Source organism: Photorhabdus sp. HUG-39 (assembly GCF_963878365.1).
In the GTDB taxonomy this organism is placed as follows: Bacteria; Pseudomonadota; Gammaproteobacteria; order Enterobacterales; family Enterobacteriaceae; genus Photorhabdus; species Photorhabdus kayaii.
On the sequence record NZ_CAWNWY010000003.1, the window covers coordinates 1 to 57,671 of the forward strand.

The following is a 57,671-nucleotide window of genomic DNA, read 5'->3' on the forward strand; positions in this document are numbered from 1 at the left end:
CCTGAAAAGTCCGGAATTCCTGACGTCTGCCATTTTCCTGAAAAAACCGGAGCGGATAGAAGCGCTGTTAATGGTGATGACATGTTGTCTCATGGTTTATGCGGCGCTGGAGCATAAAATTCGCCACAAATTGAAACAAAATGTGCCGTTTTTCCCCGATATGAAGAACAAACCGACACAATCACCCACCGCGCGTTGGGTATTTCTGGCCTTTGAAGGGATCAACACCTTTGAATTTCAAGAACATAAAATGGTGACAGGAATGCAATCTTACCACCATGAGCTTTTGAGTTTATTAGGCGCACAATATAAAGCGGTTTATTCCTGAATTAGGTGCGGAATGAAGGGTTAATGTCACCACTAAGATTCAAAGGGTCCGGCGATAAGTACTGGCCGTATCATTATCGTAATCTGTCATTCCGCAGCTATATCTGTAATATACTGATTTAAAATCGTTTGTATAAAATTTATGCATTTGTTAATTCTTAATTAAAACAACAAATTATGAATGCGGTGCGGAATGTCGGATACACCCAATGGATTTCAAGATGCATCGCGACGGCAAGGGAGCGAATCCCCGGGAGCATAGATAACTATGTGACTGGGGTGAGTGAGTGCAGCCAACAAAGAGGCAACTTGAAAGATGACGGGTATAATCATTTTTCGATTCATTTCACAGAAATAAGTCTCTATAATACGGCGCAATTTAGAGTTGAATGGTTTCAGCTTATTGATTTGCCGAACACGGAAAAGTTACAGATTATCGTATGTATACCCTATGGATTTCAAGATGCATCGCGACGGCAAGGGAGTGAATCCCCGGGAGCATAGGTAACTATGTGACCGGGGTGAACGAGTGCAGCCAACAAAGAGGCAACTTGAAAGATAACGGGTATATAAGCTCGCATGATTACATGTGCCTAACCTCACACGAAAAACACCGCATGTCTTCCCCGCCACTTGTCCTTAATGATGTTGCGCAACGTTCAACACCACATGGTATCTGCGCAAACCATAAAGTTGGCGATTCACTATTTTATCCAATTAAAACCTGTAGATAGATTGTCATGAAAAAAACTAAAATTGTTTGTACTATCGGACCAAAAACAGAATCCGAAGAAAAACTAGCCGAACTGTTGAATGCCGGCATGAATGTTATGCGCCTCAACTTTTCACACGGAGACTATGAAGAGCACGGCCAGCGTATTCAAAATATCCGTTCAGTGATGACTAAGATAGGTAAACAAGCCGCTATTTTGCTGGATACTAAAGGCCCTGAAATCCGAACTATGAAACTGGAAGGCGGTAACGATGTCTCTCTAACCGCAGGTCAGACCTTCACTTTTACTACTGACACTTCGGTTATCGGTAATAAAGACCGTGTTGCTGTCACTTACAGTGGTTTCCCCACGGATCTGGCTCCCGGTAATACCGTGCTAGTTGATGACGGCTTGATCGGCATGACAGTTAAAGAGGTCACTAAGTCAGAGGTCATTTGCCAAGTTTTGAATAACGGTGACTTGGGAGAAAATAAAGGTGTTAATCTGCCAGGTATTTCCATCAGCCTGCCTGCCCTGGCTGAAAAAGATAAGCAAGATTTGATCTTTGGTTGCCAACAAGGTGTTGATTTCGTCGCCGCTTCTTTTATCCGCAAACGCTCCGATGTTCTGCAAATCCGTGAACATCTGAAAGCGCACGGCGGTGAAAATATTCAAATCATCTCTAAGATTGAAAATCAGGAAGGTCTAAACAATTTTGATGAAATTCTGGAAGTTTCTGACGGGATCATGGTTGCTCGTGGTGATCTGGGTGTTGAAATTCCAGTTGAAGAAGTGATCTTCGCCCAGAAGAAGATGATTCAAAAATGTAATATCGCTCGCAAAGTTGTTATCACTGCAACTCAAATGCTCGATTCCATGATTAAAAACCCGCGCCCTACCCGTGCGGAAGCTGGTGACGTCGCTAACGCGATTTTGGACGGTACTGATGCGGTCATGCTTTCTGGTGAAAGTGCAAAAGGCAAATATCCAATAGAAGCAGTGACTATCATGGCAACGATTTGTGAACGTACAGACCGCGTTATGCCAAGCCGTATCGAAGCCGTCCATTGCCGTAACCTGCGCGTAACCGAAGCGGTGTGTCGTGGCGCTGTTGAAACAGCAGAAAAACTGGAAGCCCCTCTGATTGTGGTCGCAACCTATGGCGGTAAGTCTGCCAAATCCATTCGTAAGTACTTCCCTGGAGCCCCTATTTTGGCATTAACCACTAATGAAGTGACTGCCCGCCAATTACTACTTGTTAAGGGTGTTTTTACCCAAATTGTTAAAGAAATCGCCTCTACCGATGATTTCTACCGCATTGGTAAAGAAGCGGCGTTAGCAAGTGGCCTGGCGAAAAAAGGTGAAATCGTGGTTATGGTATCTGGCGCCCTAGTTCCAAGCGGCACAACCAATACATCGTCTGTTCACGTACTTTAATTTAATAGGTCGCTTTATTTCTGAAACACCGTAAATATAGCGGTGTTTCAGGATATTGAATATCTGGTTTTCTCCGCCAATATGCTGGAATACCCAATGACTTTCCCAATCATCATACTCACAGATTTATTTTCATTTTATGCTAGTTAATATTAATAATAATGCCATTCTCTGTTTTCTCGTGGTCAGAAAATGGCTTAACTCTCAACAATGATGATATTTTCCAGCACTATACCCTATGGATTTCAAGATGCATCGCGACGGCAAGGGAGTGAATCCCCGGGAGCATAGGTAACTATGTGACCGGGGTGAGCGAGTGCAGCCAACAAAGAGGCAACTTGAAAGATGACAGGTATACATCATTTGTGGAGAACTCTCTTTGCATATCATCAACATCTTTGCCTTGATCATGGCTCATCGAAAGCTTTACCGACTTCGCTTAAGTTCTGGAACTCACCTTTTGTTCCAGTCGTTTTCGCTTGAATCGAGCACAGGATATCTTGGCGACTAAAAATCGAAGCTTGCAAAAGTGCTGTTTGTTGCAACGATTCATAGACACCATGATCACGGCTATAAAGCATGGCCCGTTTAACCCCGTTAATAGCGGCTGGAGGCCGATCAGCAATACGCCGGGCAGTCGCGAGAGCGCCTTCGATGAGTGTTTCCGTAGAAGGGAACACCTTTACCACCAGCCCCAAATCATGAGCCTGAACCGCACTCAACGTATCCCCAGTCAGAGCAAGATAGCGAGCCACACCACCAGGGATCAAATGTTGCAAACGTTGAAGAATACCTAAGTCAGCCATCATACCAATATTGGTTTCTTCTATACGAAACTTCGCATTTTCAGCAGCAAAACAAAAATCGCACGCAGCAATTAAATCAAAACCTGCACCAAGGCAAGCGCCTTGTACTGCGGCAATAATGGGGAATCGGGCATGTTCCAATACGCTTATCGCCTCTTGCATTTGCAATAAGCTGAACTGCATCGATTCCCGCTCATTAGGATTAGTCGTATTAGCCTCTTTGCTAGAGGCAAAGATTTGCAAGTCAAGCCCACCACAAAATGTGTTTCCCTGTGCAGAAATCACCATTGCCCGCACTTTACCTGAACGACTGAGTTGCTCTATTGTTTCAGGAAATCGTTTCCAAAACCCAAGCGCCAAACTATTTGCCTTTTCAGGACGACTGAGTTGTAAATGGGCGACTCCGTTGTCAATGCTGATGTTAAAATATTCGTTAGATTGATCAGTTAACATAACAAACTCCTCTTACCAGTTTGAATTTGAGCCTAGGATTCAACCTGAACATTGTCAAGTTGTTCATCTACAATAAGATTCAGTTAACAAATTTGTTTTAGGAGAATCCCTAAATTATGTATAAAAAATGGCTGTATTAAAGAGATGTCCCGATGGTTCAATAGATGCAAGATGACCTGGATGTTGTATTTTTTATTTATAAGAATTTTTAACTAAAATTATTTCGAAGAATATCATTCCCTCACGGAATAGGCTTTTTTTGATTAAAATGTTACTCAACGGTTTTGTTTTTTTACATTCAGATGAAAATTATCCACTTGTTAAAGAGAAAAATTGAAATAATTGGTTTTCATGATAAAAATTTATTCTCTTTCTAAAAAACTTTGTGTAATACTTACATGGCTACTTGGAGATTAACTTAAATCTAGAGGGTATTATAATGAATCGTACTAAAATTGTACTGGGTGCAGTAGTTCTGGCTTCTACTCTGTTGGCTGGTTGTTCAAGCACTGCTAAAGTTGACCAACTGACTTCTGATATTCAGACTCTGAATGCAAAAGTTGATCAACTGAGCAATGACGTGAACGCAGTACGTACTGACATTCAAGCCGCTAAAGACGATGCAGCTCGTGCGAATCAGCGTCTGGATAATCAAGTTCGTTCCTACAAAAAATAATTTTTTGTAATTATGTACAAAAATGGCGCACAGTCCATCTGTGCGCCGTTTTTTATCATCGGATTCTGTTAGATAAATATTTGCAGGCTTCTTTGTCCGCAATGAAATATTAATTTTCCCGATAGATTGGCCCAGGTTGATATAACGGTGGTAATTTAAACGGTTCAGAGACATCTTTATTCACCGCTTGTTCTACACCTTTAACATCATCATCTTCCACCTGTACGATATTCTCTTCTCGCAACTCCTGTTGTGTTTCAGACTCTATGCCTTTACTTACCAGCACCGGCATACCAGAACGGCGTACCATCGCTTGTTCAACAATATTCTTATCTGTCTTGCTATTATCAATGAACTTGTTCAAATCAGCTGAGCGGACAATAGGTAATGTCTGTGGATCATCATCCTCTTTTTTAGACAATGGCTGATGTACTTCAATATAACGCTGACCATTTGGTTCTACAGAATACTTAACCGCTTCATTGATAATCTGTACTCGCGTTCCACGGGGCACTGTGTTGAACAACGTTTCAATATCATCAGGACGTAAACGGATACAACCGGAACTCACCCGCATACCGATACCAAAATCAGCATTCGTGCCGTGGATCAAGTATTCTCCTCGCCCGGCAGCTAAGCGCAACGCAAATGCGCCCATTGGGTTTTCCGGACCAGCAGGAACAACCGCAGGTAAGATAACCCCCTGTTCAGCATAATGTTTACGGATATTCTTAGTCGGCGTCCAAGTTGGATCTTTAATTAGCTGACTAACAGATGTTGTCATCACTGGCGTATTACGACCGAGTTGCCCAATACCAATGGGATAAACGATGACTTTGTTTTTTCCTTTAGGAAAATAGTAGAGTCTGAGCTCTGCAAGGTTAATCACCATCCCCTGCCTCGGTGTATCAGGCAACAACATTTGTGATGGAATAATCAGTTCAGACCCCTGAGCCGGCAAATAAGGGTCGGTACCTGGATTAGCTTCCAGCATTGCCAGTAAACCAATTTCATATTCGGCAGCAATGGCCTCTAAAGAACGTCCATCATCGGGTACAACCAATGTCGTATTTTCGCCAATTAAACGACTATTGGCCGCTGGCAAAGTATATTCTGTGGCACTGACTGTGTTAGTTAGCCCACTGAACAATAACACGCCAATAAACGTTAAAACTCGTTTCATGCTTGCTTCCTGGAATGACTTCTGAATGTTATCGAATAAATTTATACCCGTTATCTTTCAAATTGCCTCTTTGTTGGCTGCACTCGCTCACCCCGGTCACATAGTTACCTATGCTCCCGGGGATTTGCTCCCTTGCCGTCGCGATGCATCTTGAAATCCATAGGGTATAGGTGTAAAAGGTTGAAGCCTTATTGGCCGTACATATTATCAGTAGCGGAAGAAACGCGTAAGACTAGCATTTAAACCATTTTACTTGCCCTATTTCGGATGGCACGTATCATCGCATGCAGCCCCTGCGTGCGTGAAGGTGTCAAATGTTGCTCCAAAGACAATTTCCCAAAATATTCAGTCACATCCAAATCCAGAATCTCCTGGGTTGTTTTACCTTGAAACAGGATAAAGACAATCGCAACCAATCCTTTAACAATAGCGGCATCACTGTCACCAATAAATTCCACTTTGTTTTGGTGATTCATTCTCAACAGTATCCACACCTGGCTCTGGCAACCTGCAATTAAGTTCTCAGGTTGGCGTTGTTCGTCAGTAAGAGGAGGCAACTTCGCCCCCAGTTCAATCATATAGAGATATCTTTCTTCCCAATTCTGGCAACGGGAAAAATTACGTAACAACTTATTTGTGTCGGGCAAACTTGCCATGACTTTTTCCTTATCACTCTTTTGATCTATAACTAGCTCAACCCAATAACTGTTCTATTCTCTGCAATGCAACAACAAGTGCATCAATATCTTCTTGCGTAGTATAAATCGCCAATGAGGCTCTACACATGCTGGAAACGTGATAATGTTCCATCAAAGGAAGGGCACAATGATGCCCGGTACGGATCGCTATTCCATATTGATCAAGGAAACTTCCCACATCATAAGCATGATGTCGGCCAAGGTTGAAAGCAATAACCCCCTGACGTTGCTCAGGACCATACAATTTCAGGGTTCTGACCTCTTTCAGCCGTGCCATTGCATAATCCATCAATACCTGTTCATGCCGCTGAATTTCATCCAGCCCAAGTGAAGTGACATAATCGACAGCAGCACCAAGCCCAATAATTCCCGCAATATTTGGGGTTCCCGCCTCAAATCGCCACGGTGGTTCCGCATAGGTTATCCCCTTTTGCAGGCTGACCTGTTTTATCATTGCGCCCCCCCCTTCCCAAGGTGGCATAGCATCTAGCAGGGATTTACGCCCATAAAGCACACCAATGCCTGTTGGGCCATATAATTTGTGACTAGAAAAAACATAGAAATCGCAGTCCAGATCCTGCACATCAACTTGCTTATGCATAATGGCCTGAGCACCATCGACTAGAATATGTAACCAACTCCCCTGCTCATTAGCTAGTTTTCTTGCCTGTTTTATGATTTGACGTACAGGATTCACTGTACCAAGCACATTAGAGAGGTGAGTAAAAGAGAGTAATTTAGTCCGTGAATCAATCAAAGAAGCTAAGACGACTTGATCCAACTCGCCATTCTCATTCAGTGGCCATACTCTAATTTCAAACCCAATCTGTTCTGCCAGCATATACCACGGAACAATATTGGCGTGATGTTCCATTTCAGTAATAACAATATTATCGCCATTATTGATAAACTTGCGACCATAACTGTTAGCAATCAGGTTAATTCCTTCTGTCGTACCTTTAACGAAGACAATCTCTTCATTACTTTGAGCATGAATAAATTGCGCCATCTGGTCGCGCACATTTTCAACCATCCGAGTAGCCGCAGAGCTCAGGGTATGAATTCCCCGGTGAACTGCCGCATACTGGTGCAAACAAAATTCACTTTCTCGTTCAATAACCGAAACCGGCTTCTGAGTGCTGGCAGCACTATCAAGATAAACCAATGGATGCCCATTAACCTGTTGAGTTAACACCGGGAAATCTTGCCGCACCTTTTTTACAGAAAAAGTCATCTTTCCACTCTCGCTAAACGGTGCTTAATGTGTTTCATAACAACGGCCTTCAGGGATTCATCTTCAATAGATTCAGTTAGCTCAGCAGCAAAAGCAAATACCATCATATGCTCTGCATCACGTCGTTCGATGCCGCGTGATTGCAGATAAAACAGTTGTTCTTCATCTATCCGGCCAACGGTCGCACCATGACTGCATTTCACATCATCAGCGTAAATTTCCAGTTGAGGTTTGGTATCTACTTCGGCCTGTTTACCTAACAACAAATTGTTATTGGCCATTTTTCCATCAGTTTTCAATGCGTAAGGCGCCACTTTAATCATGCCGTTAAATACCGCTTTGCTCTGATCCATCACAATGGTTTTATGCAACTGACGGCTTTCACAATGCCCCTTATTATGTTCCAAATAAGTACGAGTATCGGCGACCTCTTTTCCCTGCGGCAACATTAAGCTGTTCAACGACAGATTGGCCCCTTCGCCATTCAACTTAACACTGGTATTGTGTCGGCCAAGCCCAGAACCTAATAAAAAGCTGGTGCTTTTTACTTGAGCATCACGACCAATCACAATATCGTTATGGGCAAAGTGATAACTTGCACTGTTCTCAACCCCCAGTTTTATATGGGCGAAATGGGCATTATCCCCCACTTCCGCAGTTAATCGGCTTCCTGTCATATGAGGTTGCTGTTCATCAATACTGACGAAGTGTTCAATCACGCTGGCACTCGCATTCGTGCCTACGGCAATGTGGTAGCGGTAATGACTACTATTCAATGCCTCACTACAGTGACCACTGGTGATATTCAGCAGGTACAGCGGCTTTTCTGCCACTTGCCCTGCCTTTAACGTAATAACCAAAGGTTGTTGAGCCAAACTCTCTGTCAAATGCAGAAAAATCTCACCCTGTATCGGCGCCAGAAGTCCACTTTTGTTGTCCAGTAAATTTAGTTGATATGGACCAAAATCGTAGGAACTCAGTAAAGGTGAAAAACAACCATCCACCATAACGACACGCCAACAATCCATTGGAATCGCCAGTTGTTCGCATTGTGCTACTGTCAATTCCCAAGTTTTGCTGCTGTATTGCTGATTTAACAATTTATCCAACGGCGTATAACGCCAATCTTCATGTCTGAATTGGGGAAAACCGGTTTTAATGGCTTTCTGCCAATGCAAACTGGCATGAGATGAATCCTCACCATGACGGTTGTGGTACAAATCAGCAAAACGTGCTAATGCTTGCTGGTTACGTTCTGCAACCTGCCGCACCTTTTCAGCTTTTTCACTGTTGGTCAATAAGCCAGCCATAACCTTGCTCCTCCAACTTTTTCGCCAGACTGAAATCACCGGATTCAATAATTCGTCCCTGATAAAGCACATGCACAAAATCAGGTTTCACATAATCCAAAATACGTTGGTAATGGGTCACAATAATGAATGAGCGGTTTGGATCACGTAACGAGTTCACGCCATTAGCCACAATTTTCAATGCATCAATATCCAGCCCTGAATCTGTCTCATCCAAAATACAAAGTGTCGGCTCCAGCGCGGCCATTTGCAGAATATCGTTACGTTTTTTCTCACCACCGGAAAAGCCGACATTGACTGAACGTGTCAGCAAATCCGGCGGCATATCCAACAATTCAATTTTTTCTTCGATAAAATCGGCAAAATCAAAGCGATCCAGCGGCTCCTGATAGCGATATTGGCGAACAGCGTTCACTGCGGTTTGCAGGAAAAATTGATTACTGACACCCGGAATTTCTATCGGATATTGAAACGCCAGGAAAATCCCCTCGCCAGCTCGCTCTTCTGGCTCAAATCCAAGTAAGTCTTTGCCTTTAAAGGTGATTTCACCATCATCGATTTCATACTCTTCACGGCCAGCTAACGTTGCTGATAATGTACTTTTACCGGAACCATTCGGCCCCATGATGGCATGAATTTCACCCGGTTTAACTTCAAGATTTAATCCTTTTAAGATTTCATTACCTTCAACACTGACTCGTAAGTTTTTAATACTTAACATATTACATGCCTTCGAACGACTTAACGTTCTGTCATAAAAAAGGGAAACCGAGAAAATTCATCCGACGCTGTGTTCAAGGCTGATCGCCAGCAATTTTTGTGCTTCAACAGCAAATTCCAGGGGAAGTTCAGAGAACACATCCTTACAGAATCCATTAACAATCATGGAAATCGCATCATCTTCACTGATGCCACGTTGCAAGCAATAGAACAATTGATCTTCACCAATGCGGGAGGTTGTCGCTTCATGCTCCAGTTGCGCCGTATTGTTCTGTACTTCTACATAAGGGAATGTATGTGCGCCACATTCAGTACCAATCAACATGGAGTCACATTGGGTATAGTTACGAGCGTTTTCTGCTCCCGGTAATATTTTAACCAGCCCACGATAACTGTTCTGACTACGACCGGCAGAAATGCCCTTTGAAATGATTGTCGATTTAGTGTTACGGCCGATGTGGATCATCTTGGTGCCGGTATCGGCCTGTTGAGTGCCGTTAGTCAGCGCAACGGAGAAAAACTCGCCAATCGAATTATCCCCTTTCAAGATCACGCTGGGATATTTCCAAGTAATTGCGGAACCTGTTTCCGATTGAGTCCAAGACATTTTGGCATTTTCGCCTTCACATAATGCTCTTTTAGTGACAAAGTTGAGAATTCCCCCAGCACTGTCACCACCTGAGAACCAGTTTTGTACCGTGGAATATTTCACTTCGGCATCTTTATGGATAATCACTTCGACAACAGCAGCATGAAGTTGATAACTATCACGCACCGGTGCAGAGCATCCTTCTATATAGCTGACATAACTGCCTTCATCAGCAATCAGGATAGTGCGCTCAAATTGGCCCGTTTTCGCAGCGTTGATACGGAAATAGGTGGACAGTTCCATTGGGCATCGAACGCCTTTTGGCACATAAACAAAAGTACCATCAGAAGCCACTGCGGCATTCAGCGCGGCAAAAAAGTTATCGTGGCTTGCAACTACACTGCCGAGGTATTTACGGACCAATCCGGGATATTCCTGTATCGCTTCACTAAATGAGCAGAAAATAATCCCTTCTTTCGCTAACTTATCCCGATAAGTCGTTGAAACAGAAACGGAGTCAAAAATAGCATCTACCGCAACAGCTTCACCTTCCCGTACAGGAACACCCAACTTATCAAATGCTTCTTCAATTTCCGCGGTTAAATAGCTATTAGTTTGCTCCGCCCCTGTTCCTTGAACAGCACCAGATTGTGAATTGCAACTATCACCACAAGCACCGCATGAAGGTGCTGAATAGTAACTGTAGTCCTGGTAATCAAGATTAGGATAATTGGCTTTCAACCAATGAGGCTCTTCCATTCCTAGCCAATGGCGATAAGCCTCCAGCCGAAATTCAAGCATCCATTCGGGCTCATTGCGTTTTGCGGAAATGGCCCGCACAACATCTTCACTCAAACCTTTAGCTAACTCATCCGTCGTTACCTGAGTAAAGAAGCCTTCTTTATAACGATGATCGCTGAGCCAAGTCTGCACATCATCACTGATTTCTACATTGCTCTGAGACATATATTGGTACACTTATATACCAAAGCTTTCACCACACCCACAGGCATGTTGTGCTTTTGGATTATTGAATTTAAATATCTGATTTAAACCTTCACGAACAAAATCCACTTCAGTACCATCAATAAATGGCATTGCTTTCAGAGGAACATATAGACATGCACCTTCATTTTCATACCTTAGATCATCAGGTGCCGGATCGTTAACCATCTCAAACACATAGCCAAAGCCGGCACATCCTGACTGCTTAACCCCCAGATATAATCCCTTACTTTGTGGGTTTTGCTGCATCAATTTTAAGATCTGCGCTGCGGCTCTCGCGGTAATGGTGATTCCCTGCCATGCGGTTTCATTCAGAGAAAAGGTTTCAACACTGTTTGTCATAGTTGACCTCATATTTGTTCTATAGCCATTTTTGCCGCCGTTATCGGAGAGTTCTCCTCCCGTATAATGGTAATGATAACCTTTATCACTTCAACCATTTGTTTTAAGAGGATATACCTTAATCAGCCCAAACTTTATACAAATACGATGATTTATGTTCATTCCACATGAAGGTATATCTTTAATTTGCTGTTTTATCTATAAATTATTAGTTTGATCAATTGTGCTATTTTTTACTTATTGGCGTAAGACAAAAGCACACAAAGTTCATCAAAAATACCATTTGATGTGAACTTTCAGATATACGGGAGAGTAGTTCCTTTCCTAGTATGAAAATAGCAGCCAACCAGATAAAATTGACATAGTTAGCCGAAGATGCAAAATAGAGATTGTCATTATGATCATAATATATAGAAATAGCATTTCTATTTAATCGAGACAATTAATTAAACGCATTAAGAAACAATTTTATCTATATATTCCATCATCAATATTCCTTTCTTTTTTATTAATAGATTTACTAGCTGGCTAATTTAATTCGAAGGTATTACGTGACCATAATAAATATTTTCAATATCTTGCATCTTAGATGAATAAAAGTATACTGCCTCCGGGTGCTTGAGACTTTCTGTCTTGAGCATTATGTTCCAGGCAGAAAGAGAAAAGCCCCATCCGACTATAAATCGAAATGAGGCTACTCCTATGTCCAACAACATAAGGCTAGCCTCTTACCTGACAAAAAGCAAGGAGAGAAGGCTATGAAGCCGCAAAAAATCGCAATATTGAGTTTGATCATTATTTGTGTGACGTTACTCATATTCACGTGGATAACAAGGGGTTCAATCTGTAAACTCCATATCAAACGAGGTAATACAGAGGTTGCGGCAAGCATGGCTTACGAATCCAGCAGCAGGTAAGGCAACCTTAGGCGGGAGGTTTTTACTCCCGCCCTTTTAGATATTGTTATGACTTGGTTCTCAGGCACCCTTTATATTTAAATGGAATTTAACGCAAATTAAAACTGCTGAAACTTTAGCATTAATTAATATATCAGCATTTATAGATTTGAATAAGAATTTTCAATTAGATCTTTCCCTATTAGAGTATTAATTCTTTTAAGATAATTCACCATCCCTATTCATCAGACATATACAATCAAACAACCCATAATATTATAAAAACATCGATAAGTTACATAAATATATATACTTCTTAAAGGTTATCACAACTAAATCCAATTACTGTAAAAAATAACTCTTTCACTTAAATAGTAGGTTATTTATCCATACAATAACCTACTTTCACTTTTATTTTATATTTTATCCAGGCAAAACTGATGTGGTTAACCGAGAGGTACAGCACAAATGTTGCCGCTCATCAAAAATATCAATTCGCCACACCTGGTGATTGCGGCCAATATGAATAGGTTTACATACGCCTTTCACTTCACCACTACGAACCGAGCGAATATGATTAGCATTGATTTCCAGCCCAACAACTTTTTTCTCACCTTCGGAACAGAGATACCCAGCTAAAGAACCGAGTGATTCTGCCAGCACAACAGATGCCCCGCCATGCAATAAACCAAATGGCTGACGCGTGCGATAATCAACCGGCATTGTGCCTTCAATATAGTCATCACCGATATGCGTGATTTTTATGCCCAGATGGCCCATCATACATTGGCTATTTACTTGATTCAGGCTATCCAGTCCAATATCACGTTTCCAAATCATGGGATTATCTCCAATAAAGCTTGCAACGGATGCTTAAGTACTTGCCCTTCTATCCGCTTAACCTGACTGCGGCAGGAATAACCAGAGCTTAGACAACGCTCCAATGGTAATTTCTGCAAGACAGGTTGCCAGGATAACTTATAGATACCAATAGAGTGTTCTATGTTTTTGTTTTCATGACCATAGGTTCCGGCCATGCCACAGCAGCCTACACTGATATTATTCAGCTTGCTACCCAACCGATGGAAAATTTTTTCCCACTGTTGACTACTGCCCGGTAGCATAGTCACTTCGGTACAATGTCCAAATAGATACCATTTATCACCAGATCTTTCTTCATGGTCACTTTTCTCTGGTAAAGTATTAATCAACCATTCATGAACAAGCTGAACCTCAAACTTCCCTCGCTGTTCTCCCAGAATTTCTTTATATTCATCCCGGTAGCACAGTACCAGCGCTGGATCGACACCGACCATAGGAATACCCAACTCAGCAACCCGGTTCAGAAAATCTGACGTCTTTTTGGCCGTTTTAGCAAAACGAGATAAGAAGCCTTTGATATGTTGTGCTTTGCCGTTTGGAGAAAATGGCAGCAATACGGGTTTATATCCCAATTTTTCTACCAAATAGGCAAAATCAGCCACAACTTTTGCATCGTAATAACTCGTGAACGGGTCCTGAACGATCAACACGTGTTCGTCACGATGAGCCTGTTCCATTTTTTCAAGCTGTTCCAGTGTGGTCGAAAGTGCATAATGACCCGCCAGTTGTTGGTACAGCGTCGGGCTGGATAACAAGGGTAAATCCACCATGCCGATAGTCCGGCGGCTCAATTCTTGTATCCACGGTTGTTTCAGGAAGAAATTAAAGACCCGAGGGACCTTAGCCATTAATGGCGTACTGCTTTCCGCACTCGCCACGATATGATCACATAAAGGGCGAAAATAGCGGCCGTGATATAACTCAAGAAAACGTGCACGAAATGACGGAACATCAATTTTAATCGGGCACTGTGTTGAGCAAGCTTTGCATGCCAGACAACCAGACATTGCCTCTTTCACTTCGTGAGAAAAGTCATACTCCCCGCGCCATGCCTGCCAACTATTGTGGGTCTTCTCAATCAACCCACGCAAACTTGGTCGTTTTTGTTCTAATCCCTGTTTCAGTAACGTCGGATCCACACCCTGTTCAGCCAAAAGGCGCAGCCATTCACGCACCAGTGTTGCGCGTCCTTTCGGTGAATGAATACGTTGCTGACTCACTTTCATTGATGGACACATCGGGCTTTTTACATCGAAATTAAAACAGAGCCCATTCCCATTACACTCCATAGCACCGCGGAATGTATTCCTGACATTTACCGGAATTGTCCGGTCATACGTTCCTCGCTTAACAGCATCGACTTTCATCATCGGGGCATCAACCCCCATCGGCGGACAAATTTTACCCGGATTCAAGCGATTATCCGGGTCAAAGGCAGCCTTAACCCGGCGTAATTCTTCATACAAGATGCTACCGAAAAATGCCGGGCTGTACTCAGCACGAAATCCTTTACCATGCTCTCCCCACAGCAAACCACCATAACGTGTGGTGAGACTGACAATTTCATCAGAAATCTGTTTCATCAGTATCTCTTGCTGAGGATCGCACATATCCAGCGCCGGCCGAACATGCAGCACCCCCGCATCCACATGACCAAACATACCGTAATTAAGATGATGACTATCCAATAGCTGCCGGAATTCCACAATATAATCAGCGAGATACTGTGGCGGCACACACGTATCTTCTACAAAAGGAATAGGTTTCGCCGCACCTTTACTGTTACCCAACAAACCAACTGCTTTCTTGCGCATTGCATAAATACGCTCAATATCAGCTAACTCTCGGCAAATTTGATAACCAATAATCCCAGCTTGATTGCCATCCATCAGTTCATCAAGGCGCTGACAAAGTGTTTCTACTTGCCGATCTATCAAAGGTTGATCATCTCCACTGAATTCAACAATATTCAACCCTTGCATATCTTTGTTAGGAATATCCGTTATTAATTCCTTAACTGAGTGCCAGACGATGTCCTCACGCGCCAAATTCAGCACCTTGGAATCCACGGTCTCAACCGATAACGCCTTTGCCTCCACCATAAAAGGAGCATTACGCAGTGCAGAATCAAATGAATCATATTTCACGTTCACCAATCGCCTAACTTTTGGCAGCGGAGTCATATCCAAAACCGCTTCGGTAATAAAAGCTAGCGTTCCTTCTGAACCAGTTAAGATACGACCTAAGTCAAATTTCCGCATATCGTCACTGAAAACATGGCGCAAATCATAACCGGTCAGAAAGCGATTAAGTTTGGGGAATTTTTCAACGATAAGTTCACGTTGTTCACGGCAACGATTAAGCACCGTATTATAAATGCGACCGGTAACAGAATCCTCTTGCGCAATCGATTCCGCCTGGACTATATCCATAGCGCGGGTGTCAAGTAATTCCCCCCCTAATAGCACTGCCCGTAGACTAAGAACATGATCAGAAGTTTTACCATAGACTAATGAACCCTGACCGGATGCATCAGTATTAATCATACCGCCCAATGTTGCACGGTTACTGGTTGAAAGCTCCGGTGAAAAGAAATAACCATATGGACGCAAATATTGATTCAATTGGTCTTTAATCACCCCCGCTTCAACTCTGACCCAACCTTGCTCCGGGTTAATCTCAAGAATGCGATTCATATAGCGGGACATATCCACCACAATGCCGTCATTAAGCGCCTGACCGTTTGTGCCTGTACCGCCACCGCGTGGAGTAAATGTCAAATTCTGATATTCTTTTTCACCTGCGACATGAGCCAGTAAAACCACATCGGCACTAGATCGAGGGAAAACGACAGCCTGTGGTAAGAGTTGATAGATACTGTTATCTGTCGCCATTGTCAGACGATCGGCATAACTACTGGCAACATCTCCGGTAAATCCTTGTTCCTTTAATGTATCCAAGAACTTCTGTGCGACCTCACTGACGTGCGGTGCTTGTGATATGCGTGGGATCATTATCGTTTTGACCCTTTTAGAATGAGTGTCCACATTGCTTCATTTATACTATCTTTGAATCAATGCCTTAATCAGCCGTAACCATTTACCACCGTTAACTGATTTGTCTGAGAAGGCAAGCGTTTACCTTATCATAATATTCACCTATTTTGAGTAACCTGTAGATAACATCCTATTTATACCCGTCATCTTTCAAGTTGCCTCTTTGTTGGCTGCACTCGCTCACCCCGGTCACATCGTTATCTATGCTCCCGGGGATTCGCTCCCTTGCCGCCGCGATGCATCTTGAAATCCATAGGGTATATTCATTATCTTTAGCACCTTAGCGCCACTAACTCCCTGAGAGAAATTAACTTATGGACAAATCTCAACCGCATTATGATTTACCAAAACTATTATTTACTTTAATTTTCCTGTCACTGTTAATTGTTACCAGCTTTTGGGTGATAAAGCCCTTTATCTTCGGTTTTGTCTGGGCCGGCATGGTTGTTATCGCCACCTGGCCATTATTAGAAAAACTACAGAGCAGTTTATGGGGTAAACGCTGGATTGCAGTCTCCATCATGACGCTACTGCTAATTCTATTATTTGTGATCCCTATCGCATTACTGGTCAGTAGTTTATTGGAAAACAGTGCGCCACTAATCCAGTGGGCTAAATCCCCCGCTCATTTTCAGATACCGACAATGACCTGGCTGAATAATATTCCTCTGGTTGGAGATAAACTATACAGCGGTTGGAACTCACTCATTACTGATGGTGGAAATGTTCTGATAGCTAAAGTCCAGCCTTATGTTGGAGAAGCCGCAACCTGGTTCTTTACTCAAGCAGCAAATGCCGGGCGTTTCGTATTCCATCTCGGTTTGATGGTGCTATTCAGCGTGCTCTTATATCTAAAAGGCGAGCAGGTGACGATGAGCATTCGCCATTTTGCCATTCGCCTGGCAAATAAACGCGGAGATGCCGCCATCCTGTTGGCAGCACAATCCATCCGTGCCGTAGCGCTTGGAGTGGTGGTTACCGCATTGGTTCAAGCCATTATCGGTGGTCTTGGCTTGGCTGTTTCAGGCATTCCTTATGCTACGTTGCTGACAGTACTCATGTTTGTCTGTTGTGTCGCTCAACTCGGTCCATTACTGATTTTAGTTCCCGCTGTTGCCTGGCTTTATTGGACAGGTGATACAACCTGGGGAACCGTGCTACTGGTCTGGAGCGGTATCGTAACGACAATGGATGGGTTTCTTCGCCCATTTTTAATCCGTCTGGGCGCAGATTTACCTATGGCGCTGATATTAATAGGCGTTATTGGTGGAATACTCTCATTTGGCATGATTGGCTTATTTATCGGCCCCGTTGTATTAGCAGTTGCTTATCGTTTATTAATCGCATGGATGAATGAAGTCCCAGAACCTAAAAATGATTTAGCCGAAACTGAAAAATATCTGGAACAGAAATTTTCAGAATAAATTTGTATGATAATTAATTCTGACTTATATAGCGAAAGAGAGTTAGCTCTTTCGCTAAAGCATAATTTTAATAAAACTTATCACTTTTCTGAGGTGCTGATTTATTAAATATCATTATTGTAAATAAATTGTTAAAAAATAGTTAAATCTGGCTCATTATAGCCGTAAATAATACGTAAATTAGGACAATTCTTAATGAATAAACGATTTAACTAAATTAATATAAGTGGGCTATGAACGAGACGTTTATTTCTCCTTTTGATGGTTCTACTTGTTAGAAACACCTAATATTGCTGTGTGTAGTCCTTGCCTATCACGCCCATGATAGGCTTTTTTTTTCACTATTTTTATACTTTCCCATAGAACGATAATTAACGACTCTAGTTGTTAAAAAGCCCGCCATTATTTTGACGGACCTTAATTTCAATTGAGTATTATTCTCAATTAATTCACTTTCGCTAATCCTAACCAAGTTTTTACAACGGTATCTGGATTTAATGACAGGCTATCAATCCCTTCTTCCATCAGCCAATGAGCAAAATCCTGATGGTCTGAAGGCCCCTGACCACAAATTCCCACATACTTGTTTTGACGCTTAGCCGCTTGAATAGCCAATGAGAGCAGAGCCTTGACCGCATCATTACGTTCATCAAATAGTTCAGATACCACCCCAGAATCCCGATCCAAACCAAGAGTCAGTTGAGTCATATCATTAGAACCAATAGAGAAGCCATCAAAATGTTCAAGGAACTGTTCTGCCAGAATTGCGTTGGACGGAATCTCGCACATCATAATGACTTTCAATCCGTTTTCACCGCGCTTCAACCCTTGGGATGCCAGTTCAGCAATCACTGCTTCAGCCTGCGCTACCGTACGAACGAACGGGATCATAATTTCAACGTTGGTCAACTCCATATCATTACGTACACGTTTAACGGCTTCGCACTCCAATGCAAAACAGCGACGGAAACTGTCAGAAACATAACGCCCTGCACCACGGAAACCTAGCATAGGGTTCTCTTCATCAGGTTCATAAATGTCACCACCAACCAGATTAGCATATTCATTGGATTTAAAATCAGACAAACGGACAATAACCCGTTTCGGCCAGAATGCAGCCGCTAGAGTGGCAATCCCCTCCGTCAAGCGCCCAACATAGAACTCAACCGGGTTGTCATAACCTACCATCAGCGATTTTATCTCTTGCTGCAACTCAGGAGTTTGCTGATCAAACTCCAGTAATGCACGGGGATGTACACCAATCATCCGATTAATAATAAACTCCAAACGAGCAAGACCTACGCCATCATTCGGCAAACGGGCAAAATCAAATGCACGATCTGGATTGCCGACGTTTAGCATAATTTTTACATCAAGCTCCGGTAACTGATCGACTTGAGAACTTTGTACAGTAAAATTCAGTTGATTCTGATAAACAAAACCCGTATCACCTTCCGCACAGGAAACTGTCACCGACTGATTCTCTTTCAAACGTTCCGTTGCATCACCGCATCCAACAACCGCGGGAATGCCCAATTCACGGGCAATAATCGCTGCATGACAGGTCCGGCCACCGCGGTTAGTCACAATCGCAGCAGCTTTTTTCATAATAGGTTCCCAATCCGGATCGGTCATATCAGTAACCAGAACATCACCCGGTTGGATGCGATCCATTTCATTCAAGTTGTGAATGACTTTTACTCGACCTGCACCAATACGATGGCCTATGGCACGTCCTTCCACCAATACCTGACCTGGTTCATTCAGTTGGTAACGCTCCATAACCTGCTGGTTTGAGCGGACAGTCTCAGGACGCGCCTGAACAATGTATAACTTGCCGTTATGACCATCTTTAGCCCATTCAATATCCATGGGTCGGCCATAATGTTTTTCAATTAGTAACGCCTGACGCGCCAATGCCTCAACTTCTTCATCAGCTAAAGAGAAACGATTGCGTTGTGATGCGGGTACATCTTCGATGCGTACCTGCTTGCCATGTTCTTTATTGTCAGCATAGATCATATGCAGTTTTTTAGAACCCAGATTGCGGCGCACAATCGCTGGTTTACCCTTATTCAGGGTTGATTTATGAACATAGAACTCATCCGGATTCACAGCGCCCTGAACAACCATCTCACCCAATCCGTAAGCAGAGGTAATAAAAACAACCTGATCAAACCCTGATTCAGTATCAATAGTGAACATCACACCGGAAGAGGCGAGATCAGAACGCACCATACGTTGTACACCCGCTGATAATGCAACCCCCCGATGGTCATATCCCTGATGGACACGATAGGAAATAGCGCGATCATTAAATAATGAAGCAAACACATGTTTGATGGCAACCATCACAGCATCAATGCCTTGCACGTTTAGAAAGGTTTCCTGCTGCCCGGCAAAAGAGGCATCAGGCATATCTTCAGCCGTTGCCGAAGAACGTACAGCAAAAGAGGCTTCAGGCTCTCCTTCAGACAACTGTTGATAAGCATCCTGAATATCTTTTTCTAGTTGTGGCGTAAATGGTGTATCAATCACCCATTGGCGAATTTGTGCACCTGCTTTAGCCAGTTGATTGACATCATCAACATCCGTTTCATCCAGCAAGTCATAAATACGCTGATTGACACCACTTTGTTCCAAGAAATCATTAAATGCCTGTGCTGTCGTGGCGAAACCATTCGGGACAGAAACCCCCAACTCTGACAGGTGAGTGATCATTTCTCCCAGGGAGGCGTTTTTACCACCAACCCGGTCAATATCATGCATACCTAATTGGTTATACCAAAGCACATTACGCAGGGTGAGGTCATTATTGGGCATTAAAACAATCCTTTTAGCATTTGGGTACAAATCGGAAAAATTGGCACTGCATAGCGCAGTCATAAATAGACTAACACAATGTTTTCGCACACATAGAAAGGTGAATCGATCAACCCAACACATTATTTTTTTCTTAGGTATACTTTGCAGAAAATCGATACTCGGTTTCATTTAACTAAACGATTGGAAAGATAAAAGGTCACTATAAATATCATGGCAAAACTCAGATTAGAAACATCAGCGAAACGTAATGGTCGTAATAGTGTTGAAGGTGTTGAACGCACTGTCTTTTTTATTTCAGATGGCACAGCAATTACCGCAGAAGTATTAGGCCATGCTGTCTTATCACAATTCCCCATCAAAATAACTTCTTATACTCTTCCTTTTGTTGCCAGTGAAACCCGCGCAGAAGAAATAAAGCAACAAATAAATCAGATATATCAAGATACGCGTATAAGACCTTTAGTTTTCTATTCCATTATCTCTTCTGGAGTGAAAAATATTATTACCAGCAGCGAAGGATTTTGTCAGGACATTGTACAAACACTGGTCGCCCCATTACAGCAAGAAACCGGGTTGGAACCCAAACCCGAACTTAATCGCACTCACGGTCTGACTGAGAAAAATCTCAGCCAGTACGATGCGCGTATCGCTGCTATTGATTATGCCCTGGCACATGATGATGGTATCTCTTTACGTAATCTTGACCAGGCACAGGTTATCCTGTTGGGCGTATCCCGCTGTGGGAAAACACCCACTAGCCTCTATTTAGCCATGCAATTTGGTATTCAGGCTGCAAATTATCCTTTTACTGCGGATGATATGGACAATTTACAATTACCTGCGACATTAAAACAATTTCAACATAAGTTATTCGGGTTAACTATAAGCCCTGAACGGCTGGCCGCTATTAGAGAAGAACGTCGAGAAAATAGCCGTTATGCATCATTGAGGCAATGTAGAATAGAAATTTCCGAAGTTGAAGCTTTATTCCGTAAGAATAAGATTAATTATCTTAACACCACCAATTATTCTGTTGAAGAAATCTCAACCAAAATAATCGACATGATGAAGCTAAACCGACGAATGTTTTAAAAATATATCAATAGGAATAATGGAAAAAAATTTATCATATGACTAATTATATCATTTGTTTAACTTAGTCGTTTTCGTTTATTGTAATTTCAATTATCTATAGATATGCCTGCTAATGTGAAACGAACTTTGAGAAAATATATGTACAAAACAGATGGTTTAAGGACTCACCGTGTCGATAGTTTGGTCACACCTCAAACTCTTGCAATTCAATTTCCTGTATCCGAAAAAATCGTCAACAATGTGACAGCGTCACGGAAACGTATTGCCGATATTCTCTGCGGGAACGATCCACGGCTTATGGTAATCATCGGTCCTTGCTCTATTCATGATATTGATGCCGCTTTAGATTATGCTCAGCGACTGAACAGATTGCGTGAAAAATACCAGCACAGACTGGAAATTATCATGCGCACCTATTTTGAGAAACCACGCACAGTGGTGGGCTGGAAAGGTTTAATTTCAGATCCCTATCTCGACGGTTCTTGCCAGGTAAATCGGGGCATTACTTTGGCCCGGAAATTATTGGTTGACGTCAATGAGTTGGGTTTACCTACGGCAACCGAATTTCTGGATATGGTGACCGGCCAATATATTGCCGATCTGATCAGTTGGGGCGCGATCGGAGCCAGAACAACAGAAAGCCAGATTCACCGAGAAATGGCATCCTCCCTCTCCTGTCCAGTTGGCTTTAAAAATGGAACGGATGGCAACATCCGTATCGCCATAGATGCAATCCGTGCAGCCAGTGTCTGTCACACATTTCTTTCGCCAGATAAGCACGGTCAGATGACCATCTATCAAACCGAAGGCAACCCATACGGCCACATTATTATGCGTGGAGGCAAACAGCCTAATTACAGTGCCAAAGATATTGCTACAGCTTGTACTCAACTACGTGAATTTAATTTACCAGAACATTTAGTTATCGATTTCAGTCATGGTAATTGTCAAAAAATCCATAAACGCCAACTGACTATAGCAAAAGAGGTGGGCCACCAGATTCAAGCGGGTTCTTCCGCTATTGTCGGTGTGATGGTTGAAAGTTTTCTGGTTGAAGGCACCCAGCAAGTCATTCAGGGACAACCGCTAAATTACGGTCAATCGATCACAGATCCTTGTCTAAACTGGCAAGATACAGAACAGCTTATTGACATTCTTGCCGAAGCAGTAAGTTACCGTTTCTGAATCCTTATTCCGAGTTAGCCTTTTGCATTCATAAGAGGCTAACTGACAACACATTAATTAAATTTCATTAATGTGTTGCTCCTGACCACCAAAAATATTGCTTGAAGTCACCCCTTTATATAACGATAATAATTCTCACTATGATAATAGTTAGTATTCGCAAAGTGGTTTTATGACTAAAATATGTCACCAACATTCTTGTATTACATTTGAAAAACAATGCAACATCTATCCTGCTGAAATTGTAGAAATTGGCTACATTGACAGTAAACAACTATTAGGTGAGCTAGGAATTACCAGAATTCGTCACCAAGGAGAATTCTACCAATTGCGCCAAACTAAGAGCCTATCTCAATAGGCGTAATTGTTGCAGGCAGTTTGAACACGGACAGCGCGGAAAAACCGGAGCGTACACGTAGTACGTGAGGATTTTGAGCACTGCCCAGGTTCGCTCTTTATGGCAAAGAAGGGCAAATAAAATAGCCCTATTGGGATAGGCAGTAAAGCCGGTAAGCTGATACTAACTAAATAAAATAATAACTCAGCCAGCCACCCGGATCGCGTATCGGGGCAGCCAGCTATATCCATAACTCATAAAATATTATTATGGAGATTCGCCTGATGTCTCAATCTGCAAGATCAACACTCAAACTATCAGCATTAAGCTTGGCAATTATCAGTAGTATTCCGGCTGTTTATGCAGCAACAAAATCATCCGATGCCGACAGTGATAAATCATCCCGCGAGGTGATAACTGTTTATGCAACAGGTAATGAAAGGGATAGTTTTGAAGCTCCCATGATGGTCACTGTGATAAATAGTCAGTCACCACAAAGTCAGACAGCCGGTAATGCTAACGATCTCATCAAAAAAATACCCGGCATTAATATAGCCGGTACAAACCGTGCTAATGGGCAAGATGTTAGTCTGCGTGGTTATGGTCCAAAAGGTGTTTTGACGTTGATTGACGGTATTCGCCAAGGTACCGATACCGGTCATATCAATGGCACGTTCCTGGACCCAGCACTCATTAAACAAGTCGAAGTTGTACGCGGCCCTTCCGCCCTACTCTACGGCAGTGGTGCCTTAGGCGGTGTGATCGCTTATCAAACTGTCGATGCCGCCGATCTTCTGCAAGCGGGTCAAGATCACGGATTCCGCGTTTTTGCCCGCGGTGCAACGGGTGACCATAGTATGGGCTTTGGTGGTGCAACGTTCGCAAAATCGGAATCCCTGGATGGTCTATTTGCCTTCAGTACCCGTGATTCAGGTAACATCCGTCACGGTGGTGGTGTGGTTGGCGATAATGATGAATTTATCAGTAATCTAATGGCAAAAGGCAGTTGGAAAATTGATGACAACCAGTCCCTGAGCAGTCAATTACGCTATTACCGTAATGAGGCTAATCAACCTAAAAATCCACAAACACTCACCGGAAAAAATAAAAATCCTAGCACTTGGACTGATCGCACAACAACTCAACGTGATGCCCAACTCAGCTACCAATTAAATCCAGCAGAATATGATTGGTTAAATGCCAAAACTGATCTCTATTATTCCGATATCACTATTAATGCTCGTACTAAGGAGAAAGGTTTCGAAGGCCGTAAACAGAAAACCTATGGCGTAAAATTGGAAAACCGCTCCCGCCTGTGGACAGACAGCCCGCTGGCACATCAATTTACCTACGGTGGTGAAACTTACAAACAGAAACAGACTCCAGACGGTAATACAGATAGCTTTCCTGACGCGGATATCCGCTTTTATTCCGGCTGGTTACAAGATGAGATAACGCTGCGCGACCTGCCAGTCTCTATTGTCGCGGGTACGCGCTATGACAACTATAAAGGAAACAATTCTAAAGATGAGGCTGTCAGCGCCGATAAATGGTCTTCCAAAGGTGCTATCAGTATCACACCAACTGACTGGTCGATGCTGTTTACCTCTTACGCTCAAGCTTTCCGTGCACCGACAATGGGAGAAATGTATAACGATTCTATGCACTATCCTGGAAACTTCTGGACCCCTAATCCAAATCTTCGTCCAGAAAGCAACGAAACGTGGGAGTCTGGTTTTGGATTACGTTTCAATGATCTACTAGCAGATAACGACGAGCTGAAATTTAAAGCGAGTTACTTTGATACTCAAGCCAAAGATTATATTAAGTCAGATATAGTCAACCAAGGAAGGAACACAACATCTGTTAATATATCTAGCGCCAAGATTTGGGGATGGGATGCTTCCATAAACTATGAATCCAATCTGTTCTCTTGGGAACTGGCTTACAACCGCACAGAAGGTAAAGATGAAAAAAGCGGTGGATCTCTTGATAACCTCAGCCCAGATACTATCACCAGCATACTGGAAATCCCTATTGCACAAACCGGTTTCTCTGTCGGCTGGGTAGGTCAATTCACCAAGCATACTGACTTCAAAGGTAAAGATGCTAGAGGTAGAGATCCTAAACAACAAGCAGGCTATGGCGTTAATGATTTCTATGTCAGCTATCAAGGTGAAGGAATGCTCAAAGGTGTGACTACTACAGCAGTTTTAGGCAATGCTTTTGATAAAGAATACTACTCACCACAGGGAACACCGCAGGATGGTCGCAACGCCAAACTGTTCGTCAGTTACCAGTGGTAATTAAATAAATGTATTTCAAGGAGTTAAATTGTGAATTCTTCACTTTATGAACGTTATCTACAAGCCAAATCTGATAACAAAGCCAAATATGCCCGTGATCTGGCAGCCTATCTGAATGTCAGTGAAGGTGAGTTATTACATAGCCGCGTTGGTATCGATGCCAAACGCCTTAATGTTGACGCCCCAACTTTACTGGAAGAGTTAGCTGTTGTTGGTGAAATTAAGGCGATCACCCGCAATGATTTTGCTGTTCATGAACACATTGGCCGGTATGAAAATACCCATTTCAGCAGCCACGCAGGGCTGGTCTTGAACCCTCGTGAACTCGACTTGCGGATATTCTTTGGACACTGGAGTAGTATATTTTATCTGGTTGAACCCGCAAAAAATGGTGTGCGCCACAGCATTCAATTTTTTGATCATCAGGGTGACGCATTGCATAAAGTTTATGCAACAGGTAATACTAATATGACAGCTTGGGAAGCGCTGATCGAAAAATATCAGGCAGAAGACAACCCCCCACTGATCATCAAACCTATAGAAGAAATCACCTATTCAACTCTAACAAATGAACTGAAAGCACAGCTTGATGAAGAATGGCGAGCAATGACTAACGTTCATCAATTCTTCACGTTACTTAAAAACCATAATCTGAGCCGTCAACAGGTTTTCAACGCAGTACATGATGATCTGGCTTACAAGGTAGAAAATTCTGCACTGAATAAACTTATCAACACCGCTTATAACGATCAGAATGAAATCATGATCTTCGTCAGTAATCATGGTTGCGTACAAATTTTCACCGGAAAGCTGGAACGTCTGATGCCACATCAGGAAGAAAACTCAGATCAGAAATGGATTAATATCTTTAACCGCAATTTCACACTACATTTAATAGAGAGTGCTATTGCTGAAAGCTGGGTAACCCGTAAACCAACAGAGGAGGGTTTTGTCACCAGCCTTGAGCTATTTGATGCTAATGGCAATCAGATTGCTCAACTGTTTGGTCAGCGTACAGAAGGCACTCCTGAACAAACTCAGTGGTATGAGCAAGTGGCTGCTCTGCCAAAACTGCAATCAATACAGGAAGAGCGTGTAGCATGAAACAATGGCTTCTGACATTTGTCCTTGCGGTATCGTTCAGTGCTTTTTCCACTGAACGGATCGTCACTATCGGTGGCGATGTATCTGAAATTGTTTTTGCACTTGGTGCAGGTGAAAAAGTTGTCGCCAGAGACAGCACCAGCCAGAAACCAACCGAATTGCTTGCCTTACCCGATGTCGGCTATATGAGAATGCTTAACCCTGAAGGTATTCTCTCTATGAATCCAACACTGGTGCTAACCAGTGAGTTGGCAAAACCTTCACTGGCACTTAAGCAGCTCCAAGATTCTGGTGTAGAAGTAATTCAGATAACCGGAAAAGCAGCGTTAGAAGCCGTTCCTGAAAAAATTAAGGCCGTCGCTAAGGCGGTCAATCAAACTGAACGTGGTGCACAATTGATTCAACAATATCAAAAAGCACTGACAGAAATACCAACAACTACCTTGCCGACCCGTATTCTGTTTGTGATGAGTCACGGAGGTATCATGCCAATGGCTGCCGGCCAAAAAACCGCAGCGGACAAAATGATTCGCGCTGTTGGTGCCACTAATGCCATGCAAGGTTTCAACAATTACCGCCCACTTTCCCAGGAAGGTGTTATTGCCAGCGCACCAGATCTGTTATTAGTGACGGAGGATGGTATTAAATCAATGGGCGGTTTGGATAAAATCTGGCAATTACCCGGATTGAAACACACCCCTGCCGGTCAAAAAAAACGGGTTTTAATTGTAGATGATATGGGGCTACTCGGTTTTGGCCTCGAAACCCCCTCAGTGATGAAACAACTCAGACAGGCGGCGGAGAAGACTCAATGAGCCGTATGAAGTCTCCGGGTTTGGGCTTGGCGTTTCTTTGTTTGTTACTGTCCGGGTTGGCTATTGGTTCTGCTAACATTGGCGCATTATCATTATCTTTCAAGACATTATGGGAATCTTCCATTAGTGAACCCCAGTGGCAAATCTGGCTGAATATCAGATTACCAAGAGTGCTATTAGCCATACTGGTTGGCTGTGCTTTAGCGACTTCCGGGGCTGTAATGCAAGGGTTATTTCGCAATCCACTCGCTGATCCTGGCCTACTAGGTATTAGCAGTGGAGCCGCATTGATGGTTGCAATGGCAATTGTTCTGCCAGTTAGCCTGCCATCTGTCATCGCTGTGTACGGACATATTATCGCCGCTTTTATTGGCAGCCTGTTAATTTCATTACTGATTTTTTCACTCAATAAATATAACTACGGAAATCTGGCCCGCTTATTACTCGCCGGGATTGCTATCAATGCCCTTTGTATGTCTGCTATTGGTGTCCTGAGCTATATCAGTGACGATCAACAGCTACGACAATTCTCTTTATGGATGATGGGTTCACTCAGCCAGATAGAGTGGCCGACGTTGGCAATTACAGCTTCTTTAATTATTCCCGCTATTATCCTAACATTCAGCCAGGCCCGTAAACTGAATCTGCTGCAATTAGGAGATGAAGAGGCCCACTATCTTGGTATAAATGTCCAACGCACTAAATTCCAGTTATTACTACTCAGCGCCCTACTTATTGGCAGCGCTGTTGCATTAAGTGGTGTTATTGGATTTGTTGGGCTAGTTATCCCACATTTGATCAGAATGCGATTTGGTGGTGATCATAATTGGCTACTTCCCGGTGCTGCTTTAGGCGGAGCTTCTCTTCTGCTTACCGCAGATACACTGGCAAGAACATTAGTCTCACCAGCAGAAATACCCGTTGGCCTAATTACTGGTTTAATCGGCGGTCCATATTTTCTATGGTTGATACTCAAACAACCAGGGCCAGGGAGCCGCACCTAATGGATGCCATAAAAAATAATATTTCTCTGCAAGCACAGAATTTAAGCTATTCAATTGGCAACCAAAAAATTATTGATAATGTTTCGCTCTCGGTAAATAAAGGCGAGATTGTCGCCATCATTGGGCCAAATGGCGCGGGGAAATCCACATTATTGCGGCTATTAACGGGATATATAAAACCTGAGCATGGGCAATGTTATTTACACGGAATACCTATTGAGCAATGGCCAGCTGAACAATTAGCCCGCACTCGTGCCGTCATGCGTCAACATAGCTCACTCTCTTTCCCTTTCAGTGTAGAAGAAGTGATCGCTATGGGGCGCTCTCCTCATGGTATGCATCATAAACAGACAGCAATTGATACCGTTATTGAACAAACGGATTGCCATGAGTTACGTCACCGCGACTACCGGCAACTCTCCGGTGGTGAGCAGCAAAGAGTACAACTCGCTCGTGTCCTTGCTCAACTTTGGCATCCAACACCAATAGAATGCTGCTTGTTTCTTGACGAACCAACATCAGCCTTGGATCTCTACCATCAGCAACACACTTTGCGTCTGCTTTACCGACTGACACGGGAACAACCCATGGCTATGTGCTGTGTTCTACATGATTTAAATCTTGCCGCTCTCTATGCAGACAAAATCTTTCTATTACATAAAGGAAAGTTAGTCGCTGCGGGTACACCAGAAGAAGTGCTGAATGATCATACTCTGAAAAAATGGTATCAAGCAGATCTTGGCATTACCCGCCATCCTGAGACTCAACAACCTCAGATTTATTTGAGGCAGTAACAGTAAATTCGACAGGCAAATTATTTCAATCGCTTGCCTGTCTTACTCTTTATTTCCGAAATTTTATTGCATCAGGCAAATACCAAAAAGTTGAAATCAAGCACAAGCAATAACCCAGAAGTTCACACCCTTCCTCAACCATATTTTTTGCTGTTCGATCAAAATGTTCGAGCATCAAACCTTTCCATAATTCTCCCATACCAAACAAACGGGAAAAAACGAGTACACACAAAATACCTGCAACCATCATGCTGTAACTTTGATGGCGCGTAAAATGAACAAGCCCAGCCAACGTATCCCTGCCTTTATAAGCTGAGTAAAAAATACAAATTAGCGCTAACGGAATAGCAATCCACGCCCAGGCACCATGAAATATCTCATCAAATATAGCATCCAGCTCTCTTATCAATAAACAAGCAAAAAAACCTGATATCAAGACTAATGCAGGACGTAATTGACTATTCTTTTTTGCTTCCAACAGAAATATAGCAGAAATAACAAACAGTATACTTTCCTGAGCAATTTCAGTTAATGAGTTCTCCTTCACTGCATTCTGCAAATAGATAACATCAATAAAGAGTAAGCCTATGACCATGGCTAAAATCAGAGCATAAAGAACAAAAAATGCCAACTTTTTAGTTAAAAAAGCCAAGTCCGATTGCATTACAACCTCCATTAAATTAAATGACGAACGATGATACTGTTTTGAATAAATTAGTGAAGATCATTTGATGCTACTTATTATTAAAACAAAGGAAATTTGCATAAATGATAATAATTATCAATTATAAATAGCATTTTTTGCCTATAGATATCCCGGATTTATTTTAAAATACACTCATTAATAACTATAGTTATTATCATTATGAAAATAACTAACGAAATCTAATATTTTAGCAACTAGCCCACCATCAGTGGGAGGTGAAAATGTCAGAAAGTGTAGTAAATGATATTGTCGGATGGCTCGAAACTCAGCTCCAACGTAACGAAGGTATAAAAATAGCGACCATTGCTGACAGAAGCGGTTATTCAAAGTGGCATCTACAAAGAGTGTTTAAAGAAGTGAAAGGCTATACCTTGGGTGAATATGTTCGTAAGCGGCGTTTACACGAAGCAGCAAGATCTCTGCGTGAAGAAAACCTACCAATCCTTGATATCGCTTTACAATATGGTTTCAGTTCTCAGGCAACATTTACCCGGATCTTCAAAAAGCACTTTAATACCACGCCTGCTAGATTTAGAGAAAATGGTAATCTACCTGAATTAAAGTACTTCTTAGATCATAGGCAATAACCGAGAGCCTCTAATAACCTTATTGATAGCATTCCCTAATGGTCAATATTTTATTGACCATTTAACTCTTATACTATTTTAATTCGCTAACACCCTAATAGATCAAAAAACAAAATAAGGATTTTCCAGATAACTATTGGCTAACCTAGTTTTATTCACTAGACATGAAGAAAAAATTTCCACATATATCAACATAAGTGATTTCGGATAATAACTTTATTAAATGACAATAAAATCTATTCAAATTTATTAATTCACGATAAATAAACTAATTAATATAATTAAAAAACAAAAATATTTCCATACAAATCATAACTATACCCTATGGATTTCAAGATGGATCGCGACGGCAAGGGAGTGAATCCCCGGGAGCATAGGTAACTATGTGACTGGGGTGAGCGAGTGCAGCCAACAAAGAAGCAACTTGAAAGATGACGGGTATATAATATATAGTATTCTTTATTCAATTAATAGGATCATTTTTACTGTCAACAAGCAGATAAAAAACACTAGAAAAATCTGATCAGAAATATTAAAACACTGTGCCTAAAACTTAGTGTATCTTTAGTTATTAAAAAGTAAAAACCCTGAAGACTGAACATCAGGGTTTTTATTTATAATTAATTCCAATTCACTATTTACCCTAATAGACGTTATTTTGCAAAAAGCTTGAACACTATCCAAATCTAAAATGGCAAATAAAATAACATAATGGAATAGGCTTTTAATACCTTTAACGTAAATAATAGCGAATAATATTTTCTATAAGAATTCTCACTCCTATCATTCCTAATGTCTACCGTCCTTATCATCCCCCGGTTCCGCCGCCTGTATTACCTCCTGTTCCGCCGCCTGTACTACCTCCTGTTCCACCGCCTGTACTACCTCCTGTACCGCCTCCTGTACCACCGCCTGTTCCCTTATCCTCCTTAATTAATACTCCGTTGATATATCCATGTTTCTTATATTCATACCCGGTAGTTCTAATAGTCACTTTTTTCGAATTAAGGTGTGCAAGAATCAAAGCTATTAAACTACCACTCCCTTGATAACCACCATCAGAGTTATCTAGAAGAAAATCCTGTGAAGTCCCTTTATCATCAACAATGATTACATGAACATTGTTTCTGGCTATTTCCGGAGCAATTTGAATGGAGGATACAGTTACATCAGAAATCGTCACATTAGGGGTAACTATATTATTAGAATTGTTTTGATCAATCATAATATATTATTCCTTATAAAATTAAATTCATACCAAGTTATAAATATAGAAGTTCATATTACACCTAAAAACTCAACTAATTTACTGAACATCCATATTCAACTATCATAATCCATAAACTTATAAAAAATTAAAACACTTTCTAACTTTAAAAATAGTGTAGAACCAATAGTGCGTCAATAAAAGAACAAAGAAAATAAAAACTAAAAAAAATAAACATTCACCATTAATTTATAATAACAAATTAAATTGCTGTATGTTTTTTTATTTTTAACCTAGTGCTAACATAGCGCATATATTGTGTTATTTACACTAAGCATACAGTAAAGAAAAAACCCTCCTAATAGTAGTGGTTAGCAATTATATAATCAACATAAAATTCAAGATAAAAAATATAACGGACAGATAATCTAAAATTCACATAAGTCATAGCAATAGAGCGAGATCCTACTATGCATATATGTTCACTTCAAAGAAAATTAATATCTGCGATTATATAGCCGATATAATAGATAACGAGGGAACGCTGTTTCGTATTAAAATCCGATCGGCCATTAAAAATCACAATAGCCAGTTGAATAGCAATCACTAAATCAGAAAAAAATGATATATACCCTATGGATTTCAAGATGGATCGCGACGGCAAGGGAGTGAATCCCCGGGAGCATAGGTAACTATGTGACCGGGGTGAGCGAGTGCCGCCAACAAAGAGGCAACTTGAAAGATGACGGGTATAGAATAATCTGACTCACTGTTCACTACTTCATAGTAAATTCAACTGACCATGCGTAGGTCACATAATTAGTATAGGTGATGGTTGCATTACAAACAGCACCACCACTCGGCGTTGCTCCCTTATTCCACTTCGGAATTTTAATGCCATTAGAATATGCGTTCACAAAAGTGGTCATAAATTCGCAGGTTTTAAACCCTATCTTATATCGCACCATCGCATAGTTTACGTCAGGTGAAAGCGGGCTTTGAACCTGATAATTATCGACGCCCCCTGGCCCTACGCTTGAACTAGGTTTAGGTGTTGCATTTACGTATGTACCGGATTCATTGTTAGTAATCATGGTATAAACAGCATCCGCGCTGCCAGACGCACCAAGATGCTTAAATGTAACTGTTACAGGCGGGCCTGCATAAGCAATACCTGCGGCAGTTAGGGAAGTAGTTGCAAACAGGGCCAACAACGATTTACGCACTAACATGTTAGATACTCTCCTTATGTTGTTTAAGATGGCTTACTGCGTTTTAATACAACTTTCTCTTCTATCTTTTTCTTCTATAACGTTATTGGAGCGCACGATATATGCGCCAATCCCAAAAGTAAATTTTCACTTTACGTATCTATAATACTAGACCACTTTGCAGAACTTATTTAAAAAGGTAAGAGGTTCTCCGCCATAAAATCTACAAATACTCTGACCTTAGGGGATAAATGACGACTTGATGGCCAAAGTATACGAAAAATTGTGGAACTTTCGTTATATTTATCCAAAACAGTGACCAAAGAACCTTCTTTCAACTGTCGGTAAACAGCAATATTCGGTACACAAGCTATCCCAAGACCATGCTCGGCAAAACAGACTTGCGGTTCTAAACTATCCGTCACCATATTGCACGGTAAGTTAAGCTCAATTTTCTTACCATCACGATTCAAAGGCCATGCGTTTAATTTCCCATTTGTTGGAAAGCGATATAATAAGCACGGATGGCTAACAAGATCTTCGGGTTCTTCTGGAAAACCTGCGGCCGCAAAATAGGCAGGAGAGCCGACAATAACCTGACGGTAAGAACCTAGCATCCTAGACATTAATCTGGAATCACGTGGATCACCGGTTCGGAGTACAGCATCAAATCCCTCTTCAATAACATCCACTATTCGATCTGAGCAACTTATATCAAGTTTAATCTCTGGATAAAGGCGATTAAAAGCAGCAAATTTCGGCATAAACAGCATACCAACTGACGGTAGGCTAATCTTTAACTTTCCACTTGGCATTTTCTGCATCTGGGATAGTTCAGTTTCAGCAGCCTCAACCTCATCAAGGATTCGCTTGCACCGTTCAAAGAATAATGTCCCTTCAGGCGTTAATGTGACGGTTCGCGTAGATCGATGGAAAAGGCGTATTCCCAGACGCTCTTCTAACCGAACAATAGCCTTACTAACCGCCGACGAAGAGATGCCAAGTTGTTGACCTGCAACTGTGAAGCTACGGGCATCAGCAGCCCGAACGAACACGTTCAATGACCCCAAACTATCCATATTTCCCCCATTGCTGACAGATTGGTCATAAGTGTTTTGAACATCATCCTACTGTTCACTGGTCTATGGTAGCAAGTAGTATAGGCGTTAGGAGAAATTATCTTATATCTACATATTTATTAATAAAAAAACAGATAACTCAGGTTTGCTAAATACAAGAATCATCAAGTCGATAAAGATAATTTATCCCAAGTATTTAATAAATAAACGTCAGAGTGGAAAAAGAACAAACATGATAGTTAATAATATTGAATAGCCCCTTCTTAAAGGAAGGATTTATAAGACCAGGAAATGATTTTCCTAAGTTGGAATATTTTAATTTTATTCCACAGGAATATCAGCTAGTTAAAGAAGAAGCCGATACGCTCTCCTTTTGGCTTCTCTCCTTAAATAAAGGTATAAAATAAGATGCAATCAACTCTCCCAATAATAAAATGGCGCAATATATTAAAAACAGGACAGTATCGAAAATACGATATCTCCAGCGCTCAACCGGCAAATGAAAATTGGATAACGTTAAACAACATTAAGTTACCAGCGAGTTTTCAACGAAAAGAGTGCCTACCGGGATTACTCTTTTCACACGTCAGATCAACTCCCTGGGCTACAGCAGTCATTCACGGTGAAGAGCGACTCAGTTATTTGGAAATGGCAATTGGCAGTGTACATCTGGCCTGCTATCTGCAAAACCTGGGATGTTTAGCGGGTGATTGCGTCGGTATATTTGTTGAACCGTCGATTGAGCAGATGATCGGAGTTTGGGGAACTCTTTTTGCCGGTGGTGCATATCTGCCATTGTCTCATGATTATCCAGAGGAACGACTTCGTTACATGATCCACGATAGCAATCTGAAAATGATATTTACCCAAGAAAAATTAAAGGAAAAATTGGTCAGGTTGGTTGCAGAAAATATCCATATCGTGACTCTTGAAGACGTAGAGAAATCATTTGAATCCAGTGCCATTACCAACAACACCCTCCATGACTACCTTAGCCCGGATAACTTGGCTTATGTCATTTATACCTCTGGAAGTACAGGGAAACCGAAAGGTGTAATGATTGAGCACCGCAGTATCGTTAACCAAATGTGTTGGTTAAATGAAAAATGCGATTTAAATATTGAAAAAACAATTATTCAGAAAACGCCCATCAGCTTTGATGCTGCTCAATGGGAAATATTATCAGTCAGTTGTGGTAGTCGGGTTGTTATTAGCTCATCTGGAACACACAGGAATATTCCCCAACTCATTGACCTGATTATTCGCCACAATGTGACCACGTTACAGTGTGTTCCCACGCTATTACAAGCACTGATCGATAATCATCAATTCCGGGAATGCCACACCCTTCGGCAAATATTCATCGGAGCAGAGAGCCTATCAAGAAAACTCGCCACTCAATGTATCCATACACTACCAAACTGTCTACTGATTAATATGTATGGCCCGGCGGAATGTACAATTAATGCTTCAGTTTTCCTTGTTAATCACTACCCAATATCTGACGAAGTTAATTCAGTCCCTATTGGTAAGCCGGTATCCAATACGGAATTTTTTATTCTCGATCACCACTATCAGCTCGCCTCAGAATATGAAATTGGAGAGATTTATATTGCGGGCACTCAAGTCGCAAGAGGATATCTGAATCGTCAGGATCTCACAGAAAAGCACTTTCTTGAAATTGCAATACCACCAAATACGCAAAAAATCCGGCTTTATAGAACCGGAGACCTGGCTTATTGGGATAAAGAGGGTAATGCCCACTTTGCTGGTCGGAAAGATAATCAAATTAAAGTGAGAGGGATGCGGGTCGAATTAGAAGAAATAAAAAATGCAATAGAGGTTATCGATCAAGTGAAACACGCTGCAATTTTGGCAGAAAAAGACCCTCAACACCGTTCGACACGATTAACCGCCTGTATTGAATTAGCCGATGAAACAATACGCCAGCAAGCAAAGTATGACATTACTTCAATTCTGCGGAGTGAACTTAGCAAAACATTACCGGACTATATGTTACCTGACAGATTTTTGTTCCTGGATACCATGCCGCTAACTTCCAGTGGAAAAATCGATTTCGACACATTACAAGTACTGGTCAGCACAGTATCACACAGTCCACAGGTACTCCCAAGCACCTCGACAGAAACACAGATCGTAAAGATATGGGAAGAAGTGCTAACGCGAGAAAGCATATCTACCGAAGATGACTTCTTTGCTTTAGGTGGCAATTCTCTGATAGCCGTCCATCTGATACAACGTTTAAATGAAGAATTTGCGTTATCGCTACCTCTCCATACTCTATTTGAGGCCGCAACGGTTAAACAATTGGCAAAAATCGTTGAAGGTGAAGTAACCAGATTATCTTCACGATTGGCCTGTTTACAGGAAAAAGATGCTGGATTACCTGTCTTTTGCTGGCCAGGATTGGGTGGATACCCAATGAATTTACACCTGCTGGCTACACAGATCTGCACTGATCGATCATTTTATGGCATCCAAGCTTACGGAATTAATGAAGGAGAGGTTCCATACTCCACCATAGCCGAAATGGTGATTCAAGACATAACAGAAATCAAAAAATTACAACCTACTGGCCCATACACGCTATGGGGATATTCTTTTGGCTCTGTATTGGCTTTCGAAGCGGCTTACCAATTAGAACGAGCCGGAGAACATGTCGAAAAGGTGGTTCTAATCGCTCCAGGGCTCTCGAAGATAAAATATCACGTTAATTCCACGGGAACAGAAAACGGGTCTACTTACCAAAACAATGAGTTGATATCACTATTATTCTCTGTATTTGCGGGCACTTCTCACAGTTCAGCGTTGAATGAATGCCTGGCTAACGTTATCGATGAGCAAAGCTTTGTCTCTTTTGTTCATAAGCACTACCCAACTCTGGCCCCTACGTTAATTGTTCGAATTGCCAGGATAGTTATTCAAACCTACGGACAGAAATATTCAGCAACAGAACTGCAAGAACGAATAATCAAGGCGCCAATTACGGTGTTTAATGCACGTGACGATGCCGTTTCTTTTATCGAAGAAGCAACACCCTACCTAAAACATCCCCCAGAAAATATCAATCTTAACGTTGATCATTTCGAGGTACTTAAGGAATCAGGTGTTAACGAATTAGCTCGATTCTTGAGTTGATTGCTTCTGCAAACAACACAATGAAAATTATTTAAGGGGGGTTCCATGATTAAAGAAAAAACTGCCACTCATGCGGGCAGTACCAATTTTCCTTTCGTTGCTCTACTCGCGTTAGCAATGACGGGATTCCTTGCACTTCTCACAGAGACATTCCCGGCGGGCATTCTATCCCAAATAAGTGACAGCTTGGCCGTTTCTGAAGCATTAGCTGGTCAATTCGTTACACTCTACGCAATTGGCTCACTTGTCGCTGCGATTCCACTGACGACAGCAACACAAGGTTGGCGCCGTCGCCGATTACTCTTGATGGCACTTACGGGTTTGTTAGTCTTTAATACGCTCACCGCGTTAACGTCTAACTATATAGTGGCACTTGCGGCCAGACTTCTTTCAGGCATGGCAGGCGGCTTAATCTGGGGAATGTTGGTCGGCTATGCCCGACGGATGGTACCCGATCATTTAAAAGGACGTGCATTGGCTGTAGCCGGTGTCGGGGCACCACTGGCACTCTCTCTTGGCGTGCCATTAGGAACGTTCATTGGTGGAATTGTTGGCTGGCGTACAACTTTTGGTTTGATGTCTATTCTAACATTGGTCGTTATCGCATGGGTCATGTTGAAAGTCCCTGACTACCCAGGACGGACTGCCGAAAAACGTATACCGATCAAAAAAGTTATCATGATCCCAGGAGTACGACCGGTATTAAGCGTTCTTGTTTGTTGGGTACTGGCTCACAGTATTCTTTATACCTATGTATTGCCTTTTGTGACACAGGCGGGGCTTGCTACCAGGATTGATCTTGTGTTGTTAGCCTTTGGTGTGGCGTCGTTGCTTGGAATATGGATGACAGGGCTGTTAATTGACAAAATGTTACGTTCGTTGGTACTGATAAGTCTTGCCCTATTTACATTCGCCTCTCTCATACTTGGTGTTATCGGTACTCTTCCTGTCTTTGTTTTTCTTGCCGTGATCTTATGGGGGCTAACCTTCGGCGGTGCCGCTGCCCTACTTCAAACTGCATTGGCCGAATCTGCCGGGGAAGGTGCAGACGTTGCTCAGTCGATTCTTGTTACCTTATGGAATTTAGCCATTGCAGCCGGGGGCATTATTGGCGGGATATTACTTGAAACACTTGGTGCCAGCTCGTTCCCGTGGACCTTACTTGTTCTGTTAGTGCTAGCTTTGTTGATCGTCTGGAATTCAGGCAACTATGGCTTCCCTCATAAAGGAATCAAAGGTAAGTGAGCAATATCGGGGTTTGTCTGTGTTTAAATGCAGTTCAAGGCAACTAAGCCTATGAACTTTACTTACTCTCAAACAAATCCCTTCACTCAATAACGATAAAGGGGATAGCATGCCCGGCGAATTCACATCTTCAACGCAAGAGAAAAAAAATAGCACTGATAACACACTAACCGATAACACACTAAAAGTTGAAAAGTGCAAAATTGTAAACCACTCCACTAGAAAAGCTCGATCTTGTGTCGTCATCGGTGGTACAACACTTGCGATACGTTGTACCCAACAACTTCAAGCGGCCGGATACATAATTGTGGCTATTTTTCCCACGGAATCTCTGTTTTTCGAATGGGCAACTTCTCAAAATATACACTGTGTTGAAGCACTAGAAGATCTCTTGACGCTCTCCAAAACTGAGTCAATATGCTGGCTTTTTTCCATAGTCAATCCAGTTATTCTCCCTACTCTATTAATCAATCAGTTCTCTCAAGGTGCTTTCAACTACCACGACGCCCCTCTACCACGCTATGCCGGCAGCCATGCCACTTCTTGGGCTATCCTTGCCGGTGAGTCTCAGTATGCTATTACCTGGCATTTAATCGGATCTATGGTCGATAGTGGCGATATTGTTGTGCAACGTCATATTGATCTTAAAAATACCGACACCGCACTTTCACTGAATCTTAAATGTTATCAGGCTGCTGCCGAAGGATTTACCGAACTATTAAACAACCTAGAGAACGGTGATATACCCCGCCGACAACAAGATCCTGATAACCGCAATTTTTTCTCAAGACGTCGCCGGCCAGACGCTGCTGGCTGTCTATTGTGGAATAAAAAAGCTCAGGAATTGTCATCTTTGGTCAGATCTTTAACTTTCGGAGTTTACTATCCTAATCCACTCACATTACCTAAAGTTCTGCTGAGAGATCGCCTGGTATCGATAAGCACACTACAAGTGATGTATACACGTTCCGATCATAAACCAGGTACATTGTTGGGTATTAGCGAGGACCATTGGCTAATGACTACAAGTAGTGAAGATATACGTATTTCGTTTGTTAATAGCCGTGGCAACCCAATAAATGCACTCACCTTAGCCAATCAATGCAAACTTGACATTGGTGATCAACTCCCCACAATTGAAAGATCAGATATTAAGACGTTAACAGATATACATGAACAACTTACCGAACAAGAGCTATTTTGGCAAAAAAGACTAGAGCGTTTTTCAACACCAATGCTGCCTTTTAAATTGCGGGCAACGATAGATAAAATACCGGATTGGCATGTGTCTGAATGGAAAACAGTACTCAATCATAATTCTTTTATTTCAACTGAGCTCGTTCAACATATTATATGCGCTTGGTTTATCTATTTGGCTCACACATCAAATGATACTCAATTTCAAGTCGGATGGGCGCAAGCAGGAGATGCTGTTCATTCTTCAAAATGGTCCTCCTTTTTCGCCATGATCGTCCCAATGGAGGTCCATATCAATTTACAACAACGTCTTACAGAGATTTTAAATTCAATATCGTCTGAACAGCAATTGCTTGAACAACATAGAGTTTATCCCCGCGATATGGTCTCCAGACAGCCAGTATTACGCGCAATCAATCTATTACATAACAACCGTCCGTGGCCGATTGGTATTTCTGTCATCTCTGGTTACAGTGAAGATCTAACGAACAAAAATGCCATACAGGAACATGCAATTGTCGGAGAAATAATGACATTACAGATTGATCAAAATAAAGGAAATTTCCGCTTCATATATAACAGCAAATTAGTTGCAGTAAATAATATTGAACATGTGGCATCTGATCTGGCGCTATTGTCGAATGTCATTGCAGACACGAAAAATTTAAATATGACTGCAAATGAACTTCCAATATACGCATTTTCACGGTGAGATATTGCACCAAAATTAGCAAAAACTGCCGTAAACCCTCGCTCAATGCGAGGGTGTCGCAAAAAATCAATGAGGTTGCGTCAGTTATTTCCGCGCAGGAACTTCAACATAGCCTGCCTCCAACCCGATCACCTCCACACCTTGAAGAACGGCATGCCCCGGTGTCACGACAATCTGCTGGGTTTGTGCGTTTAATTCACGGCGATAAGTGACGAAAGTTCGTCCATCAGGGCCGGTATGTAATGCCTCGGCTGGCAAGGCCAATCCACGTTCATTGCGATAGGTGACAATAGCCAGTTTCGCACTCATACTCAGCCGGATACGCTGCCGCTGTTCGGGAGTAAGAGGATCAATTGCCACTAATAGATCATAGGTTACACCCGCTCCCTGCATCTCCTTTGAACTCCCTTGTACACCAATTGTCTTAATTTGCCCCCGTAGAGATAGCCCGGCAAAACCATCCCCAGTGATCTCAACCGGCATTCCTTCATACACCTGATAAAGGTCAGCCTCTTCAATACGCGCTACCGCCTGGATTTGCTCCAAATTGATTACCCCTAACAGAGGTGTTCCCTGAGTGACACGTGTCCCCTTTTGAATAAATACCCCCTTATCTGATTCCGGTACCTGAGGGCGAATAACAATGCCATCAAAAGGAGAAACCAATTCACGTTGGGCTTGCTGGATCTGAAGCGCCTGATAACGCGATTGAGCATTAGCTAATTCCATATCAGCAATCTGGCGATTCTCCCCTGTGCCTTTATCGAGAGCAACACTCAGTTCCGCCTTAGCGGCGGCAAGATCGAGCTGTTGAACTCTGACCTGCTGCTCCAGTGTATCAACCTCCATACGGGGAACAATGCCACGCTCGAACAAAGCCCGGGTATCGGTTAGCTTACGTTCGGTATCGCTCAAACTTAACTGAGCATTCGTTAAAGCTCTACGTACCCTAGCGACATCCTGACTGTTCTCCCACCCCACCAAATCTTGTACGGTTTTTTGGGCTTTCAACAGTTCCGTGAGCGCCTGCCGCAACTGAATGTCCAATTGTGTCGTATCAAGGCTCAACAGGGGTTGCCCACGCTTAACGCGCTGGCCTTCAGTTACCATCACTTCAGCAATAACACCATCAAATGGCGCGGCAATCGTCAAACTGGTTGCCGCCTGAATACGGCCAACTAACCCAAGACGATTTTCGAGTCGTTGAGGTTCAACATGCACCCACCGTTGCGGTGATGATGTATCAATTGAAGAAGAAAACAAAACATAAGCAATGGTAGCCCCAATGACTAATGCAACAGCAAGTGTCACGAGCCAACGAGTCTTATATCTGAAACGGGCAAGTCCCCTGATCTTAGTCATTAAGTGCAATATCCCAACTCCCTAACGTAGTACCCAACGTTTCGTCCAACTCCGCTTGTGCATTTAAGTAAGTGATCAACGCATTGAGACGAACATTCTCTGCATTACGCAAATCGGTTTCAAAACTCAAGACTTGAAAGTTACTGGAGCGGCCCACCGTCAATTTTTCACGTTCAATCTCCAGCTTGCGCAGAGATAGATCCCTGGCACGCTGGGCGATCTCATATTGACGCCAACGCGTACCAATATCGCGTACCGCATTACCCACATTACGTTCTAGTGACTGTTTCGCCTCAGCAAGACGAATGTCCTGGTTCTGAACATCAACCCGCGCCCGCACTTCCGCCTGGCGCTGACTCAAATCGCCAATGGGTATCTCTACCTGAACACCGGCGTAATTTTCCCAATTACGAGAACGGTTTGATCCTGTTCGATCACGTACCTGACTAGCACCACCCACTAAAGAGACATCCCATAAACGTTCGTTACGGGCAACGGTCAGGTTAATTGCAGCCTGCTCCGCCGTAATCAATTGAGTGAGATACGATGGCTGTTGCTCTTGTGCCAAATGTTGCGCTTGGAGCAGGTTAATATCTACGCGCTTAGCTTCCAATCTGTCAGTAGCCTTTACCTGAGTTTGTAAGTCTAAGGCGAGCAATCGCAGCAATTCTAAACGACTGGTATCCAATTGATTAGCCGCTTCCTCCGCAGCCAGCTCCTGCATTGCAACATCAGCCTCCGTCTGGACAATCTCAAAAGCTGCCATTCTGCCTGCGGAAATCATAGCCTTGTTAACCTCCAGCAGTTGACGCGAACGTTCAAGAGCATCACGTGCGATTTGTAATTGTTCTTGAGCACGCAACAATCCACGATAAGCCATAATAACTTGCGTGATAGTCTGGGATACCGTCGCTTTTAGGTTCAAACGATTTGTTTGCTCCATCAATTGAGCAAGACGTACAGGTGCTGTGGCCACATCTTTGCCGGCACCACGCAACAAAGGCTGAATAACTGAGAATGAAACACCATCATTACGGCTACGACCTGCATTGTCTGCCCATGTCGTCCGATTCGTCCAAGATAGACTGAATCGAGTACCATATTCTCCAAGCAGCGTAGATGTGGGTGTAATCTCGCTCTGGCGATAGCGATCGCTTTGATTACGAGCAGCAATATAACGGCTATTAATCAGTAATTTTGGCGTAAAACGATCTTCAGCAACGCGTAAATCGAATTTCTGTGCAATTCGATCCAGATAAGCACTGCGAATCGAACGATTATTTCGTAACCCTAAATAGATTGCATCGCTGAGTGTCAGACCAATAGTTTTCTGATTAAGCGAAATTGTATCCGTTGCAGGCATGGTTGCCTGTGATGGATTCAACGGCTCCGCTAACGCTGGTTTGACAGATGCAACTATTATCAAGGCAATGATGATGCCAATAGCACGTTGAAAAACTTGGCTAATCATCACGAAGTGCCTCTACAGGTTGTAATCTGGCAGCCGCTAATGCCGGATTGATACCGAAAAATAGACCAATCACTAATGAACTAGCAATACCCAGAGGCAAAGAGAATAGGGATAACGTAAATACCCAACCCGAAAATTTTACAAATAGGTATCCCGCCACTACCCCCAATAATGAACCAACCATTGCACCAGCAATTGCCAGAATGGCAGCCTCCAACATAAACAGTATACCAATATCCATAGGCCGAGCTCCCAAAGCCATACGAACACCAATTTCACGCCTACGTTCCGAAACATTCATCAGCATGACATTCATCACGCCCACACCTCCCACCAGCAACGAAATTCCCCCTAAGCCCGCGAGCAAATAGGAAAATGTTCTTGCCTGACGCGTCAATCCATCAAGCAATTGTTTCGGGATATCAACTTCAACCTGACGACCTTTTGATAATGAGACAAGATAGTCACGTAACGACACCGCGTCACTGTTTAGCGTTGTTGTGTCACGTGCTCTGGCAATAACGCTTCCAATTTCTGGCGCAGGCCGCAACCGCCGCATTGCTTCGATAGGCAGTATGACGGAATCATCAATAGAACCGGGGAGTAAAGGGTTCGGTCCCTGAACAGCGAGAATTCCTATCACTTCAAATAGATATTCCCCAATCTGCAATTGATTACCTATCCGAATAGGTTGATTAGCGACTTTTAATTGTTTGGCAATATTCGCTCCGAGCACGGCATAGGTCGTTTGGCGATCATAGTCCGATAGAAAACGCCCCTGCTCGATTTGTAAATCCAACACCGCAGCCAGATCAGAGGATGTACCAGTAATATTCGTATCGATCCCTTGTCCTTGAAAGCGTATACGGGTTGAGTGCAATGTGAGGGGCGCAGCATGTGTGATAGTCGGTATTGTACGAGTCAGCGCCTGAGTATCCAGCGTAGATGGCGCGGGTTTGACATCGGTACCTGGAGTAAAACTGAAATGAGCAACTAAAATATTGCTTCCCATACTTTTAAAAGTGCTGATAGCTTCATTAACAGCATTATGACCGATGTTTAAAAGTGCAATGACAGAAGCACACCCAACTGCAATACCAAGCAAAGCAAGCAAGGAGCGCCTTCCTAGCAGACGCAGACTACCCAGTGATTCACACAGGGCCTGCGCGAAGGAAAAACCGTAGCGACCAGAATTCACATTAAGCATCGAGGCTATCCAGCCACAGATCAGTTTCGGAAAGCCGCCCACCATTAACATAGAGGCAGCGCTGCATATTTTTGGCTATGGCTTCATCATGTGTAACCATGACGAGTGTAACGCCTTGCTCACGGTTCAATGACAGAAGAAGTGCCATAATATCACGTGCTGTAGCACTATCGAGATTGCCTGTCGGCTCATCTGCCAGAATCAAAGAAGGCTTACCAACCAAGGCTCTGGCAATGGCAACACGTTGCCGCTGTCCCCCGGAGAGATCAGCCGGACGATGGTAAATACGACCCGCCAGACCAACCAACTCAAGCTGGTATTTCGCTTCCTGCCGAGCTAGAGAACGAGAATATCCACGATATAACAATGGTAGCGCTACATTATCCAACGCCTGCATTCTGGGAAGTAAATTAAAACTCTGAAACACGAAACCAATTTCCTGATTTCTTATTCTCGCCCGTTCATTAGGAGTAACATTTGTTATATTAACGCCACTAAACTGAAAATATCCAGAAGAGGGTTGATCCAGTAAACCAAGAATATTGAGTAAAGTACTTTTACCCGAACCGGAAGCACCGACAATAGCACAACTTTGTCCGCGCATGATGGTGAATGATATTTCATCAAGTACTGGGTAATATTTTTTCCCCATACGATAAGATCGACAAATATTTTCCATGTAAATCAGGGCTTCCTGACATGGGGAAGTGGTGATTGTCATGTCTAATTTATTCATCGTTTTTAACATCCATTAAACGTATCGCTGACTCCACTTGATTGTTTAGCAGGTTTTATATCATGGGGAAATCCTGTTGTAAAAGATTACGGTCTAAGTGACTGGCAAAAGCATCGAATAGCAAAATATATTAGATTAACTTAACATAAATTCAAATTCCCCATTGCTTTTTGGTGTTAATCCACCCAAATTACTCCTGCCTACTTTGGTATTGCGTACATGCTTTTATAAAAATTCAGGAGATACACGGCGCGAGATCAAAATGTATATCTAAGTTCTCGCAATAGAAAATTATCAGGTATTGGGGTAATGGCTATGAAATTAAAAAAAATATTTGGTATTGGTGGCGCTTTATTGTTAACTATATTCTCACAGACAGTACCTGCGGCAAGTGGCAGCTATCACTCTTCAGTTGTTTTGCCCACACTATATTCTAAAAATTTCTTAGAAACTGTTAACGTTCCTATTGTCGGTTCTCCTCCTGCAACAGGAAAGATTAACAATGTATCTTGGACTTGGAATGTTGTTGGATGGCCTCAGAATTTATCGGTTTATCTTTGTCAGGGAGATACCAGCAGTTGCATAGATATATCACGCACACGAAGAATGTCGACAGACGCATTTAATAAGAGAAGCCCGGCACAACAGTTCCTTTTCGCCTTAAAGGTTGGAAACGGTAACGTTATGCCGATAGCAGGTCAAACCGGAGAAATTACTGTCAGTTGGCAATAACACTTCAATATACCCTATGGATTTCAAGTTGCATCGCGACGGCAAGGGAACGAATCCCCGGGAGCATAGATAACGATGTGGCCGAGGTGAGTGAGTGCAGCCAACAAAGAGGCAGCTTGAAAGATGACGGGTATAACTCGCCAAAGATTGCCGTCAGCATGATAGGCGGCAATTCTGACTTATTTTGAAGGTACTCGTGACTTCTATACAAGTTTTGATGGGTAGCCACATTTCGAGACGTGAATTATCGTTAGGATCGGCTGGCAAAAATCCATATTGCTGATAAAACGGAATAACTTCTGAGGTCATAGGATCAACAAACAGCCCAATCGCTGAAACTTGCTGTGCGACCAACACTGTCCGATAAATGGCATCAATCAATAGCTGTTCACCTATCCTTTGCCCCTGATGTGAACAATCCACAGCAAGTCGGGCCAATTTTACCGCACTAAGTGGATGAGGATATTTTTTGTAATCCCTATAGGCAAGCGGAGTTGTCACCGAATATCCGGTAAGTGTGTGATATCCGATTATAATCGTGGGCACGGAATCTCGGCAGGCCACATAAGTTTTTGAAATATGCTTTACGGTTTTCTGCCGAGCTTGCTGTTGTAAGAACTTATTTAATTCACTGACACCACAATCAAACGCTTTACGACCATGTTGCTGGGTGATTTCTTTAATGATTACCGACATTCACTGTATCCTTATAGTGCTTTGCGGCTTTAAGTAGTTTAGCATTTGCTTTTGGCGGGTTTTCCAAAGCTGCCAGCAAAGCATCAGCCCCCTCTATCGAAAGATGTAAGGTTTCAGTTCGTTCAATCACGTTACGCGCTCTCTCCATTGCCGATTCAATAAGAAACTGTGAAAGTGTTGCGCCGGAGTAATCAGCCGCCCTTTGTATGATCTCTTGAATCTCTATGGAAGTTCTTGCAACTAAACGGGTCTCTTTACGTTCTGTATTAGTAGCCATGATTTCATCTGCATTTTTAGTCCATATAAACATGGTGCCATTATGGCATACAAAATAGACGTTTATCCATATGTATGCCGAAAAGGCATACATAGATACTCAAGGATATATTATTCCTACCGATAAGATGACGGCTCTAGCCGCCATCTTGGTATCTCTTGGATGGTTAATCCTATTTAATCCTATGGCAGTTCAACCCCCTTATAACCAGATAAAATCAACTCCCATTCCCGTTGGGCAAACCATGTCTGGGCTTTGCCATCATAATGAAGACTATCAGGTAGAAAAACACCAAACTCAGTCGCCTTTCCGGTATAGTCGGGTGAATTCCGTGCATCAATTAGCGTTCGATATTGGGGATCATCAGCGATAACATTATTGATTGCCTTGAGCACATAGCGGGTGTTGATGGGATCAAACGCAACTGAAAGTGGATAATACAATCTCCACGGTATACTGCGAGAACCCAAAGCATCACTGATACCAGTAATGATACGGGTAAAATTCCACTCTGATATCTGTGCCGCCAATAAACTTTCGGTTTCTGCTTCCCATTGGTTCCAATGGACAGCCAAAATGCGAGGATTTTTGCCTAGCTTACACAGTGATTCGACTGCCATGCGCAAAGTTCTGACCGCGCGGGGATAGAGTGATTCCACATCGCAGGGATCACGCTCAGGCGCCCAACGATTATCTGGTGGATTATCCAGATACATACCCTGACCACCCCAGCCCATCAAAATGACATAAAGATCAGGCAAATTAAGCGCATTCCCCTGATTTATATGGTCTTGCCAAAGTTTAGCAAAACGGTTGGCAGCATTGACGGAGTGATTTTGATTGCCACGAAGTAAACCAACAGGAGCACCAATATTGGCATTACCAAAGCTAGTCAGCCCTGTCCAGTTGATTGCGGGAAAGTCAACGCTGTAAACTTCTGGCAGAGATAATGTGAATACGTTTTTTAAACCTTGTGTAATTTCTTCATCTTGTGGTAATTGTGTTCCATGACCATAACTATTTGATTGCCCAAGGATGATAAATAATGGGGCATCATTAGGTCCCCACGGAGAATATTTTATTTCTGGAAAATAAGGTTGTTTATCTGTCATCAGTTTTCCTCTTGATATGATTTAAGTTATTAGGTCTATTCTCTTCGCCAAAGTATAATTAATTTATGGAAGATAAAAATTATTTGGCTAATCAATCATATTTATGGTGCGAGAATGTAAAACTGTTTTAAAATAAAATAAATAAATCCCTGATTAGCCATTATTAATATCAGATTATTATGTTCTTACTTTTTTCTTTAAAATATAAATCTAATATTGTTCTTCATAGGTTAATTGTTAATATTTCACGATGTATTCCCCTTTGGCAAAAAAGATGCTGAAATATAGCAACTGATCTATACCCTATGGATTTCGAGATGCATCGCGGCGGCAAGGGAGCGAATCCCCGGGAGCATAGATAACTATGTGACCGGGGTGAGTGAGTGCAGCCAACAAAGAGGCAACTTGAAAGATAACGGGTATAATCCTCATGAAAATACACCTATTAGTCTAATCTGGCAAATAAAAACACAACTCATAAAAACAAGTCGATTTAATAAATAATGTTTAAGTTTTCCGTCATAAAATAAGATTTTATTTCTGAAAAAAAATTTATTGAAAATATGCAAATAATATATTGCTACATTTAAAAATATAGTTATAAACTATAAAAACATTAATCCAGTAATTCATACAATAAATAAATAAATAAATAAATAAATAAATAAATTACGCATCCCTAAAAATTATAATAGCGGCACACTATAAATAACAAAATAATAAACATTATAACCAGCTCATTGTATATTAAGGAACTGGTTATTTATTTTTAAACTTTTTTAACTAATATACCTTAAAACAAAATCAGATATTACCTGACCAAGTTAAATGCAATATGGATAATTTATTTACTGTCATAAAATAATTATTGTTTTAGATGGTTAAAATGCAATTAATAAAATTAGAATTACTGATAATAATTACTGAGATTTAAATAAAAATGCTATCTTAATAAGAATAATTTTTACAATTCGCGGATAAAAACGGACTTAAATTCTCCGGGCTTGCCAAAAAGCTTTCTTCCAGTAAACATTATTCATAGATGAACGAGTAACACCTTTATGGGTTGATGCATGAATAAACTGGTTATTGGCGTCATAAATGCCAACATGTAACCCATGTTCGCCACTAGCTGTTCTGAAAAAGACCAAATCACCCGGCATTAAATCGCTTTTATCAATACGGGTCCCTAATTTTATTTGCCCACCGGTAGTACGAGGTAATTGAATATCAAACCGATCACTGAAAGTACGGTAAACAAAACCAGAACAATCTACCCCCCGGCGATCCATTCCACCATAATGATATGGTGTACCACGCCATTGATTAAGCTGCTCCTTAAGCTGAGCAATCACCATGATTGGATCAGAAAGCGCCGTCTTTAACACAGGAGCCGGAGTCCTGGGGGCATGACTGGAACAGCCAATAAGTAACAGACTGAACAATAAGAGTAACTCTTTTATTCTTATTATCATTAACCCCTCCTCATAAAATCAGCAAAGCAAGGTGACTCTATCCAGAACTCAATAAAAAAACAAGTCTGTACTTTAAGTAAAACAGTTAAATAGTTATTTCCTTCTTCATTCTGGACGGCTAATCAACCAGACACCATACAAAATAAAAATCACGCCCGCAGTTTTCAATAATGTGATGGTTTCATTAAACCAAGGCAATAAAGCCACCATTAAATAGACAAAGACATAACTTAAGCTTATTAATGGATAAGATTTATTTAATGGTAAATATTTTAGCGTAAATAACCAACACAACATAGATAATAGATATCCAGCCAGACCAGCCATTACCGCCACCAGAGAATGGCGATGACTCCATAGCCACTCAATATCAAACCAATGCAAACCAAGATTCAACGCTGGCAAATTGACAACACCCCATTTCAGTAATAACTGGGCTATTGTCACCAGTAATACACTAATTAATCCCCAAATATAACCTTTCATTCATTCAAGCTCATCAGCAAAATTCCCAACATGATAAACACAACCCCACTCCAATGTTTTATGCCCGCTTTTTCCTGATAGAAAAATTTCCCCGCCAAAGTGACCATAATAAAATTTATACTCAACATTGGATAAGCAATTCCTAACGGCAATATCTGTAATAAACGAAGCCAAAATAACATGCCAACAGCCAATAGAATCACAGCCCCTATTAACCATTTCAGCGCAGATGCCCGCTGATAAACATCACTGCGCCAACACATCACAGCCTGCTTCTGACATAACTGACCAGCACATGTCAGCAAGCTAATCAGCAACAATAAAGAGAAACTTATCATGGTTGCTTCTCATAAACCAAAATAGCAAAGCGATAATTGCGACTAATTTGATCTGCCTTTGGCAAATCAGGTAATTTTTCATCTTTATATAAATGAAAGAGTACTGATACCCGCCCTTCTTTACGTGCTTTCGCTAACCATTGCGGAAAATCTTTATAGCTGATATATCGATATCGTCTATCTGGATAATTCAACCCATATTCCAGTTCTCCCCAACGTTCAAACATATAAATATCACTACGCTTCATCTCCCAAGCGACACTGGTCGCAAGACCAACACTTTCCGACAGGATATAGCGACTGCCTGCAAGTTCCTGATGGTGTAACTTAATAAAGTTCTGCGGTAATTTGGAATTAACGGTATTTTCAGGCAAAGCATGACCTATCACTAAACTGACAACAATGGAGCAAAATGCCGCCAATAACCAGTATTTCCCATTCAACGCAAAACACAGATAACCGATAATTCCCCAAATACCAAAAGCAACAATCGCTAAAACCCATTTAAGCCATTCTGATGGCTGATATAAAGCGTGTTTTGTCACTACTTCCATAGCAAACAGAACTATTACCGCCAGCAGACCAAGAAATACGTTAACCATTCCATTGATCTTAAGTAACTCCATCTTGCCATTTTTAACGCAATCGGCACCAAATTTAGCCATCATCATTGCCAATGGCGCCATACAGGGCAGGATATAAGTTGGCAATTTTCCCTTCGCAATACTGAAAAATAACAATGGCACGACAAACCAGCAAAGTAGAAAAAACATTTCAGGATTGGATTTTCTTTCTTTCCAACTTTTCATCACTGCCCCAGGTAATAATCCCAACCACGGGATCACACCAAGAATAAGAATGGGTATGTAATACCAGAACGGTGCAATATGCTGTGCATCATCGGAAGAAAAACGCTTAATATGTTCAACCCAGAAGAAATAGTGCCAATAATCAGGCTCACGTAGGGCAATTGCAATCACCCACGGTAAACTGATTGCTATCGCCGAAATAATGGCAAGTGGGCCAAAGCAGACTATTTGCAGGACCCGCTTCTGATAAATGACAATGGGCAACATCACAATGACCGGAACAGCCAATGCCAGAAACCCTTTAGTCATAAAACCCATACCACAGCACAAACCGAGCACCAAATATGCCATTATCCGCCGTCTGGTACAGTCTGTTTTTAGCCCCCAGAAGCTACACATCATGGCAGCCGTTACCCACAAAGAAAACATCGGATCGAGTACGCTATAAGTGCCAATGGCAAATACCAGAAACATTGAGATGTAGATAAGGCTAGTGGCAAAAGCAATATGCCGGTTATGCCACATCATCATAGCAAGTCGATATAATAAAATTGCGCTGATAAAAATACAGAAAACCGATCCAAAACGGACAGCAAAATTATTATCACCAAAAATCCATTGGCTAATATTATTGATCCAATAACCCGCTACAGGCTTTTCAAAATAACGAATATCCAGCAAATACGGAACAATCCAGTCTCCTCGTTGCAGCATTTCACGACTGATTTCTGCATAACGAGTTTCATCAGGCTGCCATAATAGGCGGCCATTCAGGGGTAATAAATAGGTAAGGACAAAAAAAAGAGCCATCAAAAAGGCCCCAACCTTACACGCCCGGTTATTCAACATAGATAAGTTAAGCCTCTTGTTGGCATCCTAACCACCCTTCTCTACCGGGAAATTCAGAACGAACAATTCTCCCGACAGGTAGTCTTTGTATATTTTCAGGTAGTAGATGGCTCAATGCACAAAATTGTATGTTTTCCTGATGAACCATTTCCAACAGTGTTGCAAACTCTGTGGACTTGGACATCCCTTCAACTTCCGTATGGATGGTATATACCGGAACTCCCTGGCTGTTTTTCATCTTATCCAAGATAAACTGGTTAAAATCTTCATCTTTAACCTGAATGCCTATCACTTCGTCATAAGTTGGCAACGTCACCGGAATTTGCACGGTACCAAGAGTACCATCAGGCAAGATGGGCCTGAATGGATGAGTTCCCCGACAATCGCTGTTGTAATCAAAACCAAACTGTTGCTTTACCGCGAGTACGCGTTCATCAGCCCGCCAACCCGCAACAGCAGAACACGTTACCCGTTGACCAATTGCCTGTACCAATGCATCCACGCCCAATTTAACCTGCTCTGTTAACTGAGCTTCAGACCAACGGCCAACTTTCGCCTGCCAACGCTGATGATCCCAGGCATGCAGACCCACTTCATGGCCTGCATTCAGCGTTTGTTTCATCAAGTAGCCTAAATCTTTAGCAATCTTCTTACCCGGCCATGCAGTCCCCGCCAGTAAAATATCAAGACCATACAGAGATGCTGCATTTGACCTCAACATTTTCCATAAGAATTTTGGCCGTAAAAGACGCCACAAATGGCGCCCCATATTATCCGGCCCAACACTAAAGAAAAAACTGGCCTGAATCTGATGTTTTGCCAAAATTTTGAGCAGCTTCGGTACTCCTTCAACGGTTCCTCGATAAGTATCCACATCAACTCTCAAGCCAATTTGTTTCATTAATTTTTCCCTAATTCTTCCACGGCGCCACGCAAGAAGAAATCCAGTGTTTCATTTATCGTCTGTTTCATGTCAATGGTTGGTTTCCAACCTAGTAACCGCTCCGCATTTTTAATACTTGGCTTACGGTGTTCAACATCCTGATAACCTTTACCGTAGTAACTGCCACTTTCAACCTTTTTAAATCCAGCAAATGGAGGAAAATGATCTCTCAATTCATGGTCTTCAAAGCTATCAAGTAATATTTCTGCCAATTGGCGAATACTGGCTTCATTAGTTGGATTACCAATATTGATAATTTGACCGTCACATAGCCCCTCTCGGTTTTCAATAATACGAAACAGCGCCTCAATACCATCATTAATATCAGTAAAACAGCGTTTCTGTTCGCCACCGTCTACTAGTTTGATCGGTGAACCTTCAACTAAGTTCAATATTAATTGTGTGATCGCTCTGGAACTGCCAATACGTGCGGAGTTCAAATTATCCAAACGTGGCCCCATCCAGTTAAATGGACGAAATAGTGTGAATTTGAGTCCTTCTTTCTCGCCATATGCCCAGATAACACGATCTAACAATTGCTTAGATACAGAATAGATCCAACGCTGTTTATTGATTGGACCAACAATCAGACGAGAGTCATCTTCATCAAATTCTTTATCATCACACATTCCATAAACTTCTGATGTGGACGGGAATATAATTCGTTTATTGTATTTAACGCAATAACGGACAATCTTTAGATTCTCTTCAAAATCCAATTCAAATACACGCAGCGGATTACGGGTATATTCAATTGGAGTCGCAATGGCTACCAATGGCAAAACGACATCACACTTTTTAATGTGATATTCGATCCATTCAGTATGGATATTGATATCACCTTCGATGAAGTGAAAACGCGGATTACTAATAAAACGCTCAATGGCGGAAGAACCGATATCCATACCATAAATATCATAGTTGCCATCACGTAATAGACGTTCTGTTAGATGATTACCGATGAAGCCATTCACACCGAGAATTAATACACGTTTCCGGTGGTTAATTTGAGTAGTTGCCTTTGGGCCAACACGTACATCAGTCACCATGCTCATATCTACTGCCAGGCGGTGGCCCTGAACATACAAACCCGATTCACTTTGCCCATTGATAATTTCTAACGTGCCTTTTCCACAGGCAATAATTAACGGATCTACCGATAATACTGTTCCCGGCTGTTTGTCATGCGTCTCATTCAACGGGCAGGCACGCCAGATAGTAATCTTACGCTCACCTAAGAAAGTAAATGCCCCAGGATATGGCTCAGTTACTGCCCTGACAAGATTGTTAATTTCAGTAGCTGATTTGTGCCAGTCAATCTCACCATCCACGGCAGTACGACGCCCAAAGTAAGTTGCCTGACTTTCATCTTGAGGTATGGCAGGATAAATTCCCGCTTTGATCTGGGGTAATACTTGATCAAACAGTTTTTCCGCTGCTTCACGAATTTTACCGTGCAAAGTCAACGCGGTATCTGTCTCTGCAATAGCAACCTTATACTGAGCAATAATATCCCCTGCATCAGGTTTCAACACCATTTTATGCAGGGTTACACCTGTTTCCACTTCACCATTCAAAATCGCCCAGTTAATCGGGGCACGACCACGGTATTTTGGCAACAGTGAACCGTGCAGATTGAATGCACCTGTACTCGCCAGCGATAAAATATCTTCACTCAACATATCTCGGTAATAAAAAGAGAAAATCACATCAGGTTTCAGTTCCCGGATACGTTCAATCCAAAGAGGATGATTAACATTTTCTGGCGCAAAAACCGGCAGCGCCAAATCTGCACTTAAACGGGCAACAGAAGAGAAAAAATGGTTTTCATTAGGATCATCTGTATGGGTAAATACCGCCTGAATATCAAAACCAGCTTTGGTTAAAGCATTGATCCCGACACAGCCGATATCATGATAGGCAAATACAATTGCTTTCATTTAGTACTCTTCCTGGTTGTCGTTGGTCTTGTTATCTCCGACCACTTTTTGAATAAAATAACGTGGGCGTGCACGAACATCGTTATAGATACGGCCTATGTATTCACCTAATAAGCCCATCGCGACGAACTGCGCGCCAATAAATATGAAAAGGAGAGCAAACAGGGTAAATACCCCTTCTGCTGCCCATATGGCACCGAAAATCAGACGTAAAACCATCAATAATACAGCCAGCAAAAAACCAGAAACTGCAATCACGCTTCCTACCACACTCAGTAAACGCAAAGGTGCTGTTGTCAGGCAGGTTAGCAAGTCATACATCAGATTAATCAGCTTCATGAAGCTATATTTGGAATCACCAAATTCACGCTCTGCATGAGCGACATCAATCTCAATGGTTTTACGGGCAAAAGTGTTTGCCAGAATAGGAATAAAGGTGCTGCGCTCATGGCACTGCAACATGGCTTCAACAATATGGCGACGATAGGCACGGAGCATACAGCCATAATCGCCCATAGAACGGCCTGTTGCCTTAGTAATCATCGCATTGATGATTTTTGAAGCTGTTTTACGGAACAGAGAATCCTGCCGATTAGCTCGGCGAGTACCCACAACGTCATAACCTTGTTCAGCTGTTTTCACAAGACGGGGGATCTCTTCTGGCGGATTCTGTAAATCAGCATCAAGCGTAATAATTAAATCACCATTGACCTGATTAAACCCCGCCATAATCGCTGAATGCTGACCATAATTACGATTAAGTAAAATTGCGATAATATGATTTTCAGGTTGTTCCGCGGCCTGAATCAGAATTTCCGCAGATTTATCACTACTACCATCATCGACAAGAATAAGCTCATATTCCTGAGTCAATTGTTTACAGGCTGCTAAGGTTCTTTCCAATAAAAGAGGCAAACTTTCTTCTTCGTTATAAATTGGAATAACAACAGAAACTTTTTTAATTTGTTCAAATGACACTTATCTGTGCTCCGAAATAATTTCTTGTAAAGCATCAGTGACACGATCTACATCATCATCACTCATATCAGGAAAGAGTGGCAATGAACAGAGTGTTACTGAATTCCATTCTGATTCAGGTAATGACAACTGCGGATACCGATCCCGATAATATTTTTGTGTATGTGCAGCTCTGAAATGCAAACCTGTGCCAATATTCTTGTTTTTCAAACGTTCCATTAATGTGTCGCGATCAATGCCACAAACATCCTTATTAACCCGCACCATAAATAGATGATGTGCATGAATATGCTCATAATCGGGCACACTTAACATCTGCAAAGGCGAATCTTTTAATGCCGTTGAATAACGGGCGACAATTTGCCGACGGCGAATATTCATTGATTCCAATTTACTTAATTGCACAACAGCAATCGCAGCGTGAATATCAGATAAATTATATTTGTAACCCGGTTCTACAACTTCCGCCTGTGGTCTCCTGCCTTGAATCTGACGATCAAAAGCATCAATACCCAATCCATGAAACTTTAGACATCGAATTCGTTCAACAAGTTCATTGTTATCAGTAGCAATTAACCCCCCTTCTGCACAAGTGGCATTTTTTATGGCATGAAAAGAGAAAATCGCTGTGCCATGCTCACCAATCCATTCATTCTTATAACGGGTTCCTAATGCATGAGCGGCGTCTTCAATCAAGGGAATACCCGCCTCCTGAGCAATTCCACGCAATATATCTAAATCACAAGGCGCACCGGCATAGTGAACCGGAATAATCGCTTTGGTTCTGGAAGTAATCGCTTTTTTCACTGTCTGCGCGTCGACCATTAAAGTATGACGATCAACATCAATCATGATTGGTTCAGCACCAAGCAAGCAGATCATATTTATTGTGGAAACCCAAGTTTGAGACGGTGTAATCACTTCGTCACCAGGGCCAATTCCCAGTGCCATTAGTGTCAGATGCATACCCGCCGTTGCCGAGGCTAAAGCAACCGCATGTTTGCAACCAAACATGCGGCAAAAGTCCTGTTCCAATTGATGATTTTGCGGGCCTGTTGTAATCCACCCCGAACGAAGAACCTTCTCTACTGCCTGAATTTCTTCATCACCGATTGCAGGACGAGAAAATGGAAGAAAGCTATCCATAAAACACAGTCCAATTCATTCATAATATAACGATATATTAGATGACTATATTTGAACGAATCGTAAACACAGGTATGATTTAGCAAATTAAGTGGAAATTACAATAGATTCACGGCAGGTACGTACATAAGGCTGGGCTATAATTCAGGCAAAAAAACCCGCCAATATTTATCTGTCTTTTCTGGCACGCATTTGATATCAGCGGCAAAAACTCTGGAGAGCGTATTTTCTTTCATTACCTCATCCGGCTTTCCATTCGCAACCAGTGATCCATCAGCAAGCAACCAGATCCGATCAGCTTTATCATAGCTATGATTGAGATCATGACCACTCATGACTACGGTTCCACCGAGTTCACAGAATTTCTTTATCAACAGATCAAGTGCCGCGACCTGAGTGATATCAAGATTATTCGTAGGCTCATCCAAGAGCAATAATTTGCCTTCCAAATTGATTGATGGCCAGACTTGTAAAAAAACTCCGGTTAATCGCACCCTTTGCCATTCACCACCAGATAGATTGCCTACAGGTGTCTCTAGAAACTTTCCCAACTTAAAAAAGGAACAGAGTTCTGACAACACACCGTCACAATTAACAAGATGAGCTGCTAAATGCAGTTGCAAATATTGAAAAACCGGCATTATTGGCACAGAAGAAATTTGCTGGCTAAGCCATGCTCTGTAGCGTGCTAATTGGCAGTGACTATATTGACTAAGGCACTTTTGTTGCAAATCGATTGCACCACTATAGGGTAAAATACCGGCCATACAGGCTAATAGTGTACTTTTTCCTGA

The 57,671-nt window shown here is 42.1% G+C and carries 53 protein-coding genes and 1 pseudogene (1 of these 54 running past the window's edge); 23 read left to right on the top strand and 31 right to left on the bottom strand.

The features are described from left to right. From AAC155_RS02855 to pykF, 4 genes and pseudogenes are all read left to right on the top strand, one after another. Positions 1–328: pseudogene (locus AAC155_RS02855) on the top strand (IS1634 family transposase); the annotation flags it as partial. A gap of 176 nt (positions 329–504) precedes the next feature. Continuing rightward, positions 505–831 (top strand): hypothetical protein, encoded by a 327-nt coding sequence (locus tag AAC155_RS02860; protein ID WP_146748042.1) that lies wholly within the window; start codon positions 505–507, stop codon positions 829–831. A gap of 8 nt (positions 832–839) precedes the next feature. After that, positions 840–1,061: a hypothetical protein gene (locus tag AAC155_RS02865; protein WP_146748043.1), complete on the top strand. Its 222-nt coding sequence runs from the start codon at positions 840–842 to the stop codon at positions 1,059–1,061. A gap of 6 nt (positions 1,062–1,067) precedes the next feature. Next, positions 1,068–2,477: a pyruvate kinase PykF gene (gene pykF, locus AAC155_RS02870; protein ID WP_113040964.1), complete on the top strand. Its 1,410-nt coding sequence runs from the start codon at positions 1,068–1,070 to the stop codon at positions 2,475–2,477. Between the two features lie 407 nt (positions 2,478–2,884). On the opposite strand, the gene AAC155_RS02875 is transcribed toward pykF, so the two are convergent. Next, a complete protein-coding gene (locus tag AAC155_RS02875) occupies positions 2,885–3,736 on the bottom strand; it encodes an enoyl-CoA hydratase-related protein (protein WP_113040965.1) in 852 nt (283 codons plus the stop codon). A gap of 439 nt (positions 3,737–4,175) precedes the next feature. On the opposite strand from AAC155_RS02875, the gene AAC155_RS02880 reads away from it, so the two are divergent. After that, the gene (locus tag AAC155_RS02880; protein ID WP_036805405.1) at positions 4,176–4,412 is read left to right on the top strand and encodes a major outer membrane lipoprotein; all 237 of its coding nucleotides are present in this window, start codon (positions 4,176–4,178) and stop codon (positions 4,410–4,412) included. A gap of 109 nt (positions 4,413–4,521) precedes the next feature. Here AAC155_RS02880 and AAC155_RS02885 read toward each other — a convergent pair whose 3' ends face one another. The 7 genes from AAC155_RS02885 to sufA form a co-directional block, all read right to left on the bottom strand. Beyond that, entirely contained in the window at positions 4,522–5,595 is a 1,074-nt protein-coding gene (locus AAC155_RS02885; protein ID WP_113040966.1) for a L,D-transpeptidase family protein, read from the bottom strand. A gap of 239 nt (positions 5,596–5,834) precedes the next feature. Then, positions 5,835–6,251 carry a cysteine desulfuration protein SufE gene (gene sufE / locus AAC155_RS02890; protein ID WP_113040967.1) on the bottom strand — a complete coding sequence of 139 codons (417 nt, stop codon included), beginning with the start codon at positions 6,249–6,251 and terminating at the stop codon, positions 5,835–5,837. A gap of 37 nt (positions 6,252–6,288) precedes the next feature. Continuing rightward, the gene (gene sufS, locus AAC155_RS02895; protein WP_113040968.1) at positions 6,289–7,527 is read right to left on the bottom strand and encodes a cysteine desulfurase SufS; all 1,239 of its coding nucleotides are present in this window, start codon (positions 7,525–7,527) and stop codon (positions 6,289–6,291) included. Next, positions 7,524–8,837 carry a Fe-S cluster assembly protein SufD gene (gene sufD, locus AAC155_RS02900; protein WP_113040969.1) on the bottom strand — a complete coding sequence of 438 codons (1,314 nt, stop codon included), beginning with the start codon at positions 8,835–8,837 and terminating at the stop codon, positions 7,524–7,526. The genes sufS and sufD overlap by 4 nt, the downstream gene beginning before the upstream one ends. Continuing rightward, positions 8,812–9,558 carry a Fe-S cluster assembly ATPase SufC gene (gene sufC / locus AAC155_RS02905; RefSeq protein ID WP_113040970.1) on the bottom strand — a complete coding sequence of 249 codons (747 nt, stop codon included), beginning with the start codon at positions 9,556–9,558 and terminating at the stop codon, positions 8,812–8,814. Before sufC ends, sufD begins: the two co-directional genes overlap by 26 nt. A gap of 57 nt (positions 9,559–9,615) precedes the next feature. Continuing rightward, positions 9,616–11,112, bottom strand: coding sequence for a Fe-S cluster assembly protein SufB (gene sufB, locus AAC155_RS02910; RefSeq protein WP_113040971.1), 1,497 nt, complete (start codon positions 11,110–11,112; stop codon positions 9,616–9,618). A gap of 12 nt (positions 11,113–11,124) precedes the next feature. Continuing rightward, positions 11,125–11,493: a Fe-S cluster assembly scaffold SufA gene (gene sufA, locus AAC155_RS02915; RefSeq protein ID WP_011146844.1), complete on the bottom strand. Its 369-nt coding sequence runs from the start codon at positions 11,491–11,493 to the stop codon at positions 11,125–11,127. A gap of 758 nt (positions 11,494–12,251) precedes the next feature. Here sufA and AAC155_RS02920 point away from each other — a divergent pair. Beyond that, positions 12,252–12,410, top strand: coding sequence for a Hok/Gef family protein (locus AAC155_RS02920; RefSeq protein WP_113040973.1), 159 nt, complete (start codon positions 12,252–12,254; stop codon positions 12,408–12,410). Positions 12,411–12,812: 402 nt separating this feature from the next. Here AAC155_RS02920 and AAC155_RS02925 read toward each other — a convergent pair whose 3' ends face one another. Further along, positions 12,813–13,229, bottom strand: a complete 417-nt coding sequence (locus AAC155_RS02925; protein WP_112893949.1) for a hotdog fold thioesterase — start codon at positions 13,227–13,229, stop codon at positions 12,813–12,815. Then, entirely contained in the window at positions 13,226–16,285 is a 3,060-nt protein-coding gene (gene ydiJ / locus AAC155_RS02930) for a D-2-hydroxyglutarate dehydrogenase YdiJ (RefSeq protein WP_113040974.1), read from the bottom strand. Before ydiJ ends, AAC155_RS02925 begins: the two co-directional genes overlap by 4 nt. A gap of 356 nt (positions 16,286–16,641) precedes the next feature. Here ydiJ and ydiK point away from each other — a divergent pair, with 356 nt between their 5' ends. After that, positions 16,642–17,751 carry an AI-2E family transporter YdiK gene (ydiK, locus tag AAC155_RS02935; protein ID WP_113040975.1) on the top strand — a complete coding sequence of 370 codons (1,110 nt, stop codon included), beginning with the start codon at positions 16,642–16,644 and terminating at the stop codon, positions 17,749–17,751. A gap of 444 nt (positions 17,752–18,195) precedes the next feature. Here ydiK and ppsA read toward each other — a convergent pair whose 3' ends face one another. Then, entirely contained in the window at positions 18,196–20,574 is a 2,379-nt protein-coding gene (gene ppsA, locus AAC155_RS02940; protein WP_113040976.1) for a phosphoenolpyruvate synthase, read from the bottom strand. Positions 20,575–20,787: 213 nt separating this feature from the next. Here ppsA and ppsR point away from each other — a divergent pair, with 213 nt between their 5' ends. The 8 genes from ppsR (at position 20,788) to AAC155_RS02980 (ending at position 29,217) form a co-directional block, all read left to right on the top strand. Then, positions 20,788–21,669 carry a posphoenolpyruvate synthetase regulatory kinase/phosphorylase PpsR gene (ppsR, locus tag AAC155_RS02945; protein ID WP_113040977.1) on the top strand — a complete coding sequence of 294 codons (882 nt, stop codon included), beginning with the start codon at positions 20,788–20,790 and terminating at the stop codon, positions 21,667–21,669. Between the two features lie 141 nt (positions 21,670–21,810). After that, positions 21,811–22,857 carry a 3-deoxy-7-phosphoheptulonate synthase gene (locus tag AAC155_RS02950; protein ID WP_113040978.1) on the top strand — a complete coding sequence of 349 codons (1,047 nt, stop codon included), beginning with the start codon at positions 21,811–21,813 and terminating at the stop codon, positions 22,855–22,857. A 172-nt stretch (positions 22,858–23,029) separates the two neighbouring features. Then, entirely contained in the window at positions 23,030–23,215 is a 186-nt protein-coding gene (gene hemP / locus AAC155_RS02955) for a hemin uptake protein HemP (RefSeq protein ID WP_113040979.1), read from the top strand. A 263-nt stretch (positions 23,216–23,478) separates the two neighbouring features. Further along, positions 23,479–25,500, top strand: coding sequence for a TonB-dependent hemoglobin/transferrin/lactoferrin family receptor (locus tag AAC155_RS02960; protein ID WP_113040980.1), 2,022 nt, complete (start codon positions 23,479–23,481; stop codon positions 25,498–25,500). Between the two features lie 30 nt (positions 25,501–25,530). Further along, on the top strand, positions 25,531–26,604 hold the full coding sequence (locus AAC155_RS02965; protein WP_113040981.1) for a hemin-degrading factor: 1,074 nt from the start codon (positions 25,531–25,533) through the stop codon (positions 26,602–26,604). Further along, positions 26,601–27,419, top strand: coding sequence for a heme/hemin ABC transporter substrate-binding protein (locus AAC155_RS02970; protein ID WP_113040982.1), 819 nt, complete (start codon positions 26,601–26,603; stop codon positions 27,417–27,419). Before AAC155_RS02965 ends, AAC155_RS02970 begins: the two co-directional genes overlap by 4 nt. After that, positions 27,416–28,423 carry a FecCD family ABC transporter permease gene (locus tag AAC155_RS02975; protein ID WP_113040983.1) on the top strand — a complete coding sequence of 336 codons (1,008 nt, stop codon included), beginning with the start codon at positions 27,416–27,418 and terminating at the stop codon, positions 28,421–28,423. Before AAC155_RS02970 ends, AAC155_RS02975 begins: the two co-directional genes overlap by 4 nt. Then, a complete protein-coding gene (locus tag AAC155_RS02980; RefSeq protein ID WP_113040984.1) occupies positions 28,423–29,217 on the top strand; it encodes a heme ABC transporter ATP-binding protein in 795 nt (264 codons plus the stop codon). Before AAC155_RS02975 ends, AAC155_RS02980 begins: the two co-directional genes overlap by 1 nt. A gap of 49 nt (positions 29,218–29,266) precedes the next feature. Here the strand turns inward: AAC155_RS02980 and AAC155_RS02985 are convergent, their stop codons facing one another. Then, complete coding sequence (locus AAC155_RS02985; protein ID WP_113040985.1) at positions 29,267–29,881, bottom strand: hypothetical protein; 615 nt, start codon at positions 29,879–29,881, stop codon at positions 29,267–29,269. A 263-nt stretch (positions 29,882–30,144) separates the two neighbouring features. On the opposite strand from AAC155_RS02985, the gene AAC155_RS02990 reads away from it, so the two are divergent. Next, positions 30,145–30,510: a helix-turn-helix domain-containing protein gene (locus AAC155_RS02990; protein ID WP_113040986.1), complete on the top strand. Its 366-nt coding sequence runs from the start codon at positions 30,145–30,147 to the stop codon at positions 30,508–30,510. A gap of 385 nt (positions 30,511–30,895) precedes the next feature. Then, positions 30,896–31,033 carry a hypothetical protein gene (locus tag AAC155_RS02995; RefSeq protein WP_158536475.1) on the top strand — a complete coding sequence of 46 codons (138 nt, stop codon included), beginning with the start codon at positions 30,896–30,898 and terminating at the stop codon, positions 31,031–31,033. A 285-nt stretch (positions 31,034–31,318) separates the two neighbouring features. Here the strand turns inward: AAC155_RS02995 and AAC155_RS03000 are convergent, their stop codons facing one another. From AAC155_RS03000 to AAC155_RS03010, 3 genes are all read right to left on the bottom strand, one after another. Further along, positions 31,319–31,735, bottom strand: coding sequence for a hypothetical protein (locus tag AAC155_RS03000; protein WP_191214720.1), 417 nt, complete (start codon positions 31,733–31,735; stop codon positions 31,319–31,321). 758 nt (positions 31,736–32,493) lie between these two features. Beyond that, entirely contained in the window at positions 32,494–32,949 is a 456-nt protein-coding gene (locus tag AAC155_RS03005) for a hypothetical protein (RefSeq protein ID WP_113025418.1), read from the bottom strand. A 170-nt stretch (positions 32,950–33,119) separates the two neighbouring features. Next, positions 33,120–34,007 (bottom strand): LysR family transcriptional regulator, encoded by an 888-nt coding sequence (locus tag AAC155_RS03010; protein ID WP_113040987.1) that lies wholly within the window; start codon positions 34,005–34,007, stop codon positions 33,120–33,122. 408 nt (positions 34,008–34,415) lie between these two features. Between AAC155_RS03010 and AAC155_RS03015 the strand changes: the two genes are divergently transcribed. The 3 genes from AAC155_RS03015 to AAC155_RS03025 all read left to right on the top strand — a co-directional run bounded on the left by AAC155_RS03015 (position 34,416) and on the right by AAC155_RS03025 (position 40,320). Continuing rightward, a complete protein-coding gene (locus AAC155_RS03015) occupies positions 34,416–37,166 on the top strand; it encodes an amino acid adenylation domain-containing protein (protein ID WP_113040988.1) in 2,751 nt (916 codons plus the stop codon). A 45-nt stretch (positions 37,167–37,211) separates the two neighbouring features. Further along, positions 37,212–38,411, top strand: a complete 1,200-nt coding sequence (locus AAC155_RS03020) for an MFS transporter (RefSeq protein WP_011146865.1) — start codon at positions 37,212–37,214, stop codon at positions 38,409–38,411. Positions 38,412–38,520: 109 nt separating this feature from the next. Next, a complete protein-coding gene (locus tag AAC155_RS03025; protein ID WP_113040989.1) occupies positions 38,521–40,320 on the top strand; it encodes a formyltransferase family protein in 1,800 nt (599 codons plus the stop codon). An 84-nt stretch (positions 40,321–40,404) separates the two neighbouring features. On the opposite strand, the gene AAC155_RS03030 is transcribed toward AAC155_RS03025, so the two are convergent. The 4 genes from AAC155_RS03030 to AAC155_RS03045 are packed head-to-tail and all read right to left on the bottom strand — an operon-like array spanning position 40,405 to position 45,096. Further along, on the bottom strand, positions 40,405–41,682 hold the full coding sequence (locus tag AAC155_RS03030; protein WP_113040990.1) for an HlyD family secretion protein: 1,278 nt from the start codon (positions 41,680–41,682) through the stop codon (positions 40,405–40,407). Then, positions 41,675–43,153, bottom strand: coding sequence for a TolC family protein (locus tag AAC155_RS03035; RefSeq protein ID WP_011146868.1), 1,479 nt, complete (start codon positions 43,151–43,153; stop codon positions 41,675–41,677). Before AAC155_RS03035 ends, AAC155_RS03030 begins: the two co-directional genes overlap by 8 nt. Continuing rightward, entirely contained in the window at positions 43,146–44,360 is a 1,215-nt protein-coding gene (locus AAC155_RS03040) for an ABC transporter permease (protein ID WP_041380106.1), read from the bottom strand. Before AAC155_RS03040 ends, AAC155_RS03035 begins: the two co-directional genes overlap by 8 nt. Next, positions 44,353–45,096 carry an ABC transporter ATP-binding protein gene (locus AAC155_RS03045; protein WP_228902390.1) on the bottom strand — a complete coding sequence of 248 codons (744 nt, stop codon included), beginning with the start codon at positions 45,094–45,096 and terminating at the stop codon, positions 44,353–44,355. Before AAC155_RS03045 ends, AAC155_RS03040 begins: the two co-directional genes overlap by 8 nt. A gap of 309 nt (positions 45,097–45,405) precedes the next feature. Between AAC155_RS03045 and AAC155_RS03050 the strand changes: the two genes are divergently transcribed. Next, on the top strand, positions 45,406–45,828 hold the full coding sequence (locus AAC155_RS03050; protein WP_011146871.1) for a flagellar protein FlhE: 423 nt from the start codon (positions 45,406–45,408) through the stop codon (positions 45,826–45,828). After that, positions 45,819–46,016, top strand: coding sequence for a hypothetical protein (locus tag AAC155_RS03055; protein WP_125043772.1), 198 nt, complete (start codon positions 45,819–45,821; stop codon positions 46,014–46,016). The genes AAC155_RS03050 and AAC155_RS03055 overlap by 10 nt, the downstream gene beginning before the upstream one ends. On the opposite strand, the gene AAC155_RS03060 is transcribed toward AAC155_RS03055, so the two are convergent. The 3 genes from AAC155_RS03060 to AAC155_RS03070 all read right to left on the bottom strand — a co-directional run bounded on the left by AAC155_RS03060 (position 45,982) and on the right by AAC155_RS03070 (position 47,913). Continuing rightward, positions 45,982–46,524, bottom strand: coding sequence for a GNAT family N-acetyltransferase (locus tag AAC155_RS03060; RefSeq protein ID WP_011146872.1), 543 nt, complete (start codon positions 46,522–46,524; stop codon positions 45,982–45,984). The two genes, AAC155_RS03055 and AAC155_RS03060, sit on opposite strands and share 35 nt — an antisense overlap. Then, positions 46,508–46,801 (bottom strand): type II toxin-antitoxin system TacA family antitoxin, encoded by a 294-nt coding sequence (locus AAC155_RS03065; protein ID WP_041380892.1) that lies wholly within the window; start codon positions 46,799–46,801, stop codon positions 46,508–46,510. Before AAC155_RS03065 ends, AAC155_RS03060 begins: the two co-directional genes overlap by 17 nt. 182 nt (positions 46,802–46,983) lie before the next feature. Then, entirely contained in the window at positions 46,984–47,913 is a 930-nt protein-coding gene (locus tag AAC155_RS03070) for a hypothetical protein (RefSeq protein WP_113040991.1), read from the bottom strand. A gap of 366 nt (positions 47,914–48,279) precedes the next feature. On the opposite strand from AAC155_RS03070, the gene AAC155_RS03075 reads away from it, so the two are divergent. After that, entirely contained in the window at positions 48,280–48,417 is a 138-nt protein-coding gene (locus AAC155_RS03075; protein WP_158536476.1) for a hypothetical protein, read from the top strand. A 485-nt stretch (positions 48,418–48,902) separates the two neighbouring features. Here the strand turns inward: AAC155_RS03075 and AAC155_RS03080 are convergent, their stop codons facing one another. The 9 genes from AAC155_RS03080 to btuD all read right to left on the bottom strand — a co-directional run. Beyond that, positions 48,903–49,388 (bottom strand): C40 family peptidase, encoded by a 486-nt coding sequence (locus AAC155_RS03080; protein WP_011146875.1) that lies wholly within the window; start codon positions 49,386–49,388, stop codon positions 48,903–48,905. Between the two features lie 105 nt (positions 49,389–49,493). Continuing rightward, positions 49,494–49,874, bottom strand: a complete 381-nt coding sequence (arnF, locus tag AAC155_RS03085) for a 4-amino-4-deoxy-L-arabinose-phosphoundecaprenol flippase subunit ArnF (protein ID WP_113040992.1) — start codon at positions 49,872–49,874, stop codon at positions 49,494–49,496. Beyond that, positions 49,871–50,212, bottom strand: a complete 342-nt coding sequence (gene arnE, locus AAC155_RS03090; RefSeq protein ID WP_011146877.1) for a 4-amino-4-deoxy-L-arabinose-phosphoundecaprenol flippase subunit ArnE — start codon at positions 50,210–50,212, stop codon at positions 49,871–49,873. Before arnE ends, arnF begins: the two co-directional genes overlap by 4 nt. Continuing rightward, positions 50,209–51,870, bottom strand: coding sequence for a lipid IV(A) 4-amino-4-deoxy-L-arabinosyltransferase (arnT, locus tag AAC155_RS03095; RefSeq protein WP_113040993.1), 1,662 nt, complete (start codon positions 51,868–51,870; stop codon positions 50,209–50,211). The genes arnE and arnT overlap by 4 nt, the downstream gene beginning before the upstream one ends. A gap of 7 nt (positions 51,871–51,877) precedes the next feature. Continuing rightward, a complete protein-coding gene (gene arnD / locus AAC155_RS03100) occupies positions 51,878–52,771 on the bottom strand; it encodes a 4-deoxy-4-formamido-L-arabinose-phosphoundecaprenol deformylase (RefSeq protein ID WP_011146879.1) in 894 nt (297 codons plus the stop codon). After that, the gene (gene arnA / locus AAC155_RS03105; protein ID WP_113040994.1) at positions 52,771–54,753 is read right to left on the bottom strand and encodes a bifunctional UDP-4-amino-4-deoxy-L-arabinose formyltransferase/UDP-glucuronic acid oxidase ArnA; all 1,983 of its coding nucleotides are present in this window, start codon (positions 54,751–54,753) and stop codon (positions 52,771–52,773) included. Before arnA ends, arnD begins: the two co-directional genes overlap by 1 nt. Then, positions 54,754–55,731, bottom strand: a complete 978-nt coding sequence (arnC, locus tag AAC155_RS03110; RefSeq protein WP_011146881.1) for an undecaprenyl-phosphate 4-deoxy-4-formamido-L-arabinose transferase — start codon at positions 55,729–55,731, stop codon at positions 54,754–54,756. Continuing rightward, a complete protein-coding gene (gene arnB / locus AAC155_RS03115) occupies positions 55,732–56,877 on the bottom strand; it encodes a UDP-4-amino-4-deoxy-L-arabinose aminotransferase (protein WP_011146882.1) in 1,146 nt (381 codons plus the stop codon). A gap of 137 nt (positions 56,878–57,014) precedes the next feature. Next, on the bottom strand, positions 57,015–57,671 hold the 3' portion of the coding sequence (btuD, locus tag AAC155_RS03120) for a vitamin B12 ABC transporter ATP-binding protein BtuD (protein ID WP_113041116.1). It continues 96 nt past the right edge of the window; the window shows 657 of its 753 coding nt (coding positions 97–753); its start codon lies off the right edge, out of view; the stop codon is at positions 57,015–57,017.

Excerpts from the sequence above, each read along its gene's own strand:
- AAC155_RS02860 (WP_146748042.1), top strand. The coding sequence starts at position 505 with ATGAATGCGGTGCGGAATGTCGGATACACCCAATGGATTTCAAGATGC.
- pykF (WP_113040964.1), top strand. The coding sequence starts at position 1,068 with ATGAAAAAAACTAAAATTGTTTGTACTATCGGACCAAAAACAGAATCC.
- AAC155_RS02875 (WP_113040965.1), bottom strand. The coding sequence starts at position 3,736 with ATGTTAACTGATCAATCTAACGAATATTTTAACATCAGCATTGACAAC.
- AAC155_RS02880 (WP_036805405.1), top strand. The coding sequence starts at position 4,176 with ATGAATCGTACTAAAATTGTACTGGGTGCAGTAGTTCTGGCTTCTACT.
- AAC155_RS02885 (WP_113040966.1), bottom strand. The coding sequence starts at position 5,595 with ATGAAACGAGTTTTAACGTTTATTGGCGTGTTATTGTTCAGTGGGCTA.
- sufE (WP_113040967.1), bottom strand. The coding sequence starts at position 6,251 with ATGGCAAGTTTGCCCGACACAAATAAGTTGTTACGTAATTTTTCCCGT.
- sufS (WP_113040968.1), bottom strand. The coding sequence starts at position 7,527 with ATGACTTTTTCTGTAAAAAAGGTGCGGCAAGATTTCCCGGTGTTAACT.
- sufD (WP_113040969.1), bottom strand. The coding sequence starts at position 8,837 with ATGGCTGGCTTATTGACCAACAGTGAAAAAGCTGAAAAGGTGCGGCAG.
- sufC (WP_113040970.1), bottom strand. The coding sequence starts at position 9,558 with ATGTTAAGTATTAAAAACTTACGAGTCAGTGTTGAAGGTAATGAAATC.
- sufB (WP_113040971.1), bottom strand. The coding sequence starts at position 11,112 with ATGTCTCAGAGCAATGTAGAAATCAGTGATGATGTGCAGACTTGGCTC.
- sufA (WP_011146844.1), bottom strand. The coding sequence starts at position 11,493 with ATGACAAACAGTGTTGAAACCTTTTCTCTGAATGAAACCGCATGGCAG.
- AAC155_RS02920 (WP_113040973.1), top strand. The coding sequence starts at position 12,252 with ATGAAGCCGCAAAAAATCGCAATATTGAGTTTGATCATTATTTGTGTG.
- AAC155_RS02925 (WP_112893949.1), bottom strand. The coding sequence starts at position 13,229 with ATGATTTGGAAACGTGATATTGGACTGGATAGCCTGAATCAAGTAAAT.
- ydiJ (WP_113040974.1), bottom strand. The coding sequence starts at position 16,285 with ATGATCCCACGCATATCACAAGCACCGCACGTCAGTGAGGTCGCACAG.
- ydiK (WP_113040975.1), top strand. The coding sequence starts at position 16,642 with ATGGACAAATCTCAACCGCATTATGATTTACCAAAACTATTATTTACT.
- ppsA (WP_113040976.1), bottom strand. The coding sequence starts at position 20,574 with ATGCCCAATAATGACCTCACCCTGCGTAATGTGCTTTGGTATAACCAA.
- ppsR (WP_113040977.1), top strand. The coding sequence starts at position 20,788 with ATGGCAAAACTCAGATTAGAAACATCAGCGAAACGTAATGGTCGTAAT.
- AAC155_RS02950 (WP_113040978.1), top strand. The coding sequence starts at position 21,811 with ATGTACAAAACAGATGGTTTAAGGACTCACCGTGTCGATAGTTTGGTC.
- hemP (WP_113040979.1), top strand. The coding sequence starts at position 23,030 with ATGACTAAAATATGTCACCAACATTCTTGTATTACATTTGAAAAACAA.
- AAC155_RS02960 (WP_113040980.1), top strand. The coding sequence starts at position 23,479 with ATGTCTCAATCTGCAAGATCAACACTCAAACTATCAGCATTAAGCTTG.
- AAC155_RS02970 (WP_113040982.1), top strand. The coding sequence starts at position 26,601 with ATGAAACAATGGCTTCTGACATTTGTCCTTGCGGTATCGTTCAGTGCT.
- AAC155_RS02975 (WP_113040983.1), top strand. The coding sequence starts at position 27,416 with ATGAGCCGTATGAAGTCTCCGGGTTTGGGCTTGGCGTTTCTTTGTTTG.
- AAC155_RS02980 (WP_113040984.1), top strand. The coding sequence starts at position 28,423 with ATGGATGCCATAAAAAATAATATTTCTCTGCAAGCACAGAATTTAAGC.
- AAC155_RS02985 (WP_113040985.1), bottom strand. The coding sequence starts at position 29,881 with ATGCAATCGGACTTGGCTTTTTTAACTAAAAAGTTGGCATTTTTTGTT.
- AAC155_RS02990 (WP_113040986.1), top strand. The coding sequence starts at position 30,145 with ATGTCAGAAAGTGTAGTAAATGATATTGTCGGATGGCTCGAAACTCAG.
- AAC155_RS03000 (WP_191214720.1), bottom strand. The coding sequence starts at position 31,735 with ATGATTGATCAAAACAATTCTAATAATATAGTTACCCCTAATGTGACG.
- AAC155_RS03005 (WP_113025418.1), bottom strand. The coding sequence starts at position 32,949 with ATGTTAGTGCGTAAATCGTTGTTGGCCCTGTTTGCAACTACTTCCCTA.
- AAC155_RS03010 (WP_113040987.1), bottom strand. The coding sequence starts at position 34,007 with ATGGATAGTTTGGGGTCATTGAACGTGTTCGTTCGGGCTGCTGATGCC.
- AAC155_RS03015 (WP_113040988.1), top strand. The coding sequence starts at position 34,416 with ATGCAATCAACTCTCCCAATAATAAAATGGCGCAATATATTAAAAACA.
- AAC155_RS03020 (WP_011146865.1), top strand. The coding sequence starts at position 37,212 with ATGATTAAAGAAAAAACTGCCACTCATGCGGGCAGTACCAATTTTCCT.
- AAC155_RS03025 (WP_113040989.1), top strand. The coding sequence starts at position 38,521 with ATGCCCGGCGAATTCACATCTTCAACGCAAGAGAAAAAAAATAGCACT.
- AAC155_RS03030 (WP_113040990.1), bottom strand. The coding sequence starts at position 41,682 with ATGACTAAGATCAGGGGACTTGCCCGTTTCAGATATAAGACTCGTTGG.
- AAC155_RS03035 (WP_011146868.1), bottom strand. The coding sequence starts at position 43,153 with ATGATTAGCCAAGTTTTTCAACGTGCTATTGGCATCATCATTGCCTTG.
- AAC155_RS03040 (WP_041380106.1), bottom strand. The coding sequence starts at position 44,360 with ATGCTTAATGTGAATTCTGGTCGCTACGGTTTTTCCTTCGCGCAGGCC.
- AAC155_RS03045 (WP_228902390.1), bottom strand. The coding sequence starts at position 45,096 with ATGAATAAATTAGACATGACAATCACCACTTCCCCATGTCAGGAAGCC.
- AAC155_RS03050 (WP_011146871.1), top strand. The coding sequence starts at position 45,406 with ATGGCTATGAAATTAAAAAAAATATTTGGTATTGGTGGCGCTTTATTG.
- AAC155_RS03060 (WP_011146872.1), bottom strand. The coding sequence starts at position 46,524 with ATGTCGGTAATCATTAAAGAAATCACCCAGCAACATGGTCGTAAAGCG.
- AAC155_RS03065 (WP_041380892.1), bottom strand. The coding sequence starts at position 46,801 with ATGGCTACTAATACAGAACGTAAAGAGACCCGTTTAGTTGCAAGAACT.
- AAC155_RS03070 (WP_113040991.1), bottom strand. The coding sequence starts at position 47,913 with ATGACAGATAAACAACCTTATTTTCCAGAAATAAAATATTCTCCGTGG.
- AAC155_RS03080 (WP_011146875.1), bottom strand. The coding sequence starts at position 49,388 with ATGATAATAAGAATAAAAGAGTTACTCTTATTGTTCAGTCTGTTACTT.
- arnF (WP_113040992.1), bottom strand. The coding sequence starts at position 49,874 with ATGAAAGGTTATATTTGGGGATTAATTAGTGTATTACTGGTGACAATA.
- arnE (WP_011146877.1), bottom strand. The coding sequence starts at position 50,212 with ATGATAAGTTTCTCTTTATTGTTGCTGATTAGCTTGCTGACATGTGCT.
- arnT (WP_113040993.1), bottom strand. The coding sequence starts at position 51,870 with ATGTTGAATAACCGGGCGTGTAAGGTTGGGGCCTTTTTGATGGCTCTT.
- arnD (WP_011146879.1), bottom strand. The coding sequence starts at position 52,771 with ATGAAACAAATTGGCTTGAGAGTTGATGTGGATACTTATCGAGGAACC.
- arnA (WP_113040994.1), bottom strand. The coding sequence starts at position 54,753 with ATGAAAGCAATTGTATTTGCCTATCATGATATCGGCTGTGTCGGGATC.
- arnB (WP_011146882.1), bottom strand. The coding sequence starts at position 56,877 with ATGGATAGCTTTCTTCCATTTTCTCGTCCTGCAATCGGTGATGAAGAA.